The sequence below is a fragment of the Paenibacillus amylolyticus genome (genome assembly GCF_047302515.1).
Classification (GTDB): Bacteria; Bacillota; Bacilli; order Paenibacillales; family Paenibacillaceae; genus Paenibacillus; species Paenibacillus amylolyticus_G.
Map to the genome: position 1 here is coordinate 288,358 of NZ_CP168019.1, position 57,671 is coordinate 346,028.

Below are 57,671 nucleotides of genomic sequence, written 5' to 3' on the forward strand. Positions count from 1 at the left end.
TGATCTGTCATTGGTTCTGGATTTCATCCCGGAACTGCTACGATATTTGCATATAACACTGATTGTACTGGGTGGTTCCATCGTGCTCGGACTGGTGGGCGGCGTGCTTCTGGCCGTTCCCCGGCTGTATCGGATTCCAGTACTAAGCCAGTTGGCTACCCTGTACGTCTCATTCATGCGGGGCACACCGATCCTGATCAAATTGTTCTTGGTGTATTACGGACTTCCCGAGTTGCTCAAACCCATTGGCATCGACCTGTCGAGAACCGACCCATTGTTATTTGTCATTGTGACCTATGCGCTTAGTGATGCGGCATCCTTTGCCGAGATCTTTCGCGGAGCGGTGCGCAGTGTGGATAAAGGTCAGACGGAAGCAGCCTATGCTGCGGGTATGACCACATTCCAGTCTTTTCGGCGGATTGTTGTTCCGCAGGCACTGATTGTTGCTTTTCCGAACATGGCTAACACGTTAATCGGTTCATTAAAGGATACGTCTTTGGCCTTCTCCATTGGTGTCATGGATATGGTGGGCAGAGGGCAGACGTTAATTTCGGCTACATCGCATGCACTTGAAGTGTATATCAGTCTGTCTGTGGTCTATTATGTCATCGTTATTGTGCTTGAAAAAGGATTTGCCTTTGCAGAACGCAGACTCCAGCGTCATGAACGCAAGAGAGTTGTACACAAACCGGCAATTCGAGCCAAACGCCTGAAACGAATAGCGGGGTGAGCAATATGTCGATTGATCTCCAGTTTATCTATACATCTTTTTTTCAAATCCTGAAGGCATTGCCACTGACACTCGTCATTACGATTGTTCCGTTGATTGCAGGCTTCGGAATCGGTCTGGCTACAGCTCTGATCCGTATCTATCGCGTGCGGTGGATTCACCGCATTGCTGACTTCTACGTTTCATTCCTGCGTGGAACACCGATGCTGATGCATCTATTCCTCATCTATTACGGTATTCCGATGATTATCGATAAACTGGCGGAACGTTACGGTTGGGCTTTCCAATCCTCGTCGATTCCAATTCTCGTATTTGTACTGATTGCATTCTCGCTCACTGCAGGCGCCTATATGTCAGAGATTATCCGTTCAGGTATTCTTGCTGTGGATATCGGCCAGATGGAGGCGGCTCACGCTGTAGGTATGAGCACATTCCAGGCTTTAAGACGTATCATCATCCCTCAAGCGATTGGGGCTGTATTGCCTAACCTGTGCAGTATGTTTGTTGGGTTCCTGCATGGATCAACACTCGCTTTTACCGTGTCTCAGATGGACATCCTCGGTAAAGCGGATGTGGTGGCATCCGTCAGTCTGAAGTTTCTGGAGGCCTTTATCGCCGCAGCGTTTATCTACTGGGGGCTAACCATCATTGCCGAGCGGATCACTGCTCTGCTTGAGCGTCGGGTTGCCGTGTACAGCAAAGGAGGCGTGTCATGATTACACTAACAAACATACACAAAACTTTTGGCAAGCAGGAAGTATTGAAGGGAATTGATCTGACCGTGGAACAGGGCGATGTCGTAGCGATCCTTGGACCGAGCGGATCAGGTAAAACAACGCTGCTGCGTTGCGTCAATTTTCTGGAACGTGCCGATGAGGGCGAGGTTCAGATCAGTGGATTAACCGTTGATTGCAAGCATGCACGCAAACATGACATTGTACAGTTGAGACGAAAAACGGCGATGGTGTTCCAGCATTATAATCTGTTCAAACACAAGACAGTGCTGGATAACGTCACGGAAGGCTTAATTATTGCCCAGAAAATGTCCAAAGCCGATGCCCGCACGCGTGCCTTGGGCGTGCTTGAACAAGTCGGACTGTCTGCCAAAATCAATGAGTATCCAAGTATGTTGTCAGGTGGACAACAGCAACGGGTGGGCATCGCCAGAGCACTGGCACTGAATCCCGAAGTGATTTTGTTTGATGAACCGACCTCAGCGCTGGACCCCGAGCTTGTGGGAGAAGTGTTGTCTGTCATCCGCTCCATTGCTCAAGAGGGGATTACCATGATTGTAGTCACCCATGAAATGGGGTTTGCGCGTGAGGTGGCAAATCGGGTTGTTTTCATGGATGGAGGTTCCGTTGTGGAGGAAGGAACCCCGGAGGAGGTGTTTGTACGTCCCAAGCAGGAACGTACTCGCCAATTCCTCAGTCGATATTCTTCCGACTGGAGTTATGTCATCTGACGATATAGGCGCAAGCTGTAGTAACTGACGATCCCGGCCCGGCATATGCTGTAACAGGCAAATGCTGATAGGCCGGGTTTTTCTATGGGTGAAGCAGGCCGTGACGGTAAGGAGGAGGACCATGCAGAGCAAAATCGATGAAATCATCACACATATTGCACACTCTCACCAGCAGATCGCACGTGTGCTGGATGCCAAACGCCAAGTCGCTGTACGCATGTCTGAAATCATCAATCATTTGCCAGATATCGAACCGGAGTTGGATGGCGTTGACGGTCTGCTGGATAGCTCTGGGCAAATCAACAAAAGCATTATCTCTTACTTGGGGGGCCTTGCAGATCTGGAAGAGGCTGTAGCCGAAACGCTGACCCAAGTCATGCGGGAGATCGCGGTTCAAGAAGAAGAATAAGCCCGGAAGGCGGGTGAAGGAACATGAGTAGAGAACAGAGCCTCATTCTGATGCTGGACGCAGCAGCCAAAATGCAGTGGAATATTGCCCTGATCCTGGAGGCAAAAGCGATTGAGGCCGAGAAGGTACGGAACTGGACGCTGAATCATTTGAATGGGGATACCTTTCTGACGCATGGGGATCAGGTAGGCGAGCCGCTTAAAATGCATGATCAGCTGGTGGAATTGCTGGAAGGATTAACCCGGATGGAGACCGGACTGTGCAACAATCTCAAAGCGGTGATGGTACAGAACGATAGCGAAGATGGTGGCGGTATGGACGGTGGCATGTTTGGCGGCATGGATCTGGGAGACATGGGAAAATGAGTCTGATGCGGCGTGAGCAGGAAGCCAAACTGGCGCTCATTGAATCCATTGCACACAGTCAGCAGGCGCTGGCACGCATTCTGGACAGTGTAGCCAGTGTAACCGCTCATTCGGAAGTATCCGCCCGCAGTCTGGCCGAAAACATTCGTTTGCTGAGTCGCTATCAGGCAGAAATGTCTCGTATGGTTACGGGAATCAGGCTGGCCCGAATCCAGCATGGGGAGCCTGGTTTGCCGTGGCTCAAAGACCCCGGGTGTGCAATTCGTATCGTTCGGGACATACAGGAGGAATGTTGACATGTTAAAGAAAAAGAAAATACGACTGAGAACCAAAAGAGCTTTGTTAATCCGTGGAGCCCGTCTGCGCAAAATTCGCAAACTGCGTGCGCTCAGAGCCAAACGTGTTCTTCACAAACGCCCACTTAAAGGACGCAGTGCGTGGCTCAAAAAAAAGAAACGTGCGGTACGGCGGCACCGGAGTCCAAAGCCCGTACAACCAGTCGTCCCGGCTACCCCTACCGATCCGAACCCGGACGGTGCGTACAGCCAGGGATACAACGAGGCGTACAACGAGGGATTCAACGCGGGTTTCGCCAAGGGATTCGAGGACGGACATCAGCTGGCTTACAAAGCACAGTAACCGAGTAGATAGGATTATTCCTGCATGGAATGATACCTGTCCAACAGTTAGCCCGGGGGGGACAGATCCCTCCGGGCTATTTGCATCGCCACAAAAGCGGACATGCCCGTACAGGCGGATGTAGAGGGCAAACGCCAATTTTGCGCCTTGCAGGACACCCGTCCATGATGCATCTGACCCCGAGGCATATCCTTTAGAGGGAAGACCAATCTCGGGGAGAGTCTGGAAGTGAGATCTCCTGAAGGAAGACAGGGTGAAGAATGTGGCAAAACGAAAGCACCGTCCGCTGACCGAAGCGGAAACGGCTTACCGCGGCGGATATGCAGAAGGCCGCAGATTCGGCGGCTGTCAAGCCATGATGGAGCGGGTGCAGATGTTTGAACCGACCTTGCGTGACATGAAGGTGTTATATATCCCGCAAGGATTCGATGCCATCGATGAAGGTGTCACCTTGGCTCTGCAGCAATCTGTACGTGAATGCGTTGTTGGATCGCCAGCAGCGATGTTGCAGGAAGCCAGTCAGCATCGGCCCGATGTCGTGCTCGTCATGAATGGTCTGCATGTATTTCCCGCAGATCATGTGGAGCAGGTGAATGGCATACGTGCACTCGGTATCCGAACTGCCGTATGGTTTGTGGATGATCCGTATTTCACCGAAGATACAACGTCCCTTTGCCAGCACTATGATGTCGTGTTCACGCATGAAGAGGCCGCCGTACCCTTCTATCTGGGACATGGAGCGAACCAGGTCATCTATATGCCACTCGCGGTGAATCCAGGCATGTTTCAACCGCGGCGCGCCGCACCGCAGCATCAGCACGACATTTGTTTTATCGGTACCGGATTCTGGAACCGGATTGCTTTGTTCGACGAGCTGGCCCCTTTTCTTGCGGACAAAAAGGTATTCATTGCGGGTAGCCAGTGGAATCGGTTGGCACGCTTTGATGTACTAGGCCGTTTCATCCACGAAGGATGGATTGCTCCTGGAGAGACAGTAGATTATTACAATGGCGCCAAGATTGTCATTAACATTCACCGGACTTGCGAGAATGGGGAAGACAATCGCAATACACATCATCTTGAAGGTCACTCGATTAATCCACGCACGTATGAGATCAGCGCATGCGGCACAATGCAGATTACGGATGCACGTGCAGATTTACCCCGTTATTATAAGCCGGGATATGACATCGAGACGTTCACCAACGCAGCAGAACTTCAGCGCAAGATCCACTATTATCTGAAGCATGAAGAAGAACGACAGGCGATGGCGTGGCGTGGACTTCTCACCACGATGAACCAGCATACATTCACTCGTCGGATCGGTCAGTTGCTGGAACATTTGTAATCCCCGTCTGAAGTGCAGCATCAACAAGAACACTATCCCAAAAAATAAAGGAGTGGCGGTATGTCTCTCAAACACCGTAAAACCAAAAAGATTCATGCACCCGTACTGAGCCTGGCTGATCAAGCGCGCAAAAATGGGCAACATGCCGGATATGACGCAGGTAAGGAAGAAGGATATCTGCGTGGTCGCGCCAACTATATTGTGAATTGTGCACAGGAACCGTTGCCTTTCCGACAGCTTCACGTGCTGTATGTATCCTCGGGTAAAGGCTTCCCTTACTCCCCGTTGGATGAGGCCATCATGGCCACGCTACAGGGTATGGTAGCTCAAGTAACCCTCTCTGATCCGCGTCAACCGATTTCTGAAATTGCGCTACAGACGCGTCCTGATCTTGTGCTTGTGCTGGATGGAATGGATATCCCCATCGAGCATATCGATGCGATTCGCCAAGCGGGTATCCAGACGGCGATCTGGCTCACGGATGACCCGTACTATACAGATATGACGCTGGAAATTGTGACACATTTTGACCATGTCTTCACGTTGGAACTGAACTGTATCGATCTATATCGACAAATCGGATGCGCGTCCGTTCACTACCTCCCTTTTGCCGCATTCACTAATCATTACTTTCCGATTACAACTCCTTCCCCGTTAAAACGGGATGTCAGCTTTATCGGCTCGGCCTACTGGAACCGGGTATACTTCTTCAATCCGATCATGCCTCAGTTGATGTCACACAATACGGTATTTAACGGAATCTGGTGGGATCGCCTGCCTGACTATACTGCCTATGGCGAGAAGATTGAACTCGGTCGCTGGATGAGTCCGCCGGAGACCAATGATGTGTACAATGGCACCAAAATTGTCATCAACCTGCATCGATCCCACGAAGATGATTCCGTCAATAATAATCACCTCAAAATCCCGCCAGCCTCACCAAACCCGAGAACGTTTGAAATTGCCGCGTCCACGACGCTACAGCTGACCGACGCCCGAGATGACATTGCGCGTTTCTACAAACCGGGTGTGGAGATTGAGACATATTCCTCGCCGCAGGAGTTACTCGACAAAGTGGAATATTATCTTACTCATGAAAAGGAACGCCGTGAGATTGCACTTCGTGGACTCGAACGTACACTGAAAGACCACACGTATGGCAAAAGAATTAATGAAATGTTAACCATCATATTCCCTTAATTCTGGCCGGGAGGAGGTGTGCACAGTACCCTGTATCGGATAATCGTGTACAGGGTCCGTGCGGCCATGGCAACGAAACCAAAGATGATGTTATTTTCACATGTGTGCAATACTCGCAGCATCACAGGCGCCGAGAAGCTGCTGCTTCATTTTATGAGAGAGATCGGTACGATCTTTGAATGTGTGCTCGTAGCCCCTCAGGAGGGGAAGCTTGCGGGGCTTGCGCGAAGATTCGGCATTCAGGTCAAAATATGCACTCTGCCGATGCTTCACGGTGTGTACACACCTTACCTGGGCATTGCAGATGATGCGGAGCATCTTCGCCATACACCAGCGTATCAGGAAGCAGTCTCCCTAATACGGGAGACTGCTCCCGATATAGTATTAACGAACACCTGCGTTAATGTGATGCCGGCTGTAGCGGCAAAGTCCCTTCAGATTCCGATCATCTGGAAGATTACCGAGATTATTCATACAAATGAACATACAACCGAGGCGATCCAGATGATTGGCCGTTACGCGGATTGGATTATTGGTATATCCGAGACAGCGGTAGCCCCTTTCCAAGAAGCCGGCATGGGTGACAAAGTGACGATCATATCCCCAACTTGGGAACCCGCGCTACCAGCACCGGACCGCTGGGTTCATCTGCGCGAACGCAAGCGTAAGGAGCTCGGTTTCAAATCATCGCAGACCTGTATCGGTTATATTTCTTCATTTATATATGATGCCAAAGGGTTGAAACCTTTTGTAGATATGGCCTTGAGGATCTGTGAAACACATTCGCGCTGTCGCTTCTGGATCATCGGGGCACCGTCGGATAAAAAGTATTACGACGAGTGTGTATCACGGGTGAAAAAATCCGGGTATTCACGCCGGTTTACCTTCACCACATTTGAAGAGAACGTATCTCTGGCGTATACCGCGATGGATATCCTGGTCATCCCAAGCATGGTCAAAGAAGGATTTGGCATGACCGCACTGGAGGGTCTCTATTTTGCCAAACCGGTCATCGCTTTTGCTCAGGGTGGACTGAAGGAATTAATGGAATCCGTAGGCAGTGATGCATTTCTGGCCCCGCCGGGTGATACCGAAGCGCTTGTCACCTTGGCAACATCCTTGCTGAATGATGCAGAGCTAGCCTCGAATACGGGGTGGCGTAATCGGACAGAAGCGGAAAGGCTCTACGGCGTTGAAACCTACCGAACGAAACTGCATACGATGGTGACACAGTGGTTATTGCGTTTTCCCGGATGGTTTGCTTATATCCAACCTCCGAATGGACCTGTGTATACCCATGGGGAGGGAGGACTACGCACTGTACTGGTTCTGGAGCCGACTACGGTTCGGGCACTATTATTCCCACTGACCGTCATACAGGCGTTGCCACATTCCTCATTACCTCCAATCGCATTGGGTCACGATGCTCCTGTTGCCTCAGGTACTGTCCCGGCTGTAAAGCCGATTCAACAGAGGGGCAAAACGCGGAAACGTCGTCGCAAGCCACTTGCACCTCATTCACGCCGAGACCGTGAGGGGCTGAAACGTACTTCCGGAACTGGCAGACGTAAGGGGAGAACCCGTACAACGAAGGGACCGCGTCCGCATATGGGGAAATCGGCTAGTCGCAGACGCAAATCTGCCAAAGCGGGACGTAGCCGAGCAGGGCGCAAGGGTTCCAATACAAGATGAAGGCAGGGATTACGATGAAGATCATGACGGTGCTGGGTACGAGACCTGAGATCATACGGCTCAGCCTGATCATCTCCAAGCTGGACCAGTACGCGTCCAAACATATTCTGGTGCATACGGGACAGAACTTCACGGAAAGTCTCAGCGGTCTCTTTTTCAAGGAAATGGGCCTGCGCGCACCGGATTACGTTCTTCAGGATGAAGCGGCCACTCTGGGACGACAGCTATCCTCGATGTTTACGCAGATGGAAGATCTGATATTGCAGGAGAAGCCCGATAAATTGCTGCTGCTCGGCGATACCAATAGCGCATTATGTGCAATATTGGCTGAGCGCATGGGTGTTCCTGTTATTCATATGGAAGCAGGCAATCGTTGCTTCGACCTGGATGTGCCTGAGGAGAAAAATCGTAAGGTTATTGATGCCATCTCCACCGTTAATATGCCTTACACGGAACAGAGCAAGAAACATTTGGTTAGTGAAGGGGTACCAAGCAGGCGTATCGTGCTAACGGGCAATCCCATCTATGAAGTCATGCAGCACTACGACGCGCAAGTAAGTTCCAGCAAAATACTCAAAAAGCTCAAGCTGAAGTCCGGGCAATACTTCCTGGTTACTGCCCATCGAGCCGAGAATGTGGATCATGCCCCTCATTTGCTGGAGATTATGAAAGGACTGAACCAGGTCGCAGAGGAACACGGGTTGCGTGTGATCTGCAGTATTCATCCGCGTACAGCGATCCGGATTGCGGAGCATCTGCATCTGGAGATGAACCCGCTGGTGGAGTTTCACGAGCCGTTTGGATTCTTCGACTTTGTAATGCTTGAACGTCATGCACGCTGTGCACTTACGGATAGCGGTACCGTGCAGGAGGAGTGTTGCATTATGGGCGTGCCGACCGTAACGATGCGTCGAACTACCGAGCGGCCGGAAACGGTCGATTGCGGCAGCAATGTAGTCTCCGGTCTTGATGCCGCGCGCATCGCTGATTGCGTGAAAGTCATGACAAAGATGTCTAGCGACTGGGATTGCCCGCAAGGTTACAAAGCCACAGATGTATCCAGTAAAGTGGTTAAATTTCTGCTTGGAGGGAAAATGCATGTTTGAAAATAAGCGTATACTCGTGACTGGCGGTACGGGATCATGGGGTTATGAACTTGTGGCTCAACTACTGCCCCAGCAGCCCAGCGAAATTATTGTATATTCCCGGAACGAGTCCAGCCAAGTGGCTATGAGTCGTGAATTTGAAGACCCACGTCTTCATTTCCGGATTGGAGATATTCGTGACAAGGACGCCTTGACGGCGGCTTGCCAGCATGTGGACTATGTATTTCATCTGGCTGCGCTCAAGCATGTTCCGGTGTGTGAAGACCAACCGTACGAAGCACTCAAAACCAATGTGATTGGTACACAGAACGTAATTGAGGCCGCTATTGAGAACAAGGTGGAAAAAGTAATCTATATCTCGACTGACAAGGCTGCCAATCCTTCCAACTTCTATGGCATGACAAAAGCGATCGGCGAGAAATTAATTGTATATGCAAACTTGTTACACAGCGATACCAAGTTTGTTACGGTACGGGGTGGAAATGTACTGGGAACAAACGGCAGTGTGGTACATCTGTTCAAGAATCAGATCCGCCAGAAAGGGCAGGTCTCCATCACGGATATGAGTATGACTCGATTCTTTCTTACGCTGAAGGATGCAATTACCTTGCTGTTCAAAGCTTCGGTGGAAAGTGTCGGCGGAGAGATTTTTGTCATGACGATGCCTACCTGCAAAATCGTTGATCTCGCGGAAGTGCTGATTGAGGATTCCGGTGTGGAGAATGTGAGCATTGTGGAACGTGGCATTCGTCCAGGGGAGAAAATCCATGAAATATTGATGAGTGAATTCGAGAGCATGACCACCGTTGTCTACGATGAGCAGTACCTGGTAATTCTTCCTACCCTGGGCATACCGGGTCTGCGTGAACATTATACAAATTGTCCCCCGGTCTCCTTTAACAGCTTCAGTTCTGAACACCAACTCATGACCAAAGAGGAGATTCGTGAAATTCTGAAACGCGGAGGATTCTTGTCATGAAACTGCTGATACTTGGTGGAAACGGAATGGCCGGCCATATTTTGGTCGACTATTTCCGCCGTCAAGGTGTACACAGCGTCTTCTACACATCTCGGGATGTAACGGACCCCAATGGTCTGCTCCTGGATGTGAACGATAGCTTCATGGTTGATCGATTGGTAGAAGCTGTGCACCCGGATGTGATTATTAATGCTGTAGGTGTGTTGAACAACTTCGCAGATGAGGACAAAATTACTGCATATCATATTAACGGTTTCCTGCCACATCGTCTGCGGCGGGTTGCAGATACGATTGGTGCACGCCTGATTCATATCAGCACGGACTGTGTGTTCAGTGGGGAACGGGGAGCATACCGTGAAGATGATGTTACGGATGGGACTTCAGCTTACGCCATCACCAAAGCACTTGGCGAAGTTCAGGATGAAGGTCATCTGACGATCCGTACGTCCATCATTGGACCCGAGATTCGCCAGGGCGGCATTGGTCTGATGCAATGGTTTATGTCCAGCACAGGTGAAGTCGGGGGGTATACCCGCGTATTCTGGAACGGTGTGACCACACTTGAGCTGGCCAAATGGATAGACCATTACCTGGCCTCATCGGTTAGTGGTCTGATCCACTTAGCTCATCCTGCACCTGTCAGCAAGCATGACCTGCTTGTATTGTTCAAGCAGACCTGGGATAAGCAGGATGTGACGATTATGCGTGATGACAGTGTAGTGCAGGACCGTACGCTGGTGTCCACTCGCGAGGATGTGAAGACAGACCTGCCGGATTATTCTACAATGCTGAAGGAGTTGGCATTATGGATGGAGCAGAGCTGAGAGGCAAGAAAGTACTGATTACAGGCGCCTCCGGTTTTACCGGGCGACATGCCGTATCTTATTTTCGGGAAGCGGGTGCAGTGGTTGCAGCGGTAGTCCGGAGGCCGGATGTGTATTCATTCGGTAAAGGCGCACAAGTCCATGTCTGTGATCTGAACGATAAACAGCAAGTACGTCATCTGATCGGCGAGGTGCAGCCCGACTATGTGCTGCATCTCGCTGGCAAAAATTCAGTGCCTGATTCGTGGTCTGATCCGCTACTGGTCCTGGAGACCAATGTGATGGCCGTGCTGTATTTGCTGGATGCGCTTCGCAGTTGTCCGACAGCACGTACCGTTATTGTAGGATCGCGGTTAAAATATACGCCGGAACCTGGCCGGATTCCCCAGCCTCCGCATCCATACAGCCTCAGTAAAGCTCTGGAAGAGATGGTGTCCTTGTCGTGGATGTCGCTCTTCGGACAACAGATCATGCTGGCGGAGCCAGGCAATCTGATTGGTGCGGGTCCTTCCACAGGCATCTGTTCACTGCTTGTACGCCATGTTGTTGCCTGTGAGCAGGCGGGCAAAACCGAGGCATTCCGTCTGTCTGGCCGGGACAATACCCGTGACTTTCTGGATGTGCGGGATGCAGTAAGAGCGTATGCGACCCTCTTGATACACGGGTCCAGTGGTACAGTATACCCGGTGGTGTCTGGAGTCGAGCGCAGTCTTGGTGAAATTGCAGATCTGCTGTTGTCCATGACAGAAGCGGAAGTCCCTGTTCGCTGGGATGGGGCATCATCTGGTCCGGATGGTTCGGGGAAACAGGAGGAATTATCACTGCTGCGCAAGCTTGGCTGGCAGCCGCTGATTCCATTTGCCACATCACTTCAGGATATCCTGAGTGATGTTCGTGTCCAGCAAGGGAGGACGACAAGTTGAATCCGAGAGTATCCATTGTCATTCCATTCTATAACTGCCCTTATGTGCCTCAAGCGATTCAGAGTGCGCTGAACCAGACGTATCCCGATGTGGAAATCGTTGTTGTGAATGACGGTTCAACCCGGCATGCAGAGTTGCTTCAACCCTATCTTCCTTATATTCATGTGCTTGGCAAAAGCAATGGCGGGACGGCTTCGGCACTTAATCATGGCATCCGCCATGCCTCAGGTGATTATGTAGCCTGGCTCAGTTCGGATGATTATCTGTACCCGGATAAAATTCGTTATCAGCTGGAGTTTATGCAGCGTGAGAATGTGCTCGTCTCACATACCAACTTTCACTATATCAACGAGCATTCGGCAGTTACCAGAATGCATGGTGGGCCTGAACCGATGTCGGATATGGACTTACTACGACGGCTTGTTAACGGCAATCCGGTGAATGGCTGCACGGTCATGATTCGCAAGGATCTCTTTAGCGGAGTGGGGCTGTTCGATGAACTTCTTCCCTACACCCATGATCTGGATCTCTGGATGCGTATTGTACTGAACGGTCATCGGTTCCCATACCTGAATGAACCGCTTACTGCCTATCGGTGGCATGGGGCAATGGGATCGGTACGTCATGCGGATGTCATCGGCAGAGAGGCATCCATGGTATGGTCCAGATATCGGGAACCGCTGTTGCAGCGAATAGCCACGCTTGGCGGGTAGCGCAGGGAGGGCAGTTAAGAAAGCCAAAAGATGGCTGATTAACGCCCTCTTTGCGCAGCATTTTACCTAAGACAGTAAGAGGAGGGGAAGGCCCGAATGGAGCCAAAAGTATCGATCGTCATTCCTTTTTACAATTGTGCTTATATCGAGCAGGCTGTTCACAGTGCCCTTCACCAGACGTATCCGCATATCGAGGTCATCGTGGTGGATGATGGGTCAACCGAGCACGTGGAGAAGCTACAACCATTCATGGATTCCATCTGCTATATTCACAAAGAAAACGGTGGAACCGCGACAGCATTAAATGAGGGCATCAAACATGCAACAGGGGATTACTTTGTCTGGCTCAGTTCAGATGATGTGATGCTGCTGGATCGGGTGGAGAAACAACTGAAGTTTATGCGAGAGGTCAAGGCTTCATTCTGCCATGGTGCCTACCATTATGTGAATGAGAAGAGTGAATGGTTGGATACGGTGCATCCGGAAGTGGGAAGTCGTCTGGAGATGTTGCAGGTACTGCTGGAAGGTTGTCCGATCAACGGCTGTACTGTCATGTTAGAGATGGAAGCATTTGAGCGGTTTGGACTGTTCGACACTGATTTTCGCTACACCCATGACTATGAGATGTGGATGAGGCTGTTTCCAATGTATGAGCTGTTCTACTACAATGAACCTCTGATGTGCTACCGATTGCATGAATCGATGGGGACCAAACGCCATTTCAAGGCACTGGTTGCCGAGATGGAACAGGTTCAGGCGAAGCATCGGCCTATTCTGTTTAACTTGCTTCAGATTGGCGGGTACTGGAAGTAGATGGTTTTGGCAATGATGGCTGAATGGAATAGGTGTTAATTGGATAGGAGAGCACCCTTATGAAGCACTTTTTAAGTGTTATAAGTGGAAGCTCTTTCTTTGCTCTATGGACAGCCATGATTAATCTTCTGAATGATCTTTCTCAGGAAAATAAGGCCATTCGGTTCTCTATCCTTGCGCAGCGAAACGTTCAGTGATCTGAATATGTATTCCAAGTTGGCGACAGATTAAAACGATTTGGATTTCCATAGCTCCAAGCGCTAACGAACCTGCCACGTCTTATTAGGGCAATTACGATGAAAAATAAATCCTAACGAATCTCAGTCACGTTATTCCTTCGCAAAATGGGACTCGAACCTTTAATTCGACCACGATGGATGAAATAACGTCTCTGTGATTCGTTACATGTCAGACTTGTGTAAAATGGAGTGAATAGCGTGTTCTCGGTCCGTTAGAACACATTTGAAACGAGCAAGGGGTGTCCTCAGTCATTCATATGACAGATGGGACACCCCTTGTTTGATATATTTCGGCATGTTATATAAAGACGGCATATCATTGGACGACTCAATCTTTTGAATTCATGATCGCCATGGATGCAGGATCGGGAAATACATATCCTTTAGGCAGCTTCTTCATCAATTCATTCATTACAGCGTAATCGACGTCGATGTGAGGTGTGGAAACTGGAGTCGAAAACCAGCGATTGTACAGATCACTCGGTACAAGCAACGTCATGTCGTGAGACCTCCTCTGTAGATGGCTTCTTGGTAGACTTGAAATGTACGAAATCCCATCACTTCCAGTGAACGGTGTTGTTCAGCCCAGGCTTTCGCCGCCGCACCCACTGTTTTCCGGGTAACATTATCCTCAAGTAGTGCATCCAACAGTTCACGGAGCGAGTCGACATCCTGCGGAGGAACAACCCAACCCGTACGTCCAGGGTCAACCATCTCAGGCATGCCGGCTGTACCACTGACGATAACAGGTACACCCGCCAATTGCGCTTCGGTAACGGAGAACGGCTGGGTGTCCTGCAGACTGGGTTGGACATAGATATCTGCATGGCGCAGGAAGGAAGGAATATTGTCCAGCTTGCCCCAGAACACAACATCGGCTCCAATCCCCGTTGACGCGGCCTGTGACCGCAATTCATCGGTTAGATTGCCTTCTCCTGCGATCCAGCAGACCCAATCGGAACGTTTGTTTTTCAGACTGGCTAAGGCCTTGATTAACACATGAACGCCCTTGATGTATTCAAGTCGTCCGGTAAAGGCAATGACTTTCTTGCCCGCAGGTGGTCGCTGGCGGAACTTCACAGCTGCTGAGGCACGGTAGGCTGGGAGATCTACAGCATAGGGAATCTGTCTGAACTTTGATTCAGGAACGGCAAGCTCTGTAAGCGTACTCTTGATCCAGTGGCTTGACACGAGAATGAGCTCGGACTGTGCTGCACTTCGCTCTTCCAATGAGAGAAAATAACGTCCACGCTTGGATTGCAAATATGAAGGGAGAGTAAGCTGTGGGTTGGAATTTTGAGCATCGTAAAAGGCTTCGCGTGCAAGAGCGCCATGGTAGCTTGTAACCAGTGGGATGTTGCGGTTCAAGATGCGTTTTATTGCTACGGCAGCTACCGGATCTTGCGCATGAATAACATCATAGTGGTCCACCCCCAGATAAGCGGCCGCCATCTCGAAGGCATATCTATTCAGTTCATAATAAGCGAGAAGAGGATCGGCAGTGAATTGTGGCAGATCAGTCGGATTGAGTTTGGCTTGCAGCATGGGCCACACCTTATCCTTGGAGAAAGCGCGGTTCAGATTACGAACATATACTTCGTTATGGGCACCATTTGTGCCCATGATATCAACCTCTACACCAAGTGCGATTAACCTGTCGGCCAGTTGTTTAACATATGTCCATATGCCCCCCATATGTGTAAGCTCCCAATACGTAACGAGCAGAACTTTCATAGCTACCTCCTTGTCACGGCCTGCACCGGCCGAGCTTCTATCCTTTTATTCTATGAAAAAAGAGGACCGGAAGGTCGGGCATTTCCGTGTAATTGGTCGAAAATGGGTGAATGCAAATGGCAATGGACGAGAGGAAGCATATCCTATGTACAGGAAGGTTCATGTGCTCCGAAGGAGGGATCTACAGTGGCGGTATATTTACTTGAGATTCATGAGAATCTGTTACAGACATTTGCTCCCGTCAAGTACATGGATGTGGAGTTGGCCTATGTGGGCGGCGAGGAAGGGACGGATGTGTTTGTTGGTGGAGCCAGTATGCACGGAGAACTGTACCGACACCTTTTTCACCTAACGTCAAATTCGGGGGGAGCGGGCGGTAATCAGGTCATTCATAATTTGGATGTAACATCCGAGCCTTATGAACTGAGGGTCATCAGCAACAGTTCTTCCCCGAATCATCTGGTTATTCGAATATATTGCAGAAGTATTCACGGTCAGACATTGGGCATACTGTCAGAATATCAGATGATGAAGCTTGCAGATTGATATGGACATCATTGCATAGTCATGATTAACCAACGTATGGAGCAGGGAAGGTGCCTGTTCCATTTTTTTGTGGTGCATCCATAGTAGAATTGTCTGAAAAAATAGCTTGACAGCAAAGGTATTTTCATTAGAATTAGATCAGTATTAAACGAAAGTTTAAAACGACGATTTAAAACGATAGTTTGAAACTAGTCGTCAATATAGGCTGAGTGAGACGCATGGATAAGCCTGCGATCTACTGGCTGGAAAAGAGTGTGGAGAACGTGAAAGAACAAACAGCAGTACCCCAGGAGCCGGCAGAGTTTTCGCTTAAAGCCATTATACTGCCACTCCTGGCAATTATCGTCGGAATGATTATGGTTATTCTGGACAGCACGGTGGTGAACGTGGCCATTCCGAATCTGGTTCAATATTTTGAGACGGATCTTAAAACGATCCAATGGACGGTTACGGGTTACACCTTGGCTTTGTCTGCAGTTATTCCACTGGCAGGCTGGTTAACGGACCGTTTTGGTGCCAAAAGAGTATTCCTGTTCACCATTGCCATGTTTACCTTGGGTTCTGTGTTATGCTCGATCGCTCAATCACCTGAGCAATTAATCATTTACCGTATCATTCAAGGTCTTGGTGGAGGCATGGTTGCTCCTATTGGTATGGCGATGGTCTTTCGTTTGGCTCCTCCTGAGCGAAGAGGTTCCATCATGGGGATGCTGGGAATTCCGATGCTGCTTGCCCCTGCATTGGGTCCGGTGTTGTCCGGGTGGTTTATTGAATCACTGAGCTGGCACTGGATCTTCCTGATTAACCTGCCCATTGGTATCGCAGCTTTCATTCTATGTATCAAGTTTTTGCCGGATACAGATCGTGGACGCACACCTGCACTGGATCTGCTTGGCATGATTCTGGCGCCAATTGCGTTCTCGATGCTCGCTTACGGTGTGAGTGAGGGTGGAACGAGCTGGACATCTGCAACAACTTTGACAGGTGTCATTGTGGGTGGTGTAGCGCTCATTTTGTTCATTATTGTGGAGCTTCGTCATCAAAATCCATTGCTCGAACTCCGGGTATTCAAATCATCTGATTTCTCACGGGGAATTATTCTCGCATGGGTGTCACAAGTGGCGCTGTTCGGTGCGATGATCCTGATCCCGCTTTATTTGCAGCAGATCAAAGGATACACTGCACTGGAAACAGGATTGATTCTGCTGCCACAGGCATTGGCTTCCGGAGTGGGTATGCCGCTTGGTGGTCGATTGTTTGATAAAATCGGTGCTAGACCTCTTGCCTTCGTGGGTCTGGGTATTATCTCGGGAGCATTGTTTATTCTGTCCTCTATCACGGCAGAGACAGGTCTTGGCCTGATTATAACGGCTCTAGTCATGATGGGGCTGGGTATGGGCTTGTCCATGATGCCACTCAATACGCATGTATTAAATGCTGCACCGCGTAAGTTGGTTGGACGGGTGACACCGCTCACGGCGGCTGCACAGCAAGTGGTCGTGTCCTTTGCGGTTGCAGGGCTTACAGGCTTCCTTACTTCAAGAATCGCAGACAATACAACGAGTACAGAGCCGACCGCTATCGTTCATGGTTTGGTAGCTGGTTTCAATGATACGTTCTTCCTGGCCGCTTGTATTGCATTGTTCGGATGTTTGCTCAGTCTGATTCTGCGCAAACCTAAGCCGATGCCGGAAGAAGAACTTCAAAATGGCGACAAGCCTGATCCCGCGATGATGATGGGACACTAAGATTCTATAAAAACCATAATAGGCAGTTCAGAGAAATTTTGCTGAACTGCCTTTTTTGCTATGATCAATGGAAAATTCGCAGTGCTGTCATCATTTCACGGAAAGAAATGGCATATCGATCTGGTGAAAAAGACAAGCTCATATGCTGTCTGCCCTGAATGCGAATATACTCACGCAGTTTCTTGTTTTTCATGAGGTCCTTTGCTTCGGCTACAGCTGCCTTGACATCGCCAATCGGATAAAACTTTCCAGTCTTATTATGTGTGATAAATGAACGCACACCGTCCGAATCCGTACTGAGTACAGGGCAGCCACAAGAGATGGCTTCAGCGACGGCATAACCGAATCCTTCAAGCAGAGAAGTGGACAACATGATACCTCCTGAAGCCGCGATCATGGAATAGTAGGTAGGCATCTGAAAATGGGGAACATTGATAAAGATGCCAATCTTATCTTCAAGCCCGTATTCTGCCAGCATGTGCCGGAACATGACTTCATCTTCTGGATTAGCCAAAGTTGGATCGTGGAACAACCATAGTCTGGCTTTTGGATTTTTTTTGACGAGTTCACTCGATATGATTAAATATTCACGCCAGTTTTTGTTGTGTTCAAGTCGTCCTACCCAAGCCAGCACCGGATAGGGTGGGGTATCCACTAAGATTGGTGCGAAGGTGTCGGTATCCAGCATATTGGGAATAACAAACCGATGAAGCCAAGGACAGATATGAATGAACATATCCAGCAGGTGATCTGTGGGAGGTATAACGGCAGCATCACAATGAGCTTGAAGATAAGGGACACCCATCTGTATCGTTTCCAGAGCTTGATCGCGCGTTCCGAGTCCCTGCGCTTCAAAAATAATTCGCCCGGTATAACCAAGTCCTCTCAAGCGGCCGGGCATAGCGATGTCTGAAGTGGCAATGATGGCATCATAATGATGAGTATGAATGATATGATGGATATCCTCGTCACTGGACGCGGTGAAAATGGGTGTATCACTGTTGTTCTGCAATCCCGAGCCTGTACTGAGATACAATAGGTGCGCTTCAATGCCATGGCGTTTCAGAACAGCGGTGCGCAGTCGATTTAACGTATCCACGCCACCGCTCGGAACATAAAACGTGAATAATACTTTCAAACGATTCACCCTCTGACTTTTGGTCAGGAGCACATTCTCCTGTACTCTATGTTACGTTGGCTTTAAACGCAGGGTGTGGGTGTTGATCAGAATGTTCACATTTTGGACAAATATTTTTAAGCTGTCTTTTAAGTGTCATTAAGCTGAGGCTAGGATAGCTCACGTAAGATACAAGGAACTTCCCGTGTCTATCATCTATCCTAAACGATGGTGCACGGGTATTTTAACGGGAAAGGATGAATGATGTGCTCGAAGTGAAACAGGTCAGCAAAGTTTACGAAGGGCAACGTGGCGTACATCAACTGGATTTCACCATGGAACGTGGTGAAATTGTTGGCTTTCTCGGACCCAATGGTGCTGGAAAAACAACAACGATGCGTATGATTACGGGCTATGTGCATCCAACTGCGGGTTCCATTATGGTGGATGGGGTATCGGTGCATGAGCAGGGTCAGCGTGTTCGTTCCAAGATTGGGTATCTGCCTGAAACGCCGCCACTGTATCCGGATATGACGGTGCAGTCCTATCTTAAATTCGTAGCCAATTTGCGAGATGTCCCGGCACGTGAGGTTAAGCTGCGGGTCAGTGAGATGGTTAGCAGACTGGGACTTCAGGGTCGGGAAAGGCAAATGGTACGTGGGTTATCCAAAGGATACAAGCAACGCCTTGGACTGGCAGGAGCCATTATTCATAAGCCGGATCTGCTGGTTCTGGATGAGCCAACATCGGGCCTTGATCCAAATCAGATTATCGAGATCCGGGATTTAATCCGAGAATTGGGCGAGAACCATACGGTGCTGCTCAGTACGCATATTTTACCTGAAGTGAGCATGCTCTGTAATCGAATGTTGATCATCAATCAGGGACAGCTCGTGCTGGATGGTTCACCTCAGCATTTCGGATCAGCAATGGGGGATCAGTTCAAGGTGTCGATTGAAGTGAAGGCCACTGCGGAGCAATTACATAATGTGCTGACACCATGGGAGAAGGTGCGGAGTGAAGTCATTCAAGCGTCGGATGCGAATACCGCCAAAGATACTTCACTTAATTCAGATTCGGCGAATACGGTTAAAATGCTGCTTACTGGAGAAAACTCGGAAGATTTCCGGGAGGAGCTGTTCTACCTTTTGTCAGGTGCAGGATTACCGATACTGGAGATGAAGAAGGAGAACCTGAGTCTGGAGCAAATCTTCCTGAAGCTGACCACAACCGAGGCAACAGACACAGACGCAAATTCGGCAGATGTGGATAAGGTTGCTGGGGCAGAGATGGATCAGGACGTAACTTCGGACATCGACTCGTCGAGTACATCGGGAACATCAGTTAGTACAGCAGCCGATGCTTTGTCCCAAGCTCGCAAAGGGGAGGACTCCAAATGAGACGAATGATGGCGGTATGCAATAAAGAGCTGCAAGCTTATTTTCTGTCACCAACGTCCTATTTTGCTTTTGCTGTATATGTACTGATGACCAGTTTGCTGTTCTATTCAAGCTTTGTATATTACCAGCCGAGTATTGTCGATTATCGTCTCGTGTTGGGCGATACGTTGTCCATGCTGCTGTTTGTTGTGCCATTGTTAACGATGCGATTAGTGGCAGAGGAATTCAGACAGGGAACGGATGAATTGTTGCTGACTTCTCCGGCACGTGTAACAGAAATTATTTTTGGCAAATATCTTGCTTCTCTGGCCATTCTGGTCGTGCTCATCCTGTGCAGTCTGGTGTACCCATTCATCATGTCGTTCTACGGGACATTGGATATGACGACGGTATGGATGTCTGCGCTGGGGTTATTTTTCCTGGGCGGAAGCATGATGGCGATTGGACTGTTCGCTTCTACATTATCCCAGCATCAGATGGTGTCTGCGGTGGCTGGTTTTATTATTTTGCTCGTTTTGTGGATGCTTGATTCATTCGCAGGTAATACAGGTTCTGCTTTGCAGCAGTGGCTGGACCCGTTTGCACTGACTAACCGGTTCGACAGCTTCATGAAAGGTGTGCTTAGTGGGCCGGATATCTTGTATTATGTCACCCTTTCAAGTGTGTTTCTGCTGTTAAGCATTCAAATTGTGGAACGGAAGCGGTGGAGGTGAGAAGATGAAAAAATGGTTAAGTCATACCAACAGTACCGTGCTGTCCGTAGCGGTGATTGGCATCTTTATTTTGCTAACACTGTTCCTGAATTCACTTGGCGGCTTCCAGCTGGATCTTACCTCGAACAAACAATACACGTTATCTGACCAGTCCCTTACTGCGATCAAAAATTTGAAGGATGACGTCAACATTCTGGTGTTAACGGTCGAAAATGCCAACAACACCGTCCTGAACCGTGAGGTTACGGATATGGTCGAGGAATACACGAAACGTAACAGCAAGTTGAAAATAAAACAGTATAATCTGACGCAGGAACCTGCGCTTGCATCCAAATACGGCATAACAGGCAGCTCCATTGTGCTGGAACAGGGAGATCAACACAAAGTGATTGATATCGCCAGTCTGTTCACCGCGACAGGTGACGGCAGTGACGGATCATATCAGTTCACAGGTGAGGAAAAACTTACGCAGGCGCTCATGAATATGTCATCCACGGAGATGCATAAAATGGTCTTTTTGACCGGACATGAAGAGCTGAGTCTCGCTCAGATGACTACGCTGCAATCCTCCTTGGAACAAAATAATGTGCAGACGGAAGAATTACAGCTGAATCAAGCCGGAAAGGTTCCCGAAGATGCAGATGTGCTGGCGATTATTGGCCCACAACGTGATCTCAGTGATACGGAAATGAAAGCCATTCGCACTTATCTGAGTAATGGAGGCAAGCTGTTATTATCCCTCGGATTTGTAGAAGATATGAAATCCAGTTGGAAAAACATCGATGCTCTGATGGCTGATTATGGGGTCGTTGATGAGCATGCAGTCATGGTGGATAATCAGCAAGCCAGTACGATGGGGCCACTCTGGGTGGTGCCGGAGTATGGTACACATGCAATTACGGACAAACTCGCTGCGAGCCAATTGTATCCGATGTTGTCGCTGTCGATTGCGTTGACCAGCAAAGAACAGGATAAATATACCCTTTCACCGTTAATTCATTCTTCGAATGACAGTTATGGGGAGACAAATATCGGCGGTTTATTGCAGAATGAAACAACCAATGATGCCGAAGAGGACATTCAGGGACCCGTTGAATTAGGGTATGCAGCCGATACGACGGATGGTAAACCGAAGGCGGTTATTCTGGGTTCATCCATTTTCATGCAGGATTCGGAAATTGCAAATGGCGGCAATCGGGACTTTATTTTGAATACGGTAAACTATTTGAGTGAGAAAGAAAATGGATTGACGATTCGCCCACGGGTACAAGCCGGTTATGAGATGGCATACCTGAATGGCGAACAAGCCAGAACGATTTTCTTCGTGGCTATTGTAGCATTCCCACTCATCTTTGTTATCATTGGTGTACTCTTATGGTGGAGGCGCAGACGAGTATGAGAAAATGGGTTCCAACGATTCTGGTGGTCATCGTACTAATTGTGGGCTGGGCGTATGCGGCCAGTCAAAATTATTTTCGGGAAGAAGAAGCGGTGCAAGCCAAGTTGCTCGGTATTCAATCCGGGGATATCCAATCCATTACAATACATGACACAACGGAGGCGACATCCGATGCAGCAGCAACTTCGACCCTGACGCTTGAAAATGGCGTATGGCAGATGATTGAGCCAAAAGCCTATCCTCTGAACGGTTACAGTGTTAGCAGTTGGCTGGATGCGCTGAGTGGTGCGAATCAGGAACTGGTGGTGGAAGAAGCGCCGACGGATCTGGATAAGTACGGGTTAGGAACAGATGCCACACGTATGGATATCAAACTCAAAGATAATCGGGAGATCAAACTGACTATTGGTGGCCAGCTTCCAGCAGATGATGCACGTTATGTGCGTGTTGATTCGGGCCCTGTGGTTGCTGTGCAGACAGAGGCGATTACCAGCATAGCTTTGTCTCGTCGTGATTTGTTGGACACTACACCTTTTAATATGAATGAGACAAATGTTGGGTCTCTGGAGTGGGAGGGTGAAGCAGCTACCTGGATGTTAACATCGACATCGGAGAACGGTGTTGCAGAGCAGACCTGGACACTGAATGGAAAAACGATTGAAGCCACAGACGCCGTATCTCTTATCGGCAAAATCAAAAACTTGTCGACAGCAGATGATGTGCGCAAAGCGTCCGAGCTGAAGGGTACTGTTCCCCGATTCACCTTGTCTGTTGAACAGACGGTCAGTGGGCAACAAGTTCGAGATGTGTACCGGGGACTTACGGTGCCATCCGAACCGGATCAGATCTGGGTCATTACGCCGGATGGTCAATGGGCATATGGCATGGATGCGACAAGTCTAACGGAAACAGAGAAATTCCCGGATACAATTAAAGCATCCGCAACTTCGTCGGAAGAATCATCGAGTTCTGCAAATGACGAAACGACTTCCTCATCAACAGACGGGAAATGAGTGGGGGCGGAAGATATGTGATATTATTGTGTTGAGATGCAAATATTATTTCGAGGCAGTGCTGCGAACAAGAACAAGCAGCACTGTTTTTTGTTTTATATAGCGAAGAATCTCACTTTCCACAGATCAAAACCCAAAGACCAATAAGCAAAGACCAAAACCAGAATACCTGAATCTACAGGGTAAGATACCATATCCTTTCAGCATATCGGTACGTACAGAAGCGCATCCTATCTTTGTGACCAAAACCAACAAACATTGGAGGATGAGTACATGCCAGCAGTCAAAAAGGCAACAGCTATTACGTTATCATTATCTACTGCAATCTTTGTAATGGCCGGTTTGACAGGATGTGGCACGAATCGGGACACCAACAATATGCATACGCAAAGTGTTCGTCAGCAAGCCAACGGCATTAACCGTTATGGTGTGGAAACAAATGGCATGGATGGCATCCGGGCGAAAAGTTATCGCATGCACAATGTTACTGACCTGAAATCCAGTGAAGAGCTGGCAAAACGCATCACGGAGTTGAAGGAAGTTAAATCCGCCCGTGTCATGTTAACCGATCGTAATGCTTATGTCGCGGTTCGTTTGGCAGATGGTCATGCAGGCAAGTTGGAAAGCAAGTCCAATGGTCGTACGAGCATGCTGAATGGAACGATGCGTAATCATGCCAGTGATACCATGCGTGGGGGCAACATGAATCACGATATGGGTGGTATGCGTGTGAATGGCGGTACGGGCACAATGTCTCCGTACAGCACTAGCGGGATTGCTCCAGGACTGAACACAAATTCGGCAACGGATCGCAGCCATATGGGGAATGACCGCAGCATCTATGGAACCATGGGCACAGGCGCCGTTGGTATGATGCGTGGTCTGACAAACAGCGGCAAAGCACGTGGGACGGACGATGGGCATTATGGTATGAAAAGTGAAGGACAACGTGTAGATAGCACGGACGATAACACATCAGCTGAGATTAAGGGTAAGATTTCAGCCAAAATCAAACAGTTTGCACCAAACATCGAGAATGTATATGTATCAGCCAATCCAGACTTTGTGGAGCATGTCGAGAACTATGCCACAGATATTCGTAACGGTAAGCCCGTTAGTGGCATGATCGATACGTTCCAATCGATGGTGGAGCGCATTTTCCCAACGAACGGAACAGATACGAATCATCGCGATGACATCCTTGATGATGGCCTGATGAACCGTAATCACAACGGTGGTGTCATGAACCGAATGAATCGGTAGTTTTTCAAGACAGATGAACAAGTGTGCCTTTGCGCGGATGGCAACATCAGGTGCAGGGGCATGTTTGTTTTAAATGATCTCTAATACATAATGTGTCTACATGTTCTGTTAGATATGTTGCTAACTTCCTCATTCCAGAAATTCCAGCATCTGCAGAGGTGCCACTTCCAACTACAAGCACAGCATTTATTTTGAATGTTTCTTCAATTAATCTAGAATATTTGTCTTCCATATAGACTAACAAAATGAAGTACCATCTAATATTCTTGCGCTCCTAAAAAGGATTATGTTCTGCTTTTACGTCTAAGTGCAGAGTTTTTAGTGAATAATAAAGGGAAATGAAATTAGGGTATGGAATAGTTATGGATTAGAATGAATTTGGAAAGAAAATTCTGAACAGATCAAGATAAAGAAAGAAATGCACGCCCTTTTTCTTTCAAATGTGAATGGTGGTGAGTGTATGAACGAGAAAATTGTAGTTGCTGCAATGCGAGTATTTGAAGAACAGCATGGTTTTGCTCGAACAAAAGATTTTATAGAAGCAGGCGTATCTCCTTACTACATAAAAAAGCTGGAGTCCGCTGGTGAAATTGAACGGGTAAAGCAGGGGATTTACCGACAGTCTGGTCAATTTAATGAACCGCCCAATGAAATGGTTGAGGTATCCAAACTTGTTCCCAAAGGGGTTATATGTCTTCTCTCTGCGCTCTCCTTCTATGAACTGACAACTTACAATCCATGGGAATATCAGATTGCTATTCATCGTGGCGGTAAAAAGCCCAAGCTTCCAGACTATCCTCCTATTAAAGTAATCTATTTGGCAGATGTTCAATACAAAATTGGAATTGATGAAGTCTGTATCGATGGCTCGGCAGTTAAAATTTATGATCGTGAGAAAACAATTTGTGATATGGTGAGGTATCGTGAGAAGATTGGAATTGATTTGATGAAGGAAGGGCTGAGGAATTACCTTCAATCCCCCTACAAGAATATAACAAGGCTTGTCTCCTACGCTGATAAGCTACGAATTCGAACGGTTTTGCAAAAGTATCTGGAGGTGCTGATCTGATGAGTGAAATTAAAAATATCCCCGCCTCTGTTTCTGAACGTTTGAAAAATATAGCAAAAAAATCAGGAAAAGCATTTGATACCTTGCTGTTGCTTTATTTTCAGGAGCGATTCTTATATCGTTTATCCATTTCTGAGTACAGGGATAAATTCATTTTAAAGGGCGGGTTGTTTCTGTTCTCACAAACTCGATTCAAGGCACGTCCAACCAAAGACGTTGTTTTTCTCGCCAGACAGATTGCTAATGAACTGGATTTATTAAGAGAGTTGTTTGTCTCCATTTGCTCAATAGCTGTTCCCACGGATGGTATTGTATTTCAGTTGGATGAACTGACAACGGAGAGAATTAAAGAAGATGCTGATTATGAGGGCGTAAGAATTAAAGTGACTGCTCTTTAAGGGCGGATGAGAAAAAGTTTGCAGTTTGATATCGGATTTGGCGATGTGGTGGTCCCCAAGCCGCAGCTCATTGAATATCCTGTTCTACTTGATATGGCAGCACCACAAGTGCAAGCCTACTCGAAGGAATCCGTCATTTCAGAAAAATTTGAAGCCATGATTACATTATCTGTAATGAATAGTCGAATGAAGGATTTTTATGATATTTATACGCTGTTAACAACGAACAACTTTGATGGCCGAATTCTTTACGAGGCAGTGTCCGAAACCTTCCAACAACGTGGCACAATATTTGAAAAAGAGCATCCTCTGTTTCATGAAGAATTTGCTGGAAATGAAGGTCGGACAAAACAGTGGCAGGCTTTTCTGCGTCGTTTAGGGGTTGAAGAGCAACTTGCATTTCAGGATGTGATGGATGCTCTTGTTTCTTTTCTTGAACCTGTTTATCATTCAATAATTGATGAGAAAGAGTTTTTTAGGTGCTGGAGTTATACCGAAAGGGCTTGGAATAACAATAACTGATTAATACATAAGTTTATGAACGATGCACCAACTATTTTAGAGCGATGTATGCAAATTACTGCCCATTTTTCTTATAAAACTGAACCAACGCCCTTGACCTTACATAAGATGAGTTGACTGTATCCCCTTAACCTTGTTACACCAACACAACCCGAGCAAGGAGGGGTGAACATTGAAGGGTATCGATCATAAAAGCAAATTTTTGTTGACCCACCGTGAACGCGAAGTATTCGAATTACTGGTTCAAGACAAAACAACGCGTGACATCGCAGGGCAGTTATTCATCAGCGAGAAAACGGTGCGTAACCATATTTCGAATGTGATGCAGAAACTCAATGTTAAGGGTCGTTCGCAGGCAGTTGTCGAGCTGATTAAGCTTGGAGAACTGAAGATTTAGTTGCGAATTACAGTTAGGATTAAGTAGCAGCATGAAAGCCTTTCTCTATTCTTTGTCATGAAGAATGGGGCAAGGCTTTTTTGCTGCTATGGACCATGAAATGAGGGAGTTAACAATAAATTGAGGGAAGATCCGAAACGTAGCATCGCTTGTTTTCATTATTTTAGTAGACCATAATGATTACATATATGAAACAGATAAGGCAGTAGAATTAAAACAATGGTTTGAACGGACAAGATGGATTCTTAAAACACAATTCCATCAGTTAAACTACATATTTATACTAGAACGTGGAGGACAGAAATGACCTGAAGAAGCGGAGCGTTCGCCTTTATCCCCAGATATTCACCTTATAAAAAATGATTCAAAAAATCTGGTGATAACAGTGATCGAAAGGTTATTCTGTCAGCGAAGTGGCAAGTGTAACTATTCGGTATTTCAACTTATAATAATGAAAGGATGAGCTTAGTGGACCGCTTTTTAAATGAATTTGAAAACCAATTTCGAGCGGCTTTTCTAACCGTTCTGGAACAAACGATGGTTAAAGTAGAGCATGAGAAAGTATATGCTTGTGCATTTGGAACAGACAGTGATTGGGTAACGCTGTTCATGGCGGTAAATACAGAGGAGTCATTGAGCAAACATATTACCAATATGAAGGAACAGGGGTTGTGCGACAGCGAGCAGGACGAGATCTATTACAGATGGGGCTGCTCCGAATATCAATATGGCGAGGATACGCACTTTAACCATATCAGCCGATTGTTGTATGCAACAGAAGAAGTTCAGGAGTATAAAGAGGAGATCATTCGAATCATCGCCAAAGTTGTAAATGAGACAGCAGATGATGTTTTTGCCCGGTATGGACAAGCAAAAGCAGACATTACGTTCTTCGTTTCTCTAACAGATGACGATCTGGCGGAGGAGATTGAAAATCAATCGGTTAATCAAATGACTGTCCTCAGCTTAGCTAGTAAGTTCTTAAAACGATATGATGGCATCAACTAGAACGAGTTAACTTGAGTCAAATTGAATCAAAATGAATTGAATCGTAGTACCGCGAAAGTCTTTCCTATTCTTTCATTCAAAGAAGGGAAGAGGCTTTTTTGTTTTAGCGTGAAAAAATGAAACAATCGAATCCATATTACTTATAGATTCCTATTCGTTTGAATGAACATCCTCCATCTTTTCTTCGATAAAGACTGATAAAAGAGCTGCTCTAGCTGCTCAAACTGTACTTCGTTCAGATGAAGATGGAGTGCTCTTTTCGCAATTTTGGCGGCAGGCTGGGAAAACGATTTCCGGCCTCCGGCTTTTCGTTTGATCGGAATATGAAATTGCAGCAGGTCTTCGAGCTGATTCCAGCCTTCCCAACTCAATCGACCTCCACGTTTCCAGTCAATAGCATAGAGGGCATAATAGGCATGTGCTTCTGTTTGTTTGGTAGCAATAATCCAGGTGAAAGGAATGAACTTTTTCCGTTGTCTTCGATTCATTGAATTGCTCCTTCTCTTTACGATCATATCTCGATTCTCAATATAAAGGACATCCACTATGTATATCAAGCAGGTGAGGGCTATACACGCTCAGCATCATTGCAAAAGTCATGTTAAATTCCTCTTGATTTGCATCATCGTCTTGATTAAAATGAAGTTATAAAAATAATTTTCTTAATTTGTTAAAAATAAATAAAAATAATTTTCATAAAGTGAGGTCCTCATGGCAGCCATTTTACGTGCGTTGCAGCAAGAACTGAATAACCTTCCGTCTCAGGAGCGACGTATCGCCGAAGTCATTATGCAATCTCCATCGGACATTCCCGGCTGGACGATTAGTCATCTGGCAGAGCAGAGTGGCACAAGTGCGGCGACGGTAACCCGCTTTTGCAAGTCGTTTCATTTTAAAGGTTTCCCCGATTTCAAAATGAAACTCGCCGCAGAATTGTCCCGCGCATCTGATGAAACGGCGTATCAGGATATTGTAGCGGGCAATCCACTATCCAAAATTGTTGAAGCTATCGAAGCTAACCACCTCGCGTCTATTGCAGATACCACTCGTTTGCTGGATTTGGGCAGATTGGAGCAAGCCGTTCAATTATTGTGCCAGGCTCGCCGCATCGATCTGTACGGTGTGGCAACCTCGTCGATTGTTACACAGGATTTCTATCAGAAACTGGTGCGGATCGGCAAAAGCTGTACGGCTCTCTCCGACTCACACATGCAGATTACATCCGCATCTTCGCTCGCAGAGGGAGATGTGGCGATGGCCGTATCCTATTCAGGCGAAACACCAGAGACCATCGATGCCCTGCATTGTGCCAAACAGGCCGGAGCTTCTACGATTTCACTGACTTCCTATGGTAGTAACAAGCTTGCAACTGTATCCGATATCCCACTATTTACGTCCTCTCTGGAAGAAGGCATGAGGCGTGGAGATATGGCTTCACGTATTGCGCTGCTGCATGTGATCGATATTTTGTTCACAGGTATGGTAAGTGCCGACTTTGACCGTTTTATCCCTAGACTGGAACAATCCTATCATAATGTGCAATCTTATCGAGTCCAACACAACGGAGGTGCCTGACAGATGAAGATGAATATACGCATTTTTGAAAATGAAGAAGATTTAAACGCCACGGGTGCTGGCCTCATTGCCAGCTTGTTGCAGACCAAACCACGGGCTGTATTGGGGCTTGCGACAGGAAGTTCTCCTGTAGGCATATATAAACAGCTTATCACGTTATATCAGAAGGGGCTTGTCAGCTTCTCACAGGCTTCTTCTTTTAATCTCGATGAGTATGTCGGACTTCCAACAGAACATCGTGAAAGTTACCGCAGTTTCATGAATGAACAATTATTCAATCATATCGATGTAGATATTGCTAGAACGCAAGTGCCTGATGGTCAGGCTGCCGATCTGGAACAGGAATGTAATTCCTATGAACAACGGCTGGACGATCGTGGACCGGTAGATCTTCAACTGCTGGGCATCGGACATAATGGTCATATTGGCTTCAATGAACCAGGAACTGAACTTACAGGACGAACACATGTCGTGGATTTGAAAGAAGAGACGCGAAAGGCAAACGCACGCTTCTTTGACAGCATTGATGAAGTTCCGGCTCAGGCGATTACAATGGGTGTTGGTACCATTTTGAAAGCCAAACAGATTCTGCTCATTGCCCGTGGAGAGGAAAAAGCCGAGATTATCCGCGAAGCTTTTATGGGCCCAATCACAACGGCCTGTCCTGCATCGCTTTTACAATGTCATCCAAATGTGGTGGTACTGTTGGACCGTGCAGCAGGGAGGCTGGTGAGATGACCGGAGTAAATAGCCATGAACCTGGGGGCCAGCGTGATGAAAATATTTCTCTTCTTCGGGGCAAGCTTCTCCTTGCAGATGAAATATTGGAAGACGGTGTAATAGCCTGGAGGGATGGGAAAATCCATTATGCTGGGATACCGGAAGGTCTTCCTGAACAGATTCGGCGAGAGGCATTGCCGCTGTCTGTACCGGAACGTGGCCTCATTGTGCCTGGATTCATTGATATCCATGTGCATGGTGGGAACGGAGAAGACTTTATGGACGCAAGCCCGGAGGTGTTGGACAAGATCACTTCTTTCCATAGTACGCAGGGCACAACAGCGATGCTTGCGACTTCCATGACGGCTCCGAAAGAGCGACTGGATAGCGTACTTGCTGAAGTGGAACGCTACCGTTCCGGTGAAATGCCATATGCACAGCTTGAGGGCGTACATCTGGAGGGTCCATTTTTCAGTCCGAAATGGCCTGGTGCTCAAAATCCGGAACATATTATACTGCCTGATGTATCCTGGCTTGAGGCATGGGAGAAGCAATATCCTGGCCTGATCCGTCAAGTTACGCTGGCACCGGAACGTGAAGGCGCGCTGGAGGTCATCTCGTGGTTGCGTGAACAGCGGATTACAGCGGCACTCGGCCACACCGATGCGACCTATGAAGAGGTGGAGCGGGCAGTGGAAGCAGGACTGCACCATGCAGTACATACGTTCAATGCCATGACACCACTACATCACCGGTTACCCGGTGCTGCCGGAGCCGTGCTGAGTGATCCACGTATCAGTGCCGAGGTGATTGCCGATGGTATTCACGTACACCCTGCGGCGATCTCGATCCTCGCTCAGCTGAAGCAACATAACGATCAACTCGTGTTGATCACAGATGCCATGTCTGCAGCGGGACTGGATGATGGGGAATACAAGATCGGTGACCTGCCCGTAATCGTGAAGCATGGCGAGGCCAGACTGAAGGACGGCGGCGCACTGGCGGGAAGTACACTGACGATGATTCGCGGTTTCCGTTACCTGATACAGGAAGTGGGCCTGAGTCTGAACGCTGCATCAAGAGCAGCAAGTCTGACCCCGGCACGCCTGCTGGGCATTGATCACCGGACAGGTTCCCTGACTCAAGGAAAACAGGCAGATATCGTTTTGCTGAATGCGGAGCTGGATATTGAGGGTGTGTGGGTGAAGGGCAGACGGATTGGCGAGTCATATTAGATATAGAAAATTAGTATCGTGCTAATAACTCTCATTTGTGATGCATCGGTCTTCGGAGTTAAAACTTGGCTTTTATCTGTGGAGAGGCAACACCTTGCGCAATATGTTAAAATAGATCTCAAAAAGACGGGATCTGCGGATCACGCATAACGGAGGCGTGAAACATGGAACGTAACGCTATGCTCGAACATGATCCGTTCATCACAGTGCTGGCGGAGAAGTTGCACATACACGGATATTATGCCTTTTATGGCGAGCATTACAATGAGACCGATATGGAGCTGTACCGCAGGCATCTGTTTACATCATTCAGCAACATCGTATGGGTAGAGCTGGATGCACGCAAAAAGTATATGATTGTCGATCATCGTGGACGCAACACGGTCATGAAACTGATCGAAGGTATGCTGAATACACGTAGAACGCTGCGGGCGAATCAGGCCATGGCTGGGACGGACACCGCTGGAGTCCAGCAGGAGATCGCACATTTATCCAAGCTTGTGCACATGCTGAAGTTCACAACATTCCGCACATAAAGGGGATGAGGGGAGTAGAATCTGGAGGATGTCCCGAAAGTGGGTTTCTCCTTCTAGTCACAGGGCTAACAAACCTTCCGGTAGAAAATTGATGAATGACATGCAAAACGAGGAAATAAAGCGTCTACGATTCGTTATTGAGTCAAAACTGTGGATTTTCGTCGAATAGCAAGTGCGCAGTTCGTTAAAAAGTAAATACCGAACCATTGAAACGAATAGATCTAAATCAACCAATTATAAAAGGGGTGTACCGTCATGAAGTTGGACGGCACACCCCTTTTATCTACTTATATACCTACCTACTACCCTTCATTTGTAAAGTAGGCTCAATCCTAAAATCAGTCTGCGAGAAGCTGCAACGTAGTGAAGGGGACGAAATCGATTAAACAAAAACGATGACCTGTAGGCCACCGTTTTTGTAATATCTATCTGCCCCTACTCTATGAAGTTGAGTAAATAATTTACACGTTAACGGAGTGGGGAGAAAAAAGCTGAAGAAGCGGAGCGTTCGCCTTTATCACCCGAATTTCTCCCTTTAGAAAAGGGGATCAAAGAAATCGGGGGATAACAGCGATCGGAAGCTTATTCTCCCCGCGTAGTGTCCTCCGTGTAAGAGTGTTTACAAACTCTTCAAAAACTGAACAATCGTCAACAACCCTTTATCAAAGTTCTCCAGGTTGAAGTGCTCGTTCGGTGCATGCAGATTCTCATCCGGCAAGCCAAAGCCCATCATAACAGCAGGGATTTCGAGTACACGTGAGAGTTTCTCAACAATTGGAATGGAGCCGCCATCTTTGGTAAAGAGGGCACGAACGCCATACACGTGCTCATACGCATCTGCTGCTTTTTGCATAATTGGATTGGAAGGATCGGTATTGAAAGCAAAAGCTTTCTCGATCTGTTTCACATGCAGCGTTGCACCTGGTTGAACGTGAGCGCGCAGATGTGCTTCGATGCGATCCAATACATGTTGTGGATCTTGATCCGCCACGAGGCGGCAGGTGATTTTAGCATGAGCTTCCTTTGGAATAACCGTTTTGCTGCCTTCGCCTTGGAAACCACCCCATACGCCGTTCAATTCCAATGTTGGACGAGCACCTACACGTTCCACGAACGAGTAACCTTCTTCGCCGTACAATTGCTCCAGCCCAAGGTCTTGACGAAGCTGTTCTTCATTGAAGCCTTGTTTTACAAATTCTTCTCTCATCTCAGGAGACAGTGGCAGAATGCCGTCGTAGAAACCATCTACACTTACACGGCCTTGCTCATCATGCAACGAAGCGAGCAGGGACACGAGTGCATGCAGTGCGTTCGGTACGCCGCCGCCAAATGAACCGGAGTGCAAGTCGGTATTGGCTGTGTTCAGATCCACATGCATGGAACATAGGCCGCGCAGGCCAGTAGAGATCGCCGGTTTACCTTTTTCAAGCAAGGACGTATCCGAGATCAGTATCATGTCTGCACGCAGCTTGTCTGTATGTTCATTCAGATAGATGGGCAAGTTCGGGCTGGAGATTTCCTCTTCGCCTTCAATGCAGAACTTGATGTTAACTGGCAGTTCTTTGTTTTCGGCGAGAATGGCTTCTACTGCCTTGATATGTAGGAAAATCTGTCCTTTGTCATCCGTTGCACCACGGGCATACAGCTTGCCATCACGAACTGTCGGTTCAAAAGGAGGTGTCTCCCACAGGTTAAGCGGATCAACAGGTTGTACATCATAGTGTCCATAGATCAGAGCTGTCGGTTTGCCCGGTGCATGCAGGTGATCTGCATAGACAATCGGATGTCCAGCCGTTTGAATGACCTCTACGTTTTCCATGCCTGCACGTGTGAGCGCATCTGCTGCCCATTGTGCTGCACGGTTAATATCCTCTTTATGCTCTGAAATGGCAGAGATACTTGGAATGGACAACCATTCATTCAGTTCTGCCAGGTGTTTTTCTCTATTTTGTTCAAAATAAGTCTGTTCTTTCATTAAAAAGGCCTCCTTCATGTTTGCTATATCTCATTGTAATCCATTTTGTCATGTTAATAAAACATTGGTTAAAAAAATGATCGGTTACAGATCGTTTCATTCACCTGAGGATTGTGCGTATAATACAAGAAAAGGATTTCATCCATATATTCTCAGGGGAGTTGAGGAAGTTTCCATGACAGTCAGACTCGATGCAAGCAGGCAGGTGAGCAGCGATGGAACCGACTAGGAGCGATCGAATATTTGGCAGATTCAAGCGGTTATCCGATTTGAAGGCTGGAAGGCATAAAGGACGATTTTATCGAAACAGCCTCATGCTTATTTTACTCATTGCAAGCATTCCCGGACTAATCACAGGTATCGTCATGTATCAACAGGTTGTTGGCCGGATGGAAACCGAGTTCAATCAAATGCACCAGAACCAGATCGAGAACCGGGCACGTAATGTGGATGACCAGCTGGCTTATCTGGAGATGAACTTATCCCATTGGGCTTTTGAACCGAGGTTTGGCAATGCACTGCGAACGCTGGATTTTGTGTACTATTTTAATGAAACGCAGGAGATTGTGACTACCTTATACGTATTACAAGGTTCCCATCCACTGATCAAGTCAGCACAGCTGTATTTGCAGGAACCGAAGCCAATCTTGTTTAATCGGGATTATACCGAATTGAACGATGAAGCGAAAGTACAAGCCTATGATCGATATCTTTCCATGGGGAACCACGTGTACTGGACAGACTGGGTTTCCAGCAGCAACAGAGATACCGAACCTTCGACCAACGATAGTCCACTGCATACGGATGCAGGCAATGCACTTGTTCTAGTACATAAGATACCGGGGGAGAGCATTAATCCGTTTGGTGCACTGATCATCACGCTGGATAACGAGAAAGTCGCCAGTTTGTTGAAAACGCTTACTCCGTATGACGAAGGTTTAACGTTCCTTATGGATCAGGAAGGAAACACACTGGTTACCGGGAATCCGGGAACGGCGGGAGAGACTTCTGCTTTTGAGCAGCAGCTAAAAGAAGAAGTAGCCCTGCATGTGGGCAGCCGCTCATTCCTGTTCCGATATGAGGATCAGACCTATTCGGTCTCATACGGTTCATTGAGTCGGATCGATTCAGACTGGACTTACGTCTCCGCAGCACCTTTGACCTCAGTCACTTCGCCAGTCAAGCTGGTATCCAAAATCATCGTCATTGCAAGTGCAGGCAGCCTCATCCTGGGATTGTTGTTATCCTGGTTTGCTTCCCGCCGCATCTATTCGCCTGTAGCACGGATGTTGCATCTGCTTACGCCTGGCAGAAACGAAACAACACCAACGGATGCCAAGCTGGACGAGTTTGAGCTGCTGGAGCAACAGTGGAACGAACTGACCTCCCGCAGTGTCACGGCACATCGCCAATTGCAGGAGCAGCTTCCCCATCTGCGCGACAGTTTTGTCTTACAACTTGTACAGGGGCATCTATATGCCTATAACGAGCAGGATCTACAGCAGCGGATGCGTAATCTTGGTTTTGAACTGGAGGGCCAGCAGTTTTTGCTTGTGCAGATGTATTTTACGGGATATGAGCAGCTTCAAGGCAGATTTGGAAGCAAGGACACGGGATTAGTCACCTTTGCAGCAGTGAATATTACACAGGAAGTGGCGAAAAATTATTTCAGACAGATCAGTGTCATGAACTTTCATGACCTGTCTTCCGCCATGCTTGTAATCGCTCCTCAGGACGAACCTGTGAAGTCACAAGCGCTGTTATGGGGACAGGAACTGGTGGAGGTCATTGGACGTACGCTCAAAATGAAGGTGACCTTGATGGTCAGTCGCCCAGCAGCTTCACTTCAGGAACTGCCCGGACGATTCGTCGAGATGGAACAGGCCGTGGCTTATCGCAGTGTGGAGGAAGGAAGTCAGATTCTCGATTTGGAGGATGAGGCGTGTTTCCACAAAAATGAAGCAGCTTCCTATCCGCTTGGGCTGGAACGGGAGTTGTTACAGGCGGTCAGGCTGGGCAAACAAACCGAAGCGGAACGTGTGCTGGAACAATTCATGAGTGAAATTACGCGGACGGGCAGTACCGAATTTCAGGTGCAACAGATGATGCTTCAATTGCTCGGCAGTATTCAGCACATGATGCTGCAAACAGGGGTCACACCTTATAAGCTGTTTGGTGGTTACAACATGTATGAGCAACTATCCGGTATTCGTGAACCTGTACAGATGAGACAATGGATGATGAATGAGGTGTTCATACCTTATATACAAGAGGTTGAGGTACGATCGCAGGAACCGCTGAAACTGGTGGTGGAACGAACGATGTTGTACATCGATACACATTACCGCAGCGACATTTCGCTGGAAAACTGTGCTGACGAGGAGCAGATGACACCCTATGCACTGAGCAAGGCATTCAAACAGGTATCGGGCATCAATTTTATTGATTATCTGACACGTGTGAGAATGGATGCGGCGAAGCAATTGTTACGGGAGACAACGATGAAAATCAATGATGTTGCAGTGGCTGTGGGATATCAGCACAGTTATTTTAATCGGATCTTCAAGAAACAGGAGGGAGTTACTCCGAGTCAGTATCGCGATCAATGGTTTGGACAATAACCTTTTATATCTTTGTCATTTCAGACCGGCATTCAGCTTTAACGGATGTCGGTTTTTTCTTTTTTTACCGTGATACAAAGAAGGATAAACCCGCAAAAATGTGCAATTCTACCTGCTACGTTATGTTCAGTTTCTTGTGGAAATGGCGTTATAGCGGGCTTTTCGGCCAATGAGCCGGAGCAATGCAAAAAATGAAGGTTGCCGGAAAAAGATCGGCTGTATAGTCTGAGTATCAGGTTATTTGATAACGCTTACATCGTTGAGAAAGGGGAGACATGATGAACGGGAAGACGGACTGGAATACCAACGGCACTGCAACTGCTCAAGCGGATATGGCAACAAGACCATTAAAACAGGAGTCCAATTGGAAAAGGCAGATCAAACGAAACAAATGGTTATATGTGCTTGTGCTTCCCGGCTTTTTGTACTTTGTCATCTTTAAATACTTGCCCATGTGGGGGATCATCATTGCCTTTCAGGATTACCAGCCTTTCCTGGGCATCCGGGAGAGTAACTGGGTAGGGCTAGAGAACTTTACGAACTTTTTCTCCAATCCGGACTTCTTCCGACTATTACGCAATACGCTGGTTCTTGCCCTGTATGATCTTATCTTCTTTTTCCCGGCACCGATCATTATCGCCTTGTTATTAAATGAAATTAGGGTCGCCTTCTTCAAAAGAACGATTCAAACGCTGGTCTATGTACCCCATTTTGTATCGATGGTTATTATCGCCAGTATCACGTACGTGTTCCTGACCCCGCAGGGCGGGGTGTTATACGACCTGATCGCCTGGATTACAGGCAAGCCCATTGATGTACTCTCCAGCCCGGGTTCGTTTCGTCCGCTCATTATTGTGCAGATGATGTGGAAGGAGATGGGGTGGGGCACAATTATCTTCCTTGCAGCCCTCGCAGGTGTAGATACGGAACAATATGAAGCCTCCATTGTGGATGGCGCAGGACGGTTACGGCGGATGTGGCATATCACGCTTCCAGCCATTCGTACGACCATAGTCATTTTGCTTATTCTCAGACTGGGGAACTTCCTCGACACCGGATTTGAGCAGATATATCTGATGACCAACTCCCTCAACCGGGATGTGGCGGACGTATTTGATACGTATGTGTACACGGTGGGGATTACGCAAGGTGCATTCAGTTACAGTACCGCTGTGGGACTATTCAAGTCTGTGGTGGGGATCATTCTGGTACTTGGCAGTAATAAACTTGCGAAAAAATTCGGCCATCCCGGAATTTATTAAGGAGGAGCGCCCATGAACAGCCGTCTATACAACAGCCCTGCCGGCAAGGTATTTGATATCTTCAATTACGTCATGCTGGGGATTCTGGGCATATTAACCGTCCTTCCGTTCCTGTATATTATAGGGAATTCTTTTGCAACGGAAGCCGAGATCACCGAACGCAGTTTTTTCCTCATTCCGAAGGTGTTTTCCTTCAGTGCGTATGAGTATATCTTTTCATCGTCCACGATCTTTCGCAGCATTGGTGTTTCCATTTTCATCACGGTGGCAGGTACACTGGTCAATCTGTTCTTCACACTAACGATGGCCTATCCACTATCCAGAAGTGACTTCTGGGGCCGTAACGTCATGATGAACATGGTGATTTTCTCGATGTTATTTGGCGGTGGCATGATTCCAACGTATCTCGTCATTCGTGGACTGGGACTGCTCGATTCTTACTGGGCCCTTATGCTTCCTGGCGCGATCAGCGCTTTTAACTTAATAGTTGTCAAAAACTTTTTTCAGCAAATGCCGCCCGGGCTGGAGGAAGCGGCCCGCATCGACGGCTGTTCGGATCTCGGGGTGCTGTGGCGAATTGTTCTGCCTTTATCCAAACCGGTCATCGCCACGTTTGCCTTGTTCTACGCCGTAGGCCACTGGAACAACTTTTTCTCGGCACTGCTGTACATTTCCGACAGTGACAAATGGCCACTGCAAGTCATGCTAAGACAGATCGTGTTACTCTCGCAAGCCAGTGTCGGAGATATGGCTAACATGGACCCAAATTTTGTGCAGCCACCAGAGCAGTCAATCAAAATGGCGGTGATCGTTGTAGGTACCATTCCGATTTTGCTGGTGTATCCGTTTTTGCAGAAGCATTTTGCCAAAGGTGTCATGTTAGGTTCAATCAAAGGCTAAAGCCAAGGGGGAGAACGTATGGGACAAAAAACGGGATTCAAAAAAGGTGCACTGTTACTCTCTGCGTCACTGGTATTGAGTACAATTCTGGGAGCATGCTCCACGGACAAAGCAGGTTCAGGGACCGCTGCCGGTGGAACCGACGAAATTACCATTATGCTGCCGAACTTTGAAGCGGAGAATCCGCCGGAGAACAGCCCGGTCATCCAGAAGCTTGAAGAACTGACCAAGGTGGATGTGAACTTGCAGTGGGTGCCGAGCAGCTCGTACGAAGACAAATTCAACATCACACTGGCCTCGGGAAAGCTTCCTCAGATTATGGTGGTCTTAGGGAAGTCCCCAAGTTTCATTAATGCGGCCCGAACCGGAGCATTCTGGGAGCTTGGTCCTTATCTGAAAGATTATCCGAATCTGAGCCAAATGAATGAAATCATCACTAACAATGCTTCAATCGATGGCAAAACCTATGGAATCTACCGGGCACGCGCCCTAGGACGTAATGGGGTCACAATCCGCAAAGATTGGCTGGAGAATCTGGGGCTGGAAGAGCCGAAGACGATTGATGAATTTTATAATTTGTTGAAAGCGTTCACGAATGATGATCCAGATGGTAACGGCAAGGATGATACGTACGGTCTGGTTGCCAGCAAATTCACGGGTCCATGGGATAACATGCAGGTATGGTTTGGTGCACCCAACAAATGGGGAGATGATGGCAGCGGAGGTCTGATTCCGGCGCATGAGACACCAGAATACATGGAAGCTCTGAAATTTTTCCGGCAAATCTATAGTGAAGGTCTGGTCAACAAGGACTTTGCCGTGATGGATGCAACGAAACTTCCTGATCCATTTGTGAATGGGCAAGCCGGTGTCATGGTGGATGTAGCAGATAATGCACAGCGGATGGATCAGAAAATACTCGATAAAGACCCCAATGCGACAGGACGCGTGGATGTGCTGCAAGCGATGGAAGGTCCAAAGGGATTGCGCGATATGCCAACGTCCGGCTACTCCGGCCTGATTGCGATCTCCAAAAGCAGTGTCAAAACGGAAGAAGACCTGAAGAAGGTACTGAGCTTTCTGGATCAGTTGAATGAACCGGAATTGCAAGCATTGTTGTATAACGGACTGGAAGGCAAGCAATACGAGAAAAAAGAAGACTACATCGTACCGAGCACTGACAAGCTTGCACTTCGCGACCTGCAAGGCTTAAATCAGATTTTGATGTTTGTGCCGGAAGACAGAACGCTTCGTGTACAACAGACACCTGTCCGTGAAAAGGTTGCACAGGTGCAGAAAGCCAACGAAGAGATTGTCATCGCCAATCCTGGCGAACCGCTGATCTCGGATGTTTACGCTCAGAAAGGACCGCAGCTGGACAATATCATTAACGATGCACGGATCAAATATATCGTAGGTCAGATTGATGAGAAAGGATTCGAAGATGCTGTTGCCCTGTGGAAGAATAACGGCGGAGACGATTATGTGAAAGAAGTCAATGAACTGTACGCTGCACTGAAGTAGTTGGAAAATATGACTTCCTGAATATGGTTTTTGATGTATAATCAAAACAAAACAAACCTATATAAACTGAAATGAACGTTATTGGTAAAGCTGGGTACCACACACTTTTGGACAGGCAGGGAGGAAGGCAACATGTGGAACGGGGATGCTTTTGAAAATCCTGAGGCGCAGTACAGGGTCCATCCCTTTTGGTTCTGGAACGGGGATATGGAAGAAGAACAGGTTAAGCGGCAAGTGGCTGAGATGGCGACGCAAGGTGTAGGTGGATTCTTCATCTGTCCACGTCAGGGACTGCAAATTCCCTATCTGTCGGAAGCGTGGTTTGATAAGGTGCGGATTGCAGTGGAAGCGGCGGCTGCTCACGGCATGCAAGTATGGTTATATGACGAATATCCATATCCAAGCGGGATGGCTGGTGGGGAAGTGACCCTTGACTTTCCTGAAGCAAAGCAGCGTCAGCTCGTGCATCATCAGTTGGTGGTTCAGGGCGGAGAAGCTGTGGATCTGGAGTTGCCGTGGGGACGAGTATTGGTTGCCAAAGCGATTCCCAAGGATGAACAGGGCAAGCGTCTATGGCAGGAGTCCATCGATCTACGCAGCAAAATTGGCAATATCCAGACGCACCAGGTGTATCAGGAGACCGGACTCACATCGTATAACCGCAAGCGGTTCTTCACCTACCGAACAGCGTTCCGCTTGTTGTGGGATGTTCCCGCGGGTGATTGGGAGTTGATAATATTTCAGGAAAAAGAGATCGACGATTTCAAATATTACGGCAACTTTGTTGATCCTTGCCATAAGGAAGCGATGAGTCGTTTTATTGGACTGACACATGAGCGTTATAAGTCTGCGGTTGGAGATCGATTTGAAAGCGTGATCAAAGGTATGTTCTCGGATGAAATTGCACCGCTGGGCCGTATTCCCTGGTCACCACAGCTTCCCCGTTATTTCAGTGAGCGTTGTGGTTATAGTCTGATCGATTCGCTACCGGCCCTGTTATATAGTGATGTTCCGGACGCGCATCGGATTCGGTATGACTATTACCAGTCACTGCATCTGCTTCTCCGGGAGTCCTATCACAAACAGGTGCATGACTGGTGTGAGGAAGCAGGAATCCAGTATGCGGCTGAAGCGCCTGGTGTACGGATGACTACCCAGTTGTTCAGTCATATGCCAGGTGGTGATTCAGCACATGAGAAAATTGGACGATCCTTATCGTGGATTCTGGAACGATATGGTCAAAAGATGCGTGACAATCCCAAGATGGTCAGTTCGCTTGCCCGGCAATTGGGCCGAAGCCGCAATCTGATTGAATGTTTTCACAGTGTGGGCTGGTCCATGACGCTACAGGATGCCAAGTGGATGATTGATCGAATGGCCGCCATGGGCACCAATTTTTATAACTTTCACGCCTTTTTCTATACGATTGGTGGACTGGCAAAGCATGATGCACCGCCATCTCAATTTTTACAGAATCCCTACTGGAAGCATTTCCGGCAGTTGGGGGATTACACCGGACGGTTGAGCTATCTCATGAGCACCGGAGCAGCAGACATTCGTATTGCCGTACTTGACCCAACGACAACATTCTGGAGTCTGATGGGTAATCCGCTGCATGGATTTGAGTATAGCGGCGAAGACGAATCAGAACGGGTGCAACTGGAGCGTCTGACGAAGGACTGGATGAGGATCACGACACATCTGCTCGAAAACAGACGTGACTATGATCACCTTGATCCCGAATTGTTGGCTGAAGCTGACTTAACGGATGGCATCATTCAGATCGGTGTTGCCCGTTATGACGTACTGATTCTGCCACCGATGCTGAATCTGGAGGCTGCGGCCTGGGAACAGGTGAAGAGATTCGTTCAGCAGGGAGGAACCGTCATCTCTGTTGGGATGCCACCGCATATTGCCATCCAGCCGGGAAGTCCGGAGGGAGATGAAGCTGCCCAGTTCTTTGGTGCGGGCGAGCAGCCGCAAGAGGTGTACTGGGGCCGTAGCGTGACAACAGATCACGATAACCGTGAAACCATGTGGCATCAAGGTGAGGGGAATGCCTATTTTCTACCCGCAGGAACAGGGCAGGGAGATGACTTTTCGCTGGAGCTAATCTCTCTCCTGCTCGATCAGGTATTGCCGGAACCCATCTGCTGGATCATGGAGGAGGAAAGTGCCTCTCTGCTGATGCACACCCGTGAATTGTCGGCTGGGGAGCATATGGTTTTTTTGACCAATCAGGAGGGTCAGGACCTGAAGGGACAATTGAAGCTGGTCGCCAGACAGCTGTGGGATGGAGAGGAGCTGGCAGAGGGTGCTTGTATTGTGGCAGAACGACTTGATCTGGAGACAGGGCGGCTTCAGATATTGCCGTATACGAGCAGTGGTGGGGAATGGTGCATTTCACTAACACTGGCGCCTTATGAAGCGCATGCTGTTCGTCTTACTTTACAACCTGCGAAGGAAGAGGCATTAACAACGAAGGTGGATGTAGCAGACAAAACGGGATCGACGTTCGGAGCGGATGTTTCGGCAGGGGTGAATCAAGCCTGTAAGATCATGGTCCCTTCGGAAGGGCCATGGCGATTGGAAACGGTGCAGTCTAACATTTTACGAATGGGACAATTTCATCTTGAGGCTTCCAATGCTAATGGAATAATTCTGGAAAGCCAGCATGTGGCTGTAAAACCGTTTATTGATCAGGCGGCAGAATTATCGGAGCAGCAGCATCTGCCAGTCCAGTTTAATCAGGTGTTTGGCACACCGAAAAAGGCATCCGTTGCTTACCCGATCGAGTGCCGTTATACGACCACATTTGAGCTGAGAACGGCATTGCCTGCATGCCTTTTATTCATGGACAGAGCGGCGATCTCGGGCACTTGGTCCATGGAGATTAATGGGCAACCACTTGGAAAAGAACAGTTCGATCCAATCGAAATAACCGACCACAATAATATCGCTTGTGATATCACGGAGCTGCTGCACAGCGGTCTTAACGAAATGACGGTGATTGTGCAGGTAACGAAAGATGAGGATGGCATCGTGGATCCCTTGTATCTACAAGGTAGATTCGGCGTGGAGTTCCATTATGAAGGCATGGCTTCGCTCGTGCGGGAACCGGACACGGCCCTTTGTATCGGACCTGAACCGCAGCCGCTGTATCCCCATTTTGCCGGGGAAATGAGTTATAAATGCACGTTCTGGCTGGATGAGCTAGGGGAAGATGTTGCCTCATTTGAACTGGAATTTAGCGATTGGCGTGTGCAGGATGTAACGGAAGTGCGGGTGAACGGACATAGTCTGGGTGTAAGATGCTGGTCTCCGTATCGCTGGAAGGGAGATGCATCCTGGCTTCGTCCTGGGGAGAACGACATTGAAGTGCGGATTACCAACACATTGATCGGCCTGCTGGAAGGTACGTATTTTGATTCAGAACATCATCGATTACAAGATGCAGGTCATGTACTGTTGAAGAATTCGGATAAAGGAGTGGAAGCAGGGGATGGGACATCGTATTCGGTTTGACCGCTATCCAGGTGGTGTGATGAAAGCGCTGACGCTCAGTTATGACGACGGAGTGGTGCATGATCGCAGACTGGTGGAAATCTGTAATCGGTATGGTCTACGGGGAACCTTTAATCTGAACTCCGGTACCCTGGGTAATCCAGGCCGCATTGAGGCTGGGGAAGTCGCTGAACTTTATACGGGGCATGAAGTAGCCGTTCACACGGTTACTCACCCTACGCTGCCTTATGTTCCGAATGAACTATTGACCGAAGAGATTATCGAAGACCGAAAAGCATTGGAGCAGCTCGTCGGTTATCCGGTACGAGGCATGGCTTATCCCAACGGAGGGTACGACCGTGCGTTAAGTACAAAGCTGGAGTGGCTTGGCATTGATTATGCCCGTACCGTTGAATCACATGGCAGATACACATTGCCAGAACGGCCGCTTGAATGGCATCCGACCTGTCATCATAACCATGATCTGGCGGGGCATGCCAAACGTTTTATCCAACATTCCAAAACAGGTACGCCACTATTACTCTACGTCTGGGGTCACAGTTATGAGTTCAATGACAACGACAACTGGGAGATCATCGAACAGTTCGGTGAGCAGATTGGCGGCAGGGACGATATCTGGTATGCCACGAACATCGAAGTGATTGCTTATTGGAAAGCGGTGCAACGATTGGAGTGTTCAGCTGATCGATCCATCATCCATAATCCGTCTGCCATCCCGGTTTGGTTCACGGCTGATCAGCAGGTTGTTGAAGTGCAGGGTGGAGAAACATTGCGGCTAAGCGAACGAATCAAGGTATAAGGAAGGGAGCTGACGATCATTCGTTATTTTCATGAGAACGAGGCGATTGCAGGCAAGGTGTACGATTCAATTCCGGATATATTGACTACGGTGGCTCAGCGTTATATTGGCGATCATCCGAAACATTCCTTTTTGTTCAGAGCCCATAATCAGGGAGGTTTTCGCAGGCTAGGGGACTATCGCTACGACCTGAATCTGAATGAGAAATCTATAGAGGCGCGTGCAGGGCAATACGTGTATGTATGGGGCAAGATATGGAGCGAGCAGAATACAACGTTAAATACGGGCCTGAACTGTTATAGTCCAGTGACGATCTATGTGAACGGTGAAGAGGTGTTCAAGTCTGAGTTGTTGCAGGAATTATTTCCCGAGCGAAGAACCCAGATTCCGATTTCCGTGAACTATGGCTGGAATGATGTGTTGCTGTGTTTTGTCAAAACAGAAGTAGGGTTCGGCGGTATCTACGGAACAGCCTCGTTCAAAAATTTCCCGCTGCACTTCCTCACTCCTGGGGCTGATCGTCAGGGACAGGAGGGCTGGTTATATTCGGAACCCGTCGATGAACCTGTATTATCTCTTCCTCGTGACGGCATGATGGAAGAAGAAACGGGCCTTACCTGGTATCCGCGCAGGGGTTGGACAGATGAGGAGCAGGGCGCAGGTTCATTTGCCCGGATCTTTGGAACAGAACAACTAGCTGTTGCTTACGCCTGGTCCAGACTGGATGTAACCTTGCCAGGATCAACGCCAGTTATTTTAAATGGCCGTCATGATGGAGCTTTGACTCTGTATGTGGATGGCACGGAAGTATACTCTGCTGGAAGTAGCGGTAACTTCCGCATTGAACTCCCGCGCCGTTACGGTTCATCGGATGTGGTCGTGAAAGGTGAAGTTCAGGCAGTTGGTGGCTCATGGGGATTCACTTTGGAAGATGCCGAGCGTTCGGGTTCCGCAGGCTGGAGACTGAAACCTTCTCATCCGGTTGCGGGATGCTCTGACCCTTGGCTGTACACAGGCGTGTTTGCTCCCGGCGCTGAACCAACTCACGTCGACGTTGTGAGAACGGACACCGTATTTGATGATGGCGCACAAGGTGTGTATTGGCGGGTAGATCTTCCCGATACGCATGTTCGTCCCTACCTGGAGAACACACATTACGGAAAATGGAATTATCCGCTTGGCGTTACCCTGCTTGGACTACTCCAGACGGGACAGGAATTGGGACGGGATGATTACATTCAGTACGTGCGGCAACATATTGAACTGAGTACTTCATTTGACCGCTATGGTCTGTGGGATCGGGAAGGTTACGGTGCGGCAGGGATTAATAATCAACTGTCTGCCATCGACAGCTTGGATGATTGCGGTTCGTTTGGGTCCACGCTGCTTGCTGCGATGGAGTTCGGTGATATTCGTGGGGGAAGAGATACTGCGGATCGGATTGCGGGCTACATTACGGATGAGCAGGAACGTTTGGAGGATGGTGCCTTTTACCGGGTTCGCGGCAGTGGAGAGATGCGTCAGGAGACGATGTGGTGTGATGACTTGTACATGAGTACACCTTTTCTGATGCGTTATGGTCAGTTGACAGGAGATGCGACGTACTGGGAAGATGCGGTCAATCAGTTCCTGATGTTCCGTAAATACCTCTATCTTCCCGAACAACAGATCATGTCCCATGTGTATGATTTTGTGCGTGGTCGGGCGACAGGTATTCCATGGGGACGAGGGAACGGCTGGGTGCTCTTTTCATTAACCGAATTGTTATCCATCCTGCCACATGATCATGTGAAACGGTCGGAACTGCTAACTTTCTATCGTGATTTAAGTCAAGGTTATCTGGCGCTGCAAGGGGAAAATGGACTATGGCATCAGGTGCTGAACCGCCCGGATTCGTATGAAGAAACCTCCTGCACATCCATGTTTATCTACGCTTATGCCCGTGGTATTCGGGAAGGCTGGCTGGAACAGCCAGAGCCTTATTTGGAGGCCGTACGCAAAGGATGGGAAGGCATGACACGTTTGTCGATTGACTATAAAGGCAATATATACGGGGTATGCCGGGGTTCCGGGTACTCGTTTACCGCCTTGTATTATCGTGATGATCTGGGATGGAATCTGAATGACACCCACGGGATCGGCATTGTGCTCTTGGCGGGCATTGAATTGTATAAAATGAACCAGCAGCTCTGTAAGACATCTATCGATTCTTCGGTTACAGCCGCGCAGCGCTGATGTTTGACACAACGAAACGGCTGTATGTGGATAGCCTTCTATAGGTAGATTACCAGCTAAAGAAAGCGGCAAAGCCCCCGGGCTTGCCGCTTTTAGGTTGTTTCCAATTTCGAATACGATCTGCATAATAGCAATGATAAATACACTTACCTTTACCCAATAATATGAATAACTCCGTTTTTAGCACGTATTAAAATAACTCCAGCTGCTCCGGTCCTTCTTCCTTCTCCGGTTCAGAACGGTCAGGGAAAGGCTTCACCGGCTGATCCAGCAGGTCCATCATCATCTGGGCATTCGCCGCTGCATCGCCACCGGAGTTGTTGTTGAAAATAACATAGACATCCTTGCTCTGCTCCTGCAATTGCTCCAGATATCCTTTCCACTCCAACAATTCTTCCTTGTTGTAACGGTATAAATAACGGGTCTCGCGCCAATTGGGCGCACCATTCTGATGCCACCCGGACACATTGCGTCCGTGCAAACGCACCAGCGTCATCTCGGAATCCGTCGCCTGTGGCACGATGGGGATAGAACCTAGACCTGCCTGAGGTTCGTCACAGACGCTGTGAATCCAGCCTTGCTCTTTCAGGAACGAAAGCGTCCGCTCGCGCATGTCACCTTCATACCAGCTACGATGACGGAATTCCAGGGCACACGGAATGCCCTCCATTCGAAGTTTTACTTCACGAAGCTCTTTCACGTTGTCCTTATTGCACTCAAACCAAGGCGGATATTGAAACAAGGCTGCCTGCATCTTGCCGGCTTCAATGACCGGTTCCAGTGATTCCTGAAAAGCCTTATACATCTCCGACGTGCTGGTGAAGTAGGGCTTGCCCCGCAGATGTCCGGTCATTCCCTGGTAGGCTTTGATGATAAAAGCAAAGGATTCGGGCGTCTCTGCAGCCCATCGTGCCATTCGATCCCGCGGCTGAACGGCGTAGAAGGAACTATCCACCTCGACGGTGGAGAAGTACTGTCCGTATAGACTGAGTTTGTCTTTGGCTTTGGTACGGTTTGGATAGAGATCTTCCTGATCCCCCCATCCGGTAAGTCCGATGTGAATCATAAGAACACCTCCTGTTGCTTTTTGAACAACCTCTTATAATTAACCGATTTGCAGGCATATGTCTAACATTATATCGTGTGCATTTTGGCTCTTCAATGTTGGAAAATCACTGGAATTTTTTGAGTTTGCAGAATAAAGACGTTACAATACATTAAAGCTAGTGGAAATGATCAGGCCTGTACATAGCGTACTACAGATAGAGAGCCAGTGACCAAGTGGAGGGCGAGAATGGATGACGGAATGGTATGAAAAGAGTTTTGGAGAAGATTATCTGCTCGTATACAAGCACCGGGATGTGCAGGGTGCCCATCAGGAAGTACATAAAATGATTAATTGGTTGAAGCTTGAGCCCAATGCTGAAGTATTGGATCTATGCTGCGGTATGGGACGGCACTCCATGGCACTTGCTGACGCAGGATTGCGAGTGACCGGAGTTGATCTGTCCGATGTGCTTCTACGTGAAGCGCGCCTAATGGACACTGAACACCGAGTATCTTGGTGTCACGCAGACATGCGTGAACTGCCGCTGAAAGGTGGTTTTGACGCTGTAGTTAATCTGTTCACATCGTTTGGTTATTTCCTGGAGGACGGAGAACAATTGAAAGTATTACGTGCCATTCATCGCATGCTTCGCCCAGGTGGCAGCTATATTATTGATTTTATGAATACGGCTTATGTAACGCGTCATCTGGTGCAGCACTCCGTTCGAGAGGATGAAGGACAGCGTATTGAGGAGTATCGCAAGATTGAGGAAGGGTTTGTGCAAAAGGAAATTCGCATTACGGATACCACATCCGGACATGAACCGCGGGTATATCAGGAACGTGTGAAGTTGTACACACGGGAACAACTGAGTCAGATGTTAAGTGCCGCCGGACTCCGGGTAGATCAGGTACATGGCGGCTATGACGAAGAGAAATATGACGAGCAGACTTCTCCACGCATGATTTTTGTGGGTCGTCGTCCTGTGGAGTGAACAGAGAAAGTCTGGAAGGGGGATAACATGAAGCGCACAGAAGAGATATCCATGACAGAGGGCATACACCGGGTCAAGATCAGCATGTCGTTTCCCTTACGATGGGTGAACAGTTATGTGTTATCAGAACCGGATGGGAAGATAACTATTATAGATCCGGGACCGCGTAATTCGGAAACAGAACAGGAGTGGAGTGAAGCGCTGGAAGATCTTGGCCTGACCTTTAGCGATATTCGTCAGATTGTACTGACCCACCAGCACCCCGATCATCTTGGGTTGTCGGGTTGGATGCAACAGATGACGGGGGCACCCGTTCGAATGTCCACACGCTCCCGCCAAGAGGCTGATTATATGTGGGGACCTGATTCACGCATCAATACAATATTACCTGATTATTATGGTCGTCATGGTATGCCGGAAGACAAGACTGAGCAGATACATGAACATATGAAGGCATTTGCTTCGCAGATCACACCACTTCCGAACGTCACACCCATTGAAGATGGCGAGTGGCTTAATATGGGCGGGAAACGTTGGGTTGCTGTGGAGACGGGGGGACATGCCCCAGGCCATTTATCCTTTTATGCGCCGGAGTCCATGGAGATTCTGTGCGGAGATGCAGTTTTGCCACAGATTTCACCGAATATCAGTCTGCAACCCGGCAGTGACCCTCAGCCATTATTGTCTTATATGGAAGGATTGCAACGTCTTGGGGAGCTGAATGTCAAGCAGGCGTATCCGGGGCATCGGAATCCTTTTGCCCAGTTCACCGAACGGACAGTTCAATTGCTGGCTCATCACGAGGAACGTCTTCAGAAGATGACGGAGCGAATTCAGGAGTCATCGGCGAATGCGTATGACATCTGTGTGCACATGTTTGGCAATCGGCTGGGTACCCATCAACTGCGGTTTGCCATGAGTGAGACGTTAGCCCATTTGCAGGAGTTAATTCGACGCGAACTAGTGAAGCAAGAGCAGCAACCGGATGGCACGTTCTATTTTCAAATCTAAACGGAATGATGATATCGATATGAAATGATAATACGATCTTATATAGAGGCTCGGGACAGGAAATTCACCTGTTCTGGGCCTTTTTAGCCTCTCTTAACGGTTCATTCATCTATTTTTAAGCCAGCGCGCCTATGATACATCTATGAACTTCGCTAGGGCGTGTCTTAAGACACACCCTAAAGAAAGCAGGGAAGAGCGATGACCAGAAGAAAACGGAATCAATGGAGAAAATGGCAAGCTTCAGCGGCAGCAACGTTGACTGTGGCTGCACTTTTTCAATATGTAAGAACTTCGGATGCCTTTGATGTGGCCTATGCAGCAGCGAATGGCACAGATACAAGCGTTACTGCTTCAAGCCAAGTGGATACGCACGATGATGTGATGGATGAATGGATCAACAGTACAACGGACAGCAACAACTGGAACACGCAGGACAATGACAATAATGATAGTCAATATAATGGAACATCCGATAGCACACAAGCAGCTCGGCCAGATCAGAGCACGAGTAACGAGGGGAATTATTCAGATTCTCAGCGTATTGGGCAAAATAACCAGGGTACAGACTCCGGATACAGCAGTGGCAACTATCAGTCACGTACAGGTGCGTCATGAGCCGCACGGAGCAAGTTGCTCGTCCGCTCCGATTTCAATTCCGTGCGATGAACACGGATGTTGAAGTGCAACTGTCCGCTGGGCGGGAAGAAGCTGAACATGCAGCAACCGTGGTGAAGAATTGGTTTGAGACGCAGGAGCAGCGTTTCAGCCGATTTGTGGCAGACAGTGAACTGAATCGTCTGAATGGTTCGACGGGATGGATGCCGATCTCGGCTGCGATGGATGAGGTTTTGAGTCTGGCCTATGGATATATTGGCCTGACCGAAGGGATTTTTCAACCGGGCATCTCGCAGGCTCTTCAGGCTTCGGGATACGATCTATCCTTCGAGAAGGTGCAACAACGACAACCGCAACGTCCATTGCTTGAACGGATATTGCGAACGAAAACACCTGAATCATCAGGCTGGATGGAAGATCGATATGACCACAGCCGTCCGAGCTGGATTCAGCGGGAAGGTAGCCGGATGGTTCATCTGGACCCCGGAGCTGAGTTGGACCTGGGAGGCATTGTTAAGGGCTGGGCAGTGGAGCGTATCGCAGACTGGTTACAGCGAACGTTGCATATCCCGGCGGGGTTGATTAACGCGGGTGGAGATATTCAAGTATGGGGTTCACCAGACCATTCCCAGTGGACCTTGCAAGTAGCAGATCCCTTGCATGATCAGGAGAATGTGTCAGGTGTGGTTCGCTTACAGCGAGGAGCTGTTGCCACTTCAGGTGTTTCCCGCAGACAATGGCAGAATACGGACGGAAGCCTTGCACACCATCTCATTGACCCTCGGACGATGGAACCGGCGGATACGGATGTATTGCAGTGTACCGTTATGGGACAGCATGCTTCGCAATGCGAGATCACTGCCAAGACGGTATGCATTCTGGGGAGTGCCGAAGCCGTGGGCTGGTTAAACCGACATTACGATCGGCATGACGTCCTGTGGATGACACGGGATGGGAGTATTTATTTTAGAGGGAATACAGATACGCTCGCTGAGCACTGGCCTGGTTTTGATCCGGATCATCGCTTCAGTCTGATCTAGGACAAGTCTAACAGATATGGGGGGGGCCGGTTATGGCACAATGGATTGTAGATTTTCTGCCGACGTGGAATATCATTCGAATTAGTGGAATTGCTGCTTATGTGCTGCTCTTTGCCGGTGTATTTCTGGGCATTGCGCAAGGGATGCCTATGGCCAAAGGCAAACCAAAAGCAGCCATGTTCAAATGGCATACCCGAACGACCTGGCTCGCCTTCGGACTTGGACTCGTGCACGCATTAACGTTATATATTGATCATTACAGCCCATTTACCTGGGGAGAACTTCTGATTCCTTTTACAGCCTCCGTGCATCCGATCGGCAGTGGTCTGGGAACGTTAGCCTTCTACGGATTAGTGATTGTCCTGTTATCCAGTGATCTGCGGAGCAAGCTGGGCCGCAAATGGTGGTTCATGTTCCACATGTTGTCCTATCCGGTGTTCATTGGTCTGCTGGTTCACGGCATGGTAACGGGATCAGATTCTGGTAATATCATCATGCGGATGATGTATGTATTTACCGGACTCAGCATCCTTGGCATCACCGTGCTGCGTGGCATGTTGAGAGAACGCAAAGGCCCGGAAATCACGATTGGACCGAAACGGGCAACATCTGGTTCACCTTCCGAGCAGAATTGGGTTGAAGGTTTTGGTTTGGTGGGAACGGTACGACCTAAACATCTGAAATAATAACATGTGGATTATCCAATATGTATCGTTACACATGCAAAAGAAGCGGCCATCCGGCCGCTTTTTCCATGAACAGTTATTTTATCGAACATTTATTTCACGAGGCATCCATACACATGTCCAATGTTCCACATGGCTTCAGATATGAAACGAGTTACGCATTATACGGCGTCATCACTAACAGGTTTTTCGCCCAGTGCTTCTTCAAGCTCGGATTGTTTGCGATGGGCGATCCGACTGCTCGCTGCTGATGCAATCGCACCGACAATATCATCGAAGAACGTGTGGACAGGGCCCAGGCTCTTGTCATTCAGTCGTTCAAGCACCCCTGGTTTTAGCTTGTCCACATAACCATAATTCGTAAATCCAATGCTGCCATATACATTGACGATGGAGAATGCCAAAATCTCATCCACGCCATACAAACCTTCATCGTTCTCAATCATTTCCTGCAAAGGAGATATGAGCTGCCCCTGTTCTGCCAGAATATCAAGCTGAATTCCGGTCAAAACAGCGTTCTGTACCTCACGTTTACGGAGAACCATCTCCACATTTTCGATACATTCTTCCATCGTAAGACCTGGATAATATTTTTGTTGCAATAACATGACCAGCTCTGCGATCTCAGGGATCGTGACGCCCCGCTTATGCAGCCATTCCCTTGTTGCCTCCGCCACCTTGCGGCTATTCAGGCTGTAAGGGATTTTTTCTTGCTCAGGATGTTCCATGGGCGATTCCTCCTCTAAAGTTAGCAATGTCCCTACTCTTGCTTCCTAATACGTTATTAACCCGGTTTACGTTTCTTTAAGATAATAAAATTATAAGTTTCAGTGAAGTTGAACAATTCGATTAACACATGAAAAATTTCAGCTAAAAACGGTCTGCCTTCCGTGAAAGTGCGTTGATAGACATTTTTCTTATTATCTTTTAGTTATTTTTTGGACAAAGGCTCGTATACATGGTAGTACAAACTGTAAAAATGATGAGGGGGAACGTGATCATGAGAAAGATCCATTCTTTGCGTACGGTATCGGCAGCAGCGCTGCTGAGTATTCCTATGGTATTGTCAGGCTGCGGCATGTTTGGAGCACAGTCTTCCGAAGCTGTTGATCCACCACCGCCCATCCAGGAAGCAGCTATGATTCAAGCGGCCGAAGGGAATGGAGCACTCGCAATGCTCCCGTTAACGACGGTATATCTGCAAGACCAGCAGGGGCTGCTCGCTCCGGTATCCCTGACACTTCCTTCTGGAACAGACGCAAGCAGTCCAAAGACAGCACTGGATACACTTGTCACAGGTGGGGCCTATGCGGGTATGCTGCCTGAAGGATTCCAGGGCGTTCTCCCGCAGGGAACGGTTGTGCAGAATGTAACGATTCACGCGGATGACAAGCTGGCGGTTGTTGAGTTCTCGGGTAATTTTGCCAAGTATGATGCGAAGGAAGAACGGAAAATGCTAGAAGCTGTCACGTGGACATTGACGGGAACGCCTGATGTGGAGAATGTGCAGATCTGGGTGGATGGCAAAAAGTTAACACAAATGCCGGTAAATAGCACGCCGCTACCTGAACCGCTGAATCGGGCTGTGGGAATCAATCTGGATCTGGGTGATACGTTTGTGACGAATAGCAGCCCGGTTACGGTCTATTTCTCCGCTGCTTCGCCAGCAGGCATCCAATATTATGTTCCGGTGACACGTCTGGTTACACCTGGTGAAGATCGGGTGCAGGCAGCATTGAATGAACTGATCAAGGGACCTGACAAAGGTGGAGAACTGGAAGAGGTCATGACAGGCGGAACGGAGCTGCAATCGGTCAAAACGGCAGAGGATGGCACGGTAACGGTTGCCTTGAAAGATGATATGTTTGCCGAAGGGGATATCGTGCCAAGCGAGCTGTTACAGTCTGTCGTATTAACGACTGTGGAGAATACAGCCAGTAAGGATGCCAAAGTGCAGATCGAGTGGAACGGCCAAAAAACGGTCATGGGTGACGACAACAGGGATTACAGTGCGCCTGTTTCCAAGCCTGAATATATCAACGAAATTCCGATTTAATGAACGCAGGATGCTTTTAACCGAACTCTTTGGTAAAATATAAGGGATTCGTAAAAATACGTGTTCAAAAAGAGCGGTTTTCAGTACCGAGAAGATGGGATGAAGCTAGAAATGGAGTAGCGGAGCGTAGGCAAACTACGTGAGCAACTACAATGTTTCCGAAGGAAACATACTTCGTAAGCTTATGCTTATTCGGCTGAATTCCATATTCGATGCTGATGATGCCTTAAGGCATTTTTCGTAATCAAATCGAGCTTTTTGAACAATCTCTAAAAGTGTGAATAAGTTCAACATTACAGGATGCTTAAGTCGTAGGAGGCAGAAAATATGAGATCAAACGGACGAACCAGCGAACAGCTGCGCCCGCTGAATTTAACAGTGAACACGAATAAATACGCCGAGGGCTCTGTACTGATTGAAGTTGGAGATACAAAGGTGATCTGTACAGCTACAGTAGAGGAACGTGTACCTCCCTTTATGAAAGGGCAGGGTAAAGGCTGGGTAACAGCGGAATATTCCATGTTGCCACGTGCAACACATACCCGGAACCAACGTGAAGCCAATCGCGGCAAATTAACTGGACGCACCATGGAAATCCAGCGTCTGATTGGTCGGGCACTGCGCTCGGTAGTTAATCTGCAGGCTCTTGGCGAGCGTACCATTACCTTGGACTGTGATGTCATTCAAGCTGACGGAGGCACACGCACAACGTCCATTACCGGTGCGTTTGTAGCGCTGGCGCTTGCCGTGAACAAGATCTCCCAACAGCACAAACTGCAAGTGTTCCCGATTACGGATTTCATTGCCGCAGTAAGTGTGGGTGTTGTGGGTGAACAGCCTGTACTGGATCTGAACTATGATGAAGATTCCAAAGCAAAGGTGGATATGAACCTGGTGATGACAGGCGGAGGTAAATACGTCGAGCTTCAGGGGACAGGCGAGGAAGCACCATTTGATCGCCGTGAGCTGAACGCCATGTTGGAACTGGGCGAGCAGGGAATTCTGGAGATGATCGAGCGTCAAAAAGAAGTGCTTGGACCGATTGCGCTCAAGATCGGCGCGCGTGGATTAGGGGAAGCCTAAGATGAGTTTGGACAGCCCAATCCTCATTGTTGCTACCCGCAATGCGGGTAAAGTCCGTGAATTCGCTCATGCTTTCGCACCGCTTGGCAAAGAGGTTAAGAGCATGTTTGACTATCCGGAGCTGCCGGATGTGGTGGAAGATGGCGTAACGTTTGCGGAGAATGCCTGGAAGAAAGCCAAAGCGGTTGGTGATGCGCTTGGTTTGCCTGTTCTGGCAGATGATTCAGGTTTATGTGTAGACCTGTTGGATGGTGAGCCAGGGGTATATTCAGCGAGATATGCAGGGGAAGGAGCAACGGATGCACAGAATAATGCGAAGTTGCTGGAGACGCTGGAATCGTTGAAATCCGGTGAGGACACCGAGCAGCCGCTACTAAGTCCGGCTCGTTTCGTTTGTGCGCTGGTCCTGTACGATCCGACAACAGGTGATAAGTATGAATCAGAAGGCACTGCGGAAGGCTGGATTACGGCTCAAGCTGCAGGTGCTGGCGGTTTTGGATATGACCCACTCTTCTATGTACCTGAATACGAGATGACGATGGCAGAGCTGACGCTTGAGCAAAAACAGGCGATTAGCCACCGTGGTCACGCGCTGAGAGCGCTTGTATCCAGACTTGAAGGCTGAGACTAAACGAAACATCTTGATTTAACTTCATGATATGTGAACATCAAAGCGTTAATGGAAGGACAGAAGCATTCCGATGGGATGCTTCATCCTCCATTAACGCTTTTTCTATGAAATGAAGTGTTTGATTGGGTTTCGCGAAGGTCCATCCATATACCTAATTGAAGATAGCTATTTCTGCGACTACATATCAGAACAAATGTTCTTGTGCCTATATGAGAAATGGTTTACATTGCACGATTGGGAATCTTATTGGGACTGGAGTTGGAAGAAGTTGCAAGCCTTGTGTGGTATGGGTTAACATTCAAATTAACGAATCACATATGAACCTTAAACGGAGGGATCTACTCATGCAAGAAGTGAAGCTTGTTGTATCTTACGATGACTATGAGGACGGCATTCGTATGGAAAAATTAATTAAGGAACTGGCAGCTAAACCGGAGGCTAGCTCATTGGAAAGTCTGGTCATCGGAGATTGGGGACAGGCTTATGAAAATTCACCTGATGAGTTCATGGGTACGCTCGTCGAGTCGGCTCCAAGCTTTCCGTCATTGAAGAAACTGTTTATTGGAGATATGGGATTCGAAGAATGTGAAGTATCGTGGATTATCCAGACAAATCTCACACCGCTGTTAGGTGCCTTTCCAGAATTAAAATCATTCTCTGTAATGGGCAGTAGCGGTCTCAGTCTGGAGTCACTCCAGCATGCCAAGCTTGAAGAATTAATTATTATATGTGGTGGTCTCCCGAAAGAAGTGTTATCTTCAATCACCCATGCCGAGTTGCCTGAATTGCGTAAACTGGAACTATACCTGGGTGTGGATAATTATGGTTTCAATGGATCACTTGAAGATGTACTCCCTTTGTTAGAAAAAGGATTATTTCCAAAGCTGGTTTACTTGGGTCTGAAAGACAGTGAAATTCAGGATGAGATTGCCAAAGCAGCATCTGAGGCGCCTATTCTGGATCAACTTGAAGTACTGGATCTATCGCAAGGAACGTTGTCCGATGAAGGGGCTGAAGCGTTGCTTGCCAGTGACAAGATCAAGAAACTGAAACATCTTGATCTAAGTTACCATTACATGACCAATGAAATGATCATTCGCTGGAACCAATCGGGTATATCTGTAGATGTTAGCGACCAGCAACAGAGTGATGAGGATGACTGGCGCTATCCATCGTTAACGGAATAGTCGATGTCAGGTGTAAAGGAAATGAATGAAAGCCTGCATCAACCAATAGATGTACCTGATCTAACGCAAGATCAGCCCTTTTTATTGATCGGAAACCCTGATAACCGACGAACACAAGGGCTGCAAGAGGCTAGGCATAGATTGGGTTTGAAACCTGCGGTTGTACTGCCATATGCTCAATTGCTGCAGAATTGGAGACACGGACGAACCATCGCTGATACAGTAGATTCCAATCTGCCCGTACCCCTGATTCGGATTGATGCTCCTGGAGAGGATTGGGAAGTGGAGTGTGAGCTACTGTTCCTTGGAGCTATGAACGATACGTTAGCCTTAACGGATGGAATAGGTGCAGAAGCATTTTCCGCAGAACAGGCACTTGCGCTGGAACAGGACTGGGGAAGAATCTACGCTCCTGCCCAGTGGTTCCGTGGCTGGAAAGCATGTTTGGATAGAATCGGCCATGAAGCTCGGGAAGTGTGGCCTGAAGTCCGATTCATGAATGATCCCGCCGATATCCAATTGATGTTTGACAAGAGAACTTGTCAGCAGCATCTATCTTCACATGGAGTTGATGTACCTCCGGCGCTTCAAACTTCGCAGCCAATCCGCAATTATATGGAACTGCGTAGCTCAATGAAGGT

At 48.1% G+C, this 57,671-nt stretch carries 55 protein-coding genes and 1 pseudogene (2 of these 56 only partly in view); 48 read left to right on the forward strand and 8 right to left on the reverse strand.

Translation table 11 applies throughout. From position 1 onward, the window contains the following. The 16 genes from ACDJ59_RS01330 to ACDJ59_RS01405 all read left to right on the forward strand — a co-directional run. On the forward strand, positions 1-730 hold the 3' portion of the coding sequence (locus tag ACDJ59_RS01330) for an amino acid ABC transporter permease (protein WP_036673451.1). The gene continues 14 nt to the left of window position 1, outside the view; the window shows 730 of its 744 coding nt (coding positions 15-744); its start codon lies beyond the left edge, outside the window; the stop codon is at positions 728-730. A 5-nt stretch (positions 731-735) separates the two neighbouring features. Beyond that, on the forward strand, positions 736-1,446 hold the full coding sequence (locus tag ACDJ59_RS01335; RefSeq protein WP_036673453.1) for an amino acid ABC transporter permease: 711 nt from the start codon (positions 736-738) through the stop codon (positions 1,444-1,446). Next, a complete protein-coding gene (locus ACDJ59_RS01340) occupies positions 1,443-2,195 on the forward strand; it encodes an amino acid ABC transporter ATP-binding protein (protein WP_413407377.1) in 753 nt (250 codons plus the stop codon). Before ACDJ59_RS01335 ends, ACDJ59_RS01340 begins: the two co-directional genes overlap by 4 nt. 121 nt (positions 2,196-2,316) lie before the next feature. Then, positions 2,317-2,604: a hypothetical protein gene (locus ACDJ59_RS01345; RefSeq protein ID WP_017692509.1), complete on the forward strand. Its 288-nt coding sequence runs from the start codon at positions 2,317-2,319 to the stop codon at positions 2,602-2,604. Between the two features lie 23 nt (positions 2,605-2,627). Continuing rightward, positions 2,628-2,969 carry a hypothetical protein gene (locus tag ACDJ59_RS01350; protein ID WP_017692510.1) on the forward strand — a complete coding sequence of 114 codons (342 nt, stop codon included), beginning with the start codon at positions 2,628-2,630 and terminating at the stop codon, positions 2,967-2,969. Next, positions 2,966-3,265, forward strand: coding sequence for a hypothetical protein (locus ACDJ59_RS01355; RefSeq protein WP_017692511.1), 300 nt, complete (start codon positions 2,966-2,968; stop codon positions 3,263-3,265). Before ACDJ59_RS01350 ends, ACDJ59_RS01355 begins: the two co-directional genes overlap by 4 nt. 1 nt (position 3,266) lies before the next feature. Further along, entirely contained in the window at positions 3,267-3,608 is a 342-nt protein-coding gene (locus ACDJ59_RS01360; RefSeq protein WP_051446920.1) for a hypothetical protein, read from the forward strand. 253 nt (positions 3,609-3,861) lie between these two features. Next, entirely contained in the window at positions 3,862-4,956 is a 1,095-nt protein-coding gene (locus tag ACDJ59_RS01365) for a glycosyltransferase (RefSeq protein WP_307416261.1), read from the forward strand. A gap of 60 nt (positions 4,957-5,016) precedes the next feature. Then, a complete protein-coding gene (locus ACDJ59_RS01370; RefSeq protein WP_413407379.1) occupies positions 5,017-6,156 on the forward strand; it encodes a glycosyltransferase in 1,140 nt (379 codons plus the stop codon). Between the two features lie 66 nt (positions 6,157-6,222). Next, the gene (locus ACDJ59_RS01375; protein ID WP_413407380.1) at positions 6,223-7,848 is read left to right on the forward strand and encodes a glycosyltransferase family 4 protein; all 1,626 of its coding nucleotides are present in this window, start codon (positions 6,223-6,225) and stop codon (positions 7,846-7,848) included. A 14-nt stretch (positions 7,849-7,862) separates the two neighbouring features. Then, positions 7,863-8,954: a non-hydrolyzing UDP-N-acetylglucosamine 2-epimerase gene (wecB, locus tag ACDJ59_RS01380; RefSeq protein ID WP_076329077.1), complete on the forward strand. Its 1,092-nt coding sequence runs from the start codon at positions 7,863-7,865 to the stop codon at positions 8,952-8,954. After that, a complete protein-coding gene (locus ACDJ59_RS01385) occupies positions 8,947-9,933 on the forward strand; it encodes a polysaccharide biosynthesis protein (RefSeq protein ID WP_413407382.1) in 987 nt (328 codons plus the stop codon). The genes wecB and ACDJ59_RS01385 overlap by 8 nt, the downstream gene beginning before the upstream one ends. Then, the gene (locus ACDJ59_RS01390) at positions 9,930-10,757 is read left to right on the forward strand and encodes a dTDP-4-dehydrorhamnose reductase family protein (protein WP_413407383.1); all 828 of its coding nucleotides are present in this window, start codon (positions 9,930-9,932) and stop codon (positions 10,755-10,757) included. The genes ACDJ59_RS01385 and ACDJ59_RS01390 overlap by 4 nt, the downstream gene beginning before the upstream one ends. Next, the gene (locus ACDJ59_RS01395) at positions 10,739-11,680 is read left to right on the forward strand and encodes an NAD-dependent epimerase/dehydratase family protein (RefSeq protein WP_413407384.1); all 942 of its coding nucleotides are present in this window, start codon (positions 10,739-10,741) and stop codon (positions 11,678-11,680) included. The genes ACDJ59_RS01390 and ACDJ59_RS01395 overlap by 19 nt, the downstream gene beginning before the upstream one ends. After that, positions 11,677-12,393 carry a glycosyltransferase gene (locus ACDJ59_RS01400; RefSeq protein WP_413407385.1) on the forward strand — a complete coding sequence of 239 codons (717 nt, stop codon included), beginning with the start codon at positions 11,677-11,679 and terminating at the stop codon, positions 12,391-12,393. The genes ACDJ59_RS01395 and ACDJ59_RS01400 overlap by 4 nt, the downstream gene beginning before the upstream one ends. 96 nt (positions 12,394-12,489) lie before the next feature. Then, on the forward strand, positions 12,490-13,206 hold the full coding sequence (locus ACDJ59_RS01405; protein ID WP_413407386.1) for a glycosyltransferase: 717 nt from the start codon (positions 12,490-12,492) through the stop codon (positions 13,204-13,206). A 567-nt stretch (positions 13,207-13,773) separates the two neighbouring features. Here ACDJ59_RS01405 and ACDJ59_RS01410 read toward each other — a convergent pair. Then, complete coding sequence (locus tag ACDJ59_RS01410; protein WP_167483784.1) at positions 13,774-13,944, reverse strand: hypothetical protein; 171 nt, start codon at positions 13,942-13,944, stop codon at positions 13,774-13,776. Next, entirely contained in the window at positions 13,941-15,179 is a 1,239-nt protein-coding gene (locus ACDJ59_RS01415) for a glycosyltransferase family 4 protein (protein ID WP_413407387.1), read from the reverse strand. Before ACDJ59_RS01415 ends, ACDJ59_RS01410 begins: the two co-directional genes overlap by 4 nt. 186 nt (positions 15,180-15,365) lie before the next feature. On the opposite strand from ACDJ59_RS01415, the gene ACDJ59_RS01420 reads away from it, so the two are divergent. Together ACDJ59_RS01420 and ACDJ59_RS01425 are read left to right on the forward strand one after the other, a co-directional pair. Beyond that, entirely contained in the window at positions 15,366-15,725 is a 360-nt protein-coding gene (locus ACDJ59_RS01420) for a hypothetical protein (protein WP_413407388.1), read from the forward strand. Positions 15,726-15,943: 218 nt separating this feature from the next. Then, a complete protein-coding gene (locus tag ACDJ59_RS01425) occupies positions 15,944-17,473 on the forward strand; it encodes a DHA2 family efflux MFS transporter permease subunit (RefSeq protein WP_235193922.1) in 1,530 nt (509 codons plus the stop codon). A 64-nt stretch (positions 17,474-17,537) separates the two neighbouring features. Here the strand turns inward: ACDJ59_RS01425 and ACDJ59_RS01430 are convergent, their stop codons facing one another. After that, positions 17,538-18,620, reverse strand: a complete 1,083-nt coding sequence (locus ACDJ59_RS01430; RefSeq protein WP_413407389.1) for a glycosyltransferase family 4 protein — start codon at positions 18,618-18,620, stop codon at positions 17,538-17,540. 236 nt (positions 18,621-18,856) lie between these two features. Here ACDJ59_RS01430 and ACDJ59_RS01435 point away from each other — a divergent pair, with 236 nt between their 5' ends. From ACDJ59_RS01435 to ACDJ59_RS01455, 5 genes are all read left to right on the forward strand, one after another. Continuing rightward, positions 18,857-19,990 carry an ABC transporter ATP-binding protein gene (locus ACDJ59_RS01435; protein ID WP_413409687.1) on the forward strand — a complete coding sequence of 378 codons (1,134 nt, stop codon included), beginning with the start codon at positions 18,857-18,859 and terminating at the stop codon, positions 19,988-19,990. Then, the gene (locus tag ACDJ59_RS01440) at positions 19,987-20,703 is read left to right on the forward strand and encodes an ABC transporter permease subunit (protein WP_413407390.1); all 717 of its coding nucleotides are present in this window, start codon (positions 19,987-19,989) and stop codon (positions 20,701-20,703) included. The genes ACDJ59_RS01435 and ACDJ59_RS01440 overlap by 4 nt, the downstream gene beginning before the upstream one ends. 4 nt (positions 20,704-20,707) lie before the next feature. Further along, the gene (locus tag ACDJ59_RS01445) at positions 20,708-22,102 is read left to right on the forward strand and encodes a GldG family protein (RefSeq protein ID WP_413407391.1); all 1,395 of its coding nucleotides are present in this window, start codon (positions 20,708-20,710) and stop codon (positions 22,100-22,102) included. After that, the gene (locus ACDJ59_RS01450; protein WP_413407392.1) at positions 22,099-23,115 is read left to right on the forward strand and encodes a DUF4340 domain-containing protein; all 1,017 of its coding nucleotides are present in this window, start codon (positions 22,099-22,101) and stop codon (positions 23,113-23,115) included. The genes ACDJ59_RS01445 and ACDJ59_RS01450 overlap by 4 nt, the downstream gene beginning before the upstream one ends. A gap of 273 nt (positions 23,116-23,388) precedes the next feature. Continuing rightward, the gene (locus ACDJ59_RS01455; RefSeq protein ID WP_413407393.1) at positions 23,389-24,378 is read left to right on the forward strand and encodes a YhcN/YlaJ family sporulation lipoprotein; all 990 of its coding nucleotides are present in this window, start codon (positions 23,389-23,391) and stop codon (positions 24,376-24,378) included. Positions 24,379-24,424: 46 nt separating this feature from the next. Here the strand turns inward: ACDJ59_RS01455 and ACDJ59_RS01460 are convergent, their stop codons facing one another. Then, entirely contained in the window at positions 24,425-24,610 is a 186-nt protein-coding gene (locus ACDJ59_RS01460) for a hypothetical protein (protein WP_413407394.1), read from the reverse strand. A 228-nt stretch (positions 24,611-24,838) separates the two neighbouring features. Between ACDJ59_RS01460 and ACDJ59_RS01465 the strand changes: the two genes are divergently transcribed. From ACDJ59_RS01465 to ACDJ59_RS01480, 4 genes and pseudogenes are all read left to right on the forward strand, one after another. Further along, entirely contained in the window at positions 24,839-25,447 is a 609-nt protein-coding gene (locus ACDJ59_RS01465) for a type IV toxin-antitoxin system AbiEi family antitoxin domain-containing protein (RefSeq protein ID WP_211084609.1), read from the forward strand. Further along, positions 25,447-26,367, forward strand: a pseudogene (locus ACDJ59_RS01470) (nucleotidyl transferase AbiEii/AbiGii toxin family protein). The gene ACDJ59_RS01465 and the pseudogene ACDJ59_RS01470 overlap by 1 nt, the downstream one beginning before the upstream one ends. Positions 26,368-26,539: 172 nt before the next feature. Further along, a complete protein-coding gene (locus ACDJ59_RS01475; RefSeq protein WP_017692532.1) occupies positions 26,540-26,764 on the forward strand; it encodes a helix-turn-helix domain-containing protein in 225 nt (74 codons plus the stop codon). Between the two features lie 459 nt (positions 26,765-27,223). After that, positions 27,224-27,772: a DUF4303 domain-containing protein gene (locus ACDJ59_RS01480; protein WP_413407395.1), complete on the forward strand. Its 549-nt coding sequence runs from the start codon at positions 27,224-27,226 to the stop codon at positions 27,770-27,772. 140 nt (positions 27,773-27,912) lie between these two features. On the opposite strand, the gene ACDJ59_RS01485 is transcribed toward ACDJ59_RS01480, so the two are convergent. Next, on the reverse strand, positions 27,913-28,260 hold the full coding sequence (locus ACDJ59_RS01485) for a hypothetical protein (protein WP_413407396.1): 348 nt from the start codon (positions 28,258-28,260) through the stop codon (positions 27,913-27,915). Between the two features lie 223 nt (positions 28,261-28,483). Here ACDJ59_RS01485 and ACDJ59_RS01490 point away from each other — a divergent pair, with 223 nt between their 5' ends. From ACDJ59_RS01490 to ACDJ59_RS01505, 4 genes are all read left to right on the forward strand, one after another. Then, the gene (locus ACDJ59_RS01490; RefSeq protein WP_413407397.1) at positions 28,484-29,347 is read left to right on the forward strand and encodes a MurR/RpiR family transcriptional regulator; all 864 of its coding nucleotides are present in this window, start codon (positions 28,484-28,486) and stop codon (positions 29,345-29,347) included. A 9-nt stretch (positions 29,348-29,356) separates the two neighbouring features. After that, complete coding sequence (gene nagB / locus ACDJ59_RS01495; RefSeq protein WP_076319846.1) at positions 29,357-30,085, forward strand: glucosamine-6-phosphate deaminase; 729 nt, start codon at positions 29,357-29,359, stop codon at positions 30,083-30,085. Beyond that, positions 30,082-31,302, forward strand: a complete 1,221-nt coding sequence (gene nagA, locus ACDJ59_RS01500; RefSeq protein WP_413407398.1) for an N-acetylglucosamine-6-phosphate deacetylase — start codon at positions 30,082-30,084, stop codon at positions 31,300-31,302. The genes nagB and nagA overlap by 4 nt, the downstream gene beginning before the upstream one ends. Positions 31,303-31,466: 164 nt before the next feature. Then, complete coding sequence (locus tag ACDJ59_RS01505; RefSeq protein ID WP_036673485.1) at positions 31,467-31,838, forward strand: hypothetical protein; 372 nt, start codon at positions 31,467-31,469, stop codon at positions 31,836-31,838. A gap of 619 nt (positions 31,839-32,457) precedes the next feature. Here the strand turns inward: ACDJ59_RS01505 and ACDJ59_RS01510 are convergent. After that, positions 32,458-33,813 (reverse strand): dipeptidase, encoded by a 1,356-nt coding sequence (locus ACDJ59_RS01510; protein ID WP_413407399.1) that lies wholly within the window; start codon positions 33,811-33,813, stop codon positions 32,458-32,460. A gap of 215 nt (positions 33,814-34,028) precedes the next feature. Between ACDJ59_RS01510 and ACDJ59_RS01515 the strand changes: the two genes are divergently transcribed. The 7 genes from ACDJ59_RS01515 (at position 34,029) to ACDJ59_RS01545 (ending at position 46,679) form a co-directional block, all read left to right on the forward strand. After that, entirely contained in the window at positions 34,029-36,434 is a 2,406-nt protein-coding gene (locus ACDJ59_RS01515; protein ID WP_413407400.1) for an AraC family transcriptional regulator, read from the forward strand. A 332-nt stretch (positions 36,435-36,766) separates the two neighbouring features. Continuing rightward, positions 36,767-37,696: an ABC transporter permease gene (locus ACDJ59_RS01520; protein ID WP_026081491.1), complete on the forward strand. Its 930-nt coding sequence runs from the start codon at positions 36,767-36,769 to the stop codon at positions 37,694-37,696. A gap of 12 nt (positions 37,697-37,708) precedes the next feature. Then, the gene (locus ACDJ59_RS01525; protein WP_017692544.1) at positions 37,709-38,596 is read left to right on the forward strand and encodes a carbohydrate ABC transporter permease; all 888 of its coding nucleotides are present in this window, start codon (positions 37,709-37,711) and stop codon (positions 38,594-38,596) included. A gap of 18 nt (positions 38,597-38,614) precedes the next feature. Further along, complete coding sequence (locus ACDJ59_RS01530; protein ID WP_413407401.1) at positions 38,615-40,120, forward strand: extracellular solute-binding protein; 1,506 nt, start codon at positions 38,615-38,617, stop codon at positions 40,118-40,120. 132 nt (positions 40,121-40,252) lie between these two features. Beyond that, entirely contained in the window at positions 40,253-43,645 is a 3,393-nt protein-coding gene (locus ACDJ59_RS01535; RefSeq protein ID WP_413407402.1) for a glycosyl hydrolase, read from the forward strand. Next, a complete protein-coding gene (locus tag ACDJ59_RS01540) occupies positions 43,623-44,444 on the forward strand; it encodes a polysaccharide deacetylase family protein (protein WP_413407403.1) in 822 nt (273 codons plus the stop codon). Before ACDJ59_RS01535 ends, ACDJ59_RS01540 begins: the two co-directional genes overlap by 23 nt. 57 nt (positions 44,445-44,501) lie before the next feature. Then, entirely contained in the window at positions 44,502-46,679 is a 2,178-nt protein-coding gene (locus ACDJ59_RS01545) for a glycoside hydrolase family 88/105 protein (protein WP_413407404.1), read from the forward strand. A 190-nt stretch (positions 46,680-46,869) separates the two neighbouring features. Here ACDJ59_RS01545 and ACDJ59_RS01550 read toward each other — a convergent pair whose 3' ends face one another. After that, a complete protein-coding gene (locus ACDJ59_RS01550) occupies positions 46,870-47,745 on the reverse strand; it encodes a DUF72 domain-containing protein (protein WP_413407405.1) in 876 nt (291 codons plus the stop codon). A gap of 232 nt (positions 47,746-47,977) precedes the next feature. On the opposite strand from ACDJ59_RS01550, the gene ACDJ59_RS01555 reads away from it, so the two are divergent. The 5 genes from ACDJ59_RS01555 to ACDJ59_RS01575 all read left to right on the forward strand — a co-directional run bounded on the left by ACDJ59_RS01555 (position 47,978) and on the right by ACDJ59_RS01575 (position 52,073). Beyond that, positions 47,978-48,721, forward strand: a complete 744-nt coding sequence (locus tag ACDJ59_RS01555) for a class I SAM-dependent methyltransferase (protein ID WP_100527764.1) — start codon at positions 47,978-47,980, stop codon at positions 48,719-48,721. A gap of 27 nt (positions 48,722-48,748) precedes the next feature. After that, positions 48,749-49,732 carry an MBL fold metallo-hydrolase gene (locus ACDJ59_RS01560; protein ID WP_413407406.1) on the forward strand — a complete coding sequence of 328 codons (984 nt, stop codon included), beginning with the start codon at positions 48,749-48,751 and terminating at the stop codon, positions 49,730-49,732. A gap of 198 nt (positions 49,733-49,930) precedes the next feature. Continuing rightward, positions 49,931-50,347 (forward strand): hypothetical protein, encoded by a 417-nt coding sequence (locus tag ACDJ59_RS01565; RefSeq protein WP_036673499.1) that lies wholly within the window; start codon positions 49,931-49,933, stop codon positions 50,345-50,347. After that, on the forward strand, positions 50,344-51,387 hold the full coding sequence (locus tag ACDJ59_RS01570) for an FAD:protein FMN transferase (protein WP_413407407.1): 1,044 nt from the start codon (positions 50,344-50,346) through the stop codon (positions 51,385-51,387). Before ACDJ59_RS01565 ends, ACDJ59_RS01570 begins: the two co-directional genes overlap by 4 nt. Before the next feature lie 32 nt (positions 51,388-51,419). Beyond that, positions 51,420-52,073, forward strand: a complete 654-nt coding sequence (locus ACDJ59_RS01575) for a ferric reductase-like transmembrane domain-containing protein (protein WP_413407409.1) — start codon at positions 51,420-51,422, stop codon at positions 52,071-52,073. A 161-nt stretch (positions 52,074-52,234) separates the two neighbouring features. Here the strand turns inward: ACDJ59_RS01575 and ACDJ59_RS01580 are convergent, their stop codons facing one another. Beyond that, entirely contained in the window at positions 52,235-52,801 is a 567-nt protein-coding gene (locus ACDJ59_RS01580; protein ID WP_017692570.1) for a phosphatidylglycerophosphatase A, read from the reverse strand. Between the two features lie 272 nt (positions 52,802-53,073). Between ACDJ59_RS01580 and ACDJ59_RS01585 the strand changes: the two genes are divergently transcribed. From ACDJ59_RS01585 to ACDJ59_RS01605, 5 genes are all read left to right on the forward strand, one after another. Further along, entirely contained in the window at positions 53,074-54,129 is a 1,056-nt protein-coding gene (locus ACDJ59_RS01585; RefSeq protein ID WP_413407410.1) for a GerMN domain-containing protein, read from the forward strand. Between the two features lie 327 nt (positions 54,130-54,456). Beyond that, the gene (gene rph, locus ACDJ59_RS01590; RefSeq protein WP_017692572.1) at positions 54,457-55,212 is read left to right on the forward strand and encodes a ribonuclease PH; all 756 of its coding nucleotides are present in this window, start codon (positions 54,457-54,459) and stop codon (positions 55,210-55,212) included. A gap of 1 nt (position 55,213) precedes the next feature. Beyond that, entirely contained in the window at positions 55,214-55,837 is a 624-nt protein-coding gene (locus ACDJ59_RS01595; protein WP_017692573.1) for an XTP/dITP diphosphatase, read from the forward strand. A gap of 350 nt (positions 55,838-56,187) precedes the next feature. Further along, positions 56,188-57,030: an STM4015 family protein gene (locus ACDJ59_RS01600; RefSeq protein ID WP_413407411.1), complete on the forward strand. Its 843-nt coding sequence runs from the start codon at positions 56,188-56,190 to the stop codon at positions 57,028-57,030. Between the two features lie 21 nt (positions 57,031-57,051). Then, positions 57,052-57,671, forward strand: the start of a protein-coding gene (locus ACDJ59_RS01605) for an STM4014 family protein (protein ID WP_413407413.1). The gene runs 628 nt beyond the window's last position; only the first 620 of its 1,248 coding nucleotides appear in the window; its start codon is at positions 57,052-57,054; its stop codon lies off the right edge, out of view.

Coding starts and splice junctions, on each gene's coding strand:
- ACDJ59_RS01335 (WP_036673453.1), top strand. CDS start 736: ATGTCGATTGATCTCCAGTTTATCTATACATCTTTTTTTCAAATCCTG.
- ACDJ59_RS01340 (WP_413407377.1), top strand. CDS start 1,443: ATGATTACACTAACAAACATACACAAAACTTTTGGCAAGCAGGAAGTA.
- ACDJ59_RS01345 (WP_017692509.1), top strand. CDS start 2,317: ATGCAGAGCAAAATCGATGAAATCATCACACATATTGCACACTCTCAC.
- ACDJ59_RS01350 (WP_017692510.1), top strand. CDS start 2,628: ATGAGTAGAGAACAGAGCCTCATTCTGATGCTGGACGCAGCAGCCAAA.
- ACDJ59_RS01355 (WP_017692511.1), top strand. CDS start 2,966: ATGAGTCTGATGCGGCGTGAGCAGGAAGCCAAACTGGCGCTCATTGAA.
- ACDJ59_RS01360 (WP_051446920.1), top strand. CDS start 3,267: ATGTTAAAGAAAAAGAAAATACGACTGAGAACCAAAAGAGCTTTGTTA.
- ACDJ59_RS01370 (WP_413407379.1), top strand. CDS start 5,017: ATGTCTCTCAAACACCGTAAAACCAAAAAGATTCATGCACCCGTACTG.
- ACDJ59_RS01375 (WP_413407380.1), top strand. CDS start 6,223: ATGGCAACGAAACCAAAGATGATGTTATTTTCACATGTGTGCAATACT.
- wecB (WP_076329077.1), top strand. CDS start 7,863: ATGAAGATCATGACGGTGCTGGGTACGAGACCTGAGATCATACGGCTC.
- ACDJ59_RS01385 (WP_413407382.1), top strand. CDS start 8,947: ATGTTTGAAAATAAGCGTATACTCGTGACTGGCGGTACGGGATCATGG.
- ACDJ59_RS01390 (WP_413407383.1), top strand. CDS start 9,930: ATGAAACTGCTGATACTTGGTGGAAACGGAATGGCCGGCCATATTTTG.
- ACDJ59_RS01395 (WP_413407384.1), top strand. CDS start 10,739: ATGGATGGAGCAGAGCTGAGAGGCAAGAAAGTACTGATTACAGGCGCC.
- ACDJ59_RS01405 (WP_413407386.1), top strand. CDS start 12,490: ATGGAGCCAAAAGTATCGATCGTCATTCCTTTTTACAATTGTGCTTAT.
- ACDJ59_RS01410 (WP_167483784.1), bottom strand. CDS start 13,944: ATGACGTTGCTTGTACCGAGTGATCTGTACAATCGCTGGTTTTCGACT.
- ACDJ59_RS01415 (WP_413407387.1), bottom strand. CDS start 15,179: ATGAAAGTTCTGCTCGTTACGTATTGGGAGCTTACACATATGGGGGGC.
- ACDJ59_RS01425 (WP_235193922.1), top strand. CDS start 15,944: ATGGATAAGCCTGCGATCTACTGGCTGGAAAAGAGTGTGGAGAACGTG.
- ACDJ59_RS01440 (WP_413407390.1), top strand. CDS start 19,987: ATGAGACGAATGATGGCGGTATGCAATAAAGAGCTGCAAGCTTATTTT.
- ACDJ59_RS01445 (WP_413407391.1), top strand. CDS start 20,708: ATGAAAAAATGGTTAAGTCATACCAACAGTACCGTGCTGTCCGTAGCG.
- ACDJ59_RS01450 (WP_413407392.1), top strand. CDS start 22,099: ATGAGAAAATGGGTTCCAACGATTCTGGTGGTCATCGTACTAATTGTG.
- ACDJ59_RS01455 (WP_413407393.1), top strand. CDS start 23,389: ATGCCAGCAGTCAAAAAGGCAACAGCTATTACGTTATCATTATCTACT.
- ACDJ59_RS01460 (WP_413407394.1), bottom strand. CDS start 24,610: ATGGAAGACAAATATTCTAGATTAATTGAAGAAACATTCAAAATAAAT.
- ACDJ59_RS01465 (WP_211084609.1), top strand. CDS start 24,839: ATGAACGAGAAAATTGTAGTTGCTGCAATGCGAGTATTTGAAGAACAG.
- ACDJ59_RS01480 (WP_413407395.1), top strand. CDS start 27,224: ATGAGCTTAGTGGACCGCTTTTTAAATGAATTTGAAAACCAATTTCGA.
- ACDJ59_RS01485 (WP_413407396.1), bottom strand. CDS start 28,260: ATGAATCGAAGACAACGGAAAAAGTTCATTCCTTTCACCTGGATTATT.
- ACDJ59_RS01490 (WP_413407397.1), top strand. CDS start 28,484: ATGGCAGCCATTTTACGTGCGTTGCAGCAAGAACTGAATAACCTTCCG.
- nagB (WP_076319846.1), top strand. CDS start 29,357: ATGAATATACGCATTTTTGAAAATGAAGAAGATTTAAACGCCACGGGT.
- nagA (WP_413407398.1), top strand. CDS start 30,082: ATGACCGGAGTAAATAGCCATGAACCTGGGGGCCAGCGTGATGAAAAT.
- ACDJ59_RS01505 (WP_036673485.1), top strand. CDS start 31,467: ATGGAACGTAACGCTATGCTCGAACATGATCCGTTCATCACAGTGCTG.
- ACDJ59_RS01510 (WP_413407399.1), bottom strand. CDS start 33,813: ATGAAAGAACAGACTTATTTTGAACAAAATAGAGAAAAACACCTGGCA.
- ACDJ59_RS01515 (WP_413407400.1), top strand. CDS start 34,029: ATGGAACCGACTAGGAGCGATCGAATATTTGGCAGATTCAAGCGGTTA.
- ACDJ59_RS01520 (WP_026081491.1), top strand. CDS start 36,767: ATGGCAACAAGACCATTAAAACAGGAGTCCAATTGGAAAAGGCAGATC.
- ACDJ59_RS01525 (WP_017692544.1), top strand. CDS start 37,709: ATGAACAGCCGTCTATACAACAGCCCTGCCGGCAAGGTATTTGATATC.
- ACDJ59_RS01530 (WP_413407401.1), top strand. CDS start 38,615: ATGGGACAAAAAACGGGATTCAAAAAAGGTGCACTGTTACTCTCTGCG.
- ACDJ59_RS01535 (WP_413407402.1), top strand. CDS start 40,253: ATGTGGAACGGGGATGCTTTTGAAAATCCTGAGGCGCAGTACAGGGTC.
- ACDJ59_RS01540 (WP_413407403.1), top strand. CDS start 43,623: ATGGGACATCGTATTCGGTTTGACCGCTATCCAGGTGGTGTGATGAAA.
- ACDJ59_RS01550 (WP_413407405.1), bottom strand. CDS start 47,745: ATGATTCACATCGGACTTACCGGATGGGGGGATCAGGAAGATCTCTAT.
- ACDJ59_RS01555 (WP_100527764.1), top strand. CDS start 47,978: ATGACGGAATGGTATGAAAAGAGTTTTGGAGAAGATTATCTGCTCGTA.
- ACDJ59_RS01560 (WP_413407406.1), top strand. CDS start 48,749: ATGAAGCGCACAGAAGAGATATCCATGACAGAGGGCATACACCGGGTC.
- ACDJ59_RS01565 (WP_036673499.1), top strand. CDS start 49,931: ATGACCAGAAGAAAACGGAATCAATGGAGAAAATGGCAAGCTTCAGCG.
- ACDJ59_RS01570 (WP_413407407.1), top strand. CDS start 50,344: ATGAGCCGCACGGAGCAAGTTGCTCGTCCGCTCCGATTTCAATTCCGT.
- ACDJ59_RS01575 (WP_413407409.1), top strand. CDS start 51,420: ATGGCACAATGGATTGTAGATTTTCTGCCGACGTGGAATATCATTCGA.
- ACDJ59_RS01580 (WP_017692570.1), bottom strand. CDS start 52,801: ATGGAACATCCTGAGCAAGAAAAAATCCCTTACAGCCTGAATAGCCGC.
- ACDJ59_RS01585 (WP_413407410.1), top strand. CDS start 53,074: ATGAGAAAGATCCATTCTTTGCGTACGGTATCGGCAGCAGCGCTGCTG.
- rph (WP_017692572.1), top strand. CDS start 54,457: ATGAGATCAAACGGACGAACCAGCGAACAGCTGCGCCCGCTGAATTTA.
- ACDJ59_RS01595 (WP_017692573.1), top strand. CDS start 55,214: ATGAGTTTGGACAGCCCAATCCTCATTGTTGCTACCCGCAATGCGGGT.
- ACDJ59_RS01600 (WP_413407411.1), top strand. CDS start 56,188: ATGCAAGAAGTGAAGCTTGTTGTATCTTACGATGACTATGAGGACGGC.